At 63.0% G+C, this 57,671-nt stretch carries 50 protein-coding genes (2 of these 50 only partly in view); 30 read left to right on the top strand and 20 right to left on the bottom strand.

The features are described 5' to 3' along the window. Nucleotides 1-509: the end of a DNA polymerase III subunit alpha gene (dnaE, locus tag LB571_RS25380; protein WP_224598931.1), read on the top strand. 3,019 nt of this gene lie to the left of the window's left edge; the window shows 509 of its 3,528 coding nt (coding positions 3,020-3,528); its start codon lies beyond the left edge, outside the window; it ends in the stop codon at nucleotides 507-509. Nucleotides 510-564: 55 nt separating this feature from the next. After that, nucleotides 565-1,368, top strand: a complete 804-nt coding sequence (locus LB571_RS25385) for a potassium channel family protein (RefSeq protein WP_224598951.1) — start codon at nucleotides 565-567, stop codon at nucleotides 1,366-1,368. Nucleotides 1,369-1,377: 9 nt separating this feature from the next. Here the strand turns inward: LB571_RS25385 and LB571_RS25390 are convergent, their stop codons facing one another. Beyond that, nucleotides 1,378-2,259, bottom strand: coding sequence for a DMT family transporter (locus LB571_RS25390; protein ID WP_140661175.1), 882 nt, complete (start codon nucleotides 2,257-2,259; stop codon nucleotides 1,378-1,380). Between the two features lie 191 nt (nucleotides 2,260-2,450). Between LB571_RS25390 and LB571_RS25395 the strand changes: the two genes are divergently transcribed. Beyond that, nucleotides 2,451-2,957: a hypothetical protein gene (locus LB571_RS25395; RefSeq protein WP_015317615.1), complete on the top strand. Its 507-nt coding sequence runs from the start codon at nucleotides 2,451-2,453 to the stop codon at nucleotides 2,955-2,957. A gap of 6 nt (nucleotides 2,958-2,963) precedes the next feature. On the opposite strand, the gene LB571_RS25400 is transcribed toward LB571_RS25395, so the two are convergent. Further along, on the bottom strand, nucleotides 2,964-4,292 hold the full coding sequence (locus LB571_RS25400) for a DNA polymerase IV (protein ID WP_041163442.1): 1,329 nt from the start codon (nucleotides 4,290-4,292) through the stop codon (nucleotides 2,964-2,966). Nucleotides 4,293-4,357: 65 nt separating this feature from the next. Here LB571_RS25400 and LB571_RS25405 point away from each other — a divergent pair, with 65 nt between their 5' ends. Together LB571_RS25405 and LB571_RS25410 are read left to right on the top strand one after the other, a co-directional pair. Then, nucleotides 4,358-4,945, top strand: coding sequence for a GNAT family N-acetyltransferase (locus LB571_RS25405; RefSeq protein WP_015317617.1), 588 nt, complete (start codon nucleotides 4,358-4,360; stop codon nucleotides 4,943-4,945). A 93-nt stretch (nucleotides 4,946-5,038) separates the two neighbouring features. Next, a complete protein-coding gene (locus LB571_RS25410; RefSeq protein ID WP_140822380.1) occupies nucleotides 5,039-6,598 on the top strand; it encodes a hypothetical protein in 1,560 nt (519 codons plus the stop codon). Nucleotides 6,599-6,672: 74 nt separating this feature from the next. Here the strand turns inward: LB571_RS25410 and LB571_RS25415 are convergent, their stop codons facing one another. Continuing rightward, entirely contained in the window at nucleotides 6,673-7,326 is a 654-nt protein-coding gene (locus LB571_RS25415) for a DUF2608 domain-containing protein (RefSeq protein WP_224598954.1), read from the bottom strand. Then, nucleotides 7,323-7,622, bottom strand: a complete 300-nt coding sequence (locus LB571_RS25420) for a DUF3572 domain-containing protein (RefSeq protein WP_140793364.1) — start codon at nucleotides 7,620-7,622, stop codon at nucleotides 7,323-7,325. Before LB571_RS25420 ends, LB571_RS25415 begins: the two co-directional genes overlap by 4 nt. A 262-nt stretch (nucleotides 7,623-7,884) precedes the next feature. Here LB571_RS25420 and LB571_RS25425 point away from each other — a divergent pair, with 262 nt between their 5' ends. From LB571_RS25425 to LB571_RS25465, 9 genes are all read left to right on the top strand, one after another. After that, entirely contained in the window at nucleotides 7,885-8,241 is a 357-nt protein-coding gene (locus LB571_RS25425; RefSeq protein ID WP_280110242.1) for a response regulator, read from the top strand. A gap of 33 nt (nucleotides 8,242-8,274) precedes the next feature. Next, nucleotides 8,275-9,648, top strand: coding sequence for a PleD family two-component system response regulator (locus LB571_RS25430; protein ID WP_015317622.1), 1,374 nt, complete (start codon nucleotides 8,275-8,277; stop codon nucleotides 9,646-9,648). A gap of 551 nt (nucleotides 9,649-10,199) precedes the next feature. Next, the gene (locus LB571_RS25435; protein WP_224598957.1) at nucleotides 10,200-11,735 is read left to right on the top strand and encodes an FAD-dependent monooxygenase; all 1,536 of its coding nucleotides are present in this window, start codon (nucleotides 10,200-10,202) and stop codon (nucleotides 11,733-11,735) included. 85 nt (nucleotides 11,736-11,820) lie between these two features. Then, a complete protein-coding gene (locus LB571_RS25440) occupies nucleotides 11,821-12,555 on the top strand; it encodes a FadR/GntR family transcriptional regulator (protein WP_224598961.1) in 735 nt (244 codons plus the stop codon). Continuing rightward, complete coding sequence (locus tag LB571_RS25445) at nucleotides 12,552-13,739, top strand: PLP-dependent transferase (RefSeq protein ID WP_224598965.1); 1,188 nt, start codon at nucleotides 12,552-12,554, stop codon at nucleotides 13,737-13,739. The genes LB571_RS25440 and LB571_RS25445 overlap by 4 nt, the downstream gene beginning before the upstream one ends. A gap of 29 nt (nucleotides 13,740-13,768) precedes the next feature. Next, nucleotides 13,769-15,046 carry an ABC transporter substrate-binding protein gene (locus LB571_RS25450; RefSeq protein WP_224598969.1) on the top strand — a complete coding sequence of 426 codons (1,278 nt, stop codon included), beginning with the start codon at nucleotides 13,769-13,771 and terminating at the stop codon, nucleotides 15,044-15,046. 82 nt (nucleotides 15,047-15,128) lie between these two features. Beyond that, entirely contained in the window at nucleotides 15,129-16,052 is a 924-nt protein-coding gene (locus LB571_RS25455; protein WP_140873698.1) for a carbohydrate ABC transporter permease, read from the top strand. Next, entirely contained in the window at nucleotides 16,052-16,900 is an 849-nt protein-coding gene (locus tag LB571_RS25460) for a carbohydrate ABC transporter permease (RefSeq protein ID WP_015317628.1), read from the top strand. Before LB571_RS25455 ends, LB571_RS25460 begins: the two co-directional genes overlap by 1 nt. A 4-nt stretch (nucleotides 16,901-16,904) precedes the next feature. Beyond that, nucleotides 16,905-17,972 carry an ABC transporter ATP-binding protein gene (locus LB571_RS25465; protein ID WP_224598972.1) on the top strand — a complete coding sequence of 356 codons (1,068 nt, stop codon included), beginning with the start codon at nucleotides 16,905-16,907 and terminating at the stop codon, nucleotides 17,970-17,972. 207 nt (nucleotides 17,973-18,179) lie between these two features. Here the strand turns inward: LB571_RS25465 and rpmG are convergent, their stop codons facing one another. From rpmG to LB571_RS25505, 8 genes are all read right to left on the bottom strand, one after another. Continuing rightward, nucleotides 18,180-18,347 (bottom strand): 50S ribosomal protein L33, encoded by a 168-nt coding sequence (gene rpmG / locus LB571_RS25470; RefSeq protein ID WP_006201775.1) that lies wholly within the window; start codon nucleotides 18,345-18,347, stop codon nucleotides 18,180-18,182. A 154-nt stretch (nucleotides 18,348-18,501) separates the two neighbouring features. After that, nucleotides 18,502-18,960, bottom strand: a complete 459-nt coding sequence (locus LB571_RS25475; protein ID WP_224598975.1) for a hypothetical protein — start codon at nucleotides 18,958-18,960, stop codon at nucleotides 18,502-18,504. Between the two features lie 114 nt (nucleotides 18,961-19,074). Then, nucleotides 19,075-20,253 (bottom strand): MFS transporter, encoded by a 1,179-nt coding sequence (locus LB571_RS25480; RefSeq protein ID WP_140616205.1) that lies wholly within the window; start codon nucleotides 20,251-20,253, stop codon nucleotides 19,075-19,077. 77 nt (nucleotides 20,254-20,330) lie between these two features. After that, entirely contained in the window at nucleotides 20,331-21,071 is a 741-nt protein-coding gene (locus LB571_RS25485; protein WP_140616207.1) for an NUDIX hydrolase, read from the bottom strand. Between the two features lie 73 nt (nucleotides 21,072-21,144). Beyond that, entirely contained in the window at nucleotides 21,145-21,579 is a 435-nt protein-coding gene (locus LB571_RS25490) for a DUF983 domain-containing protein (protein ID WP_015317634.1), read from the bottom strand. Next, nucleotides 21,579-23,885 (bottom strand): ribonuclease R, encoded by a 2,307-nt coding sequence (rnr, locus tag LB571_RS25495; RefSeq protein WP_224598978.1) that lies wholly within the window; start codon nucleotides 23,883-23,885, stop codon nucleotides 21,579-21,581. Before rnr ends, LB571_RS25490 begins: the two co-directional genes overlap by 1 nt. Nucleotides 23,886-23,891: 6 nt before the next feature. After that, complete coding sequence (gene topA, locus LB571_RS25500; RefSeq protein WP_224527904.1) at nucleotides 23,892-26,513, bottom strand: type I DNA topoisomerase; 2,622 nt, start codon at nucleotides 26,511-26,513, stop codon at nucleotides 23,892-23,894. A gap of 344 nt (nucleotides 26,514-26,857) precedes the next feature. Further along, nucleotides 26,858-27,235, bottom strand: coding sequence for a hypothetical protein (locus LB571_RS25505; RefSeq protein WP_015317637.1), 378 nt, complete (start codon nucleotides 27,233-27,235; stop codon nucleotides 26,858-26,860). A gap of 169 nt (nucleotides 27,236-27,404) precedes the next feature. Here LB571_RS25505 and LB571_RS25510 point away from each other — a divergent pair, with 169 nt between their 5' ends. The 4 genes from LB571_RS25510 to LB571_RS25525 all read left to right on the top strand — a co-directional run bounded on the left by LB571_RS25510 (nucleotide 27,405) and on the right by LB571_RS25525 (nucleotide 32,556). Next, nucleotides 27,405-28,151, top strand: a complete 747-nt coding sequence (locus LB571_RS25510) for a cytochrome c biogenesis CcdA family protein (protein WP_015317638.1) — start codon at nucleotides 27,405-27,407, stop codon at nucleotides 28,149-28,151. A 158-nt stretch (nucleotides 28,152-28,309) separates the two neighbouring features. Next, the gene (gene glmU / locus LB571_RS25515) at nucleotides 28,310-29,686 is read left to right on the top strand and encodes a bifunctional UDP-N-acetylglucosamine diphosphorylase/glucosamine-1-phosphate N-acetyltransferase GlmU (protein ID WP_140873710.1); all 1,377 of its coding nucleotides are present in this window, start codon (nucleotides 28,310-28,312) and stop codon (nucleotides 29,684-29,686) included. A 201-nt stretch (nucleotides 29,687-29,887) separates the two neighbouring features. Next, nucleotides 29,888-31,711 carry a glutamine--fructose-6-phosphate transaminase (isomerizing) gene (glmS, locus tag LB571_RS25520; RefSeq protein ID WP_140616219.1) on the top strand — a complete coding sequence of 608 codons (1,824 nt, stop codon included), beginning with the start codon at nucleotides 29,888-29,890 and terminating at the stop codon, nucleotides 31,709-31,711. 92 nt (nucleotides 31,712-31,803) lie between these two features. After that, the gene (locus LB571_RS25525; RefSeq protein WP_031240956.1) at nucleotides 31,804-32,556 is read left to right on the top strand and encodes a DUF502 domain-containing protein; all 753 of its coding nucleotides are present in this window, start codon (nucleotides 31,804-31,806) and stop codon (nucleotides 32,554-32,556) included. Here LB571_RS25525 and recG read toward each other — a convergent pair. Beyond that, complete coding sequence (gene recG, locus LB571_RS25530) at nucleotides 32,508-34,616, bottom strand: ATP-dependent DNA helicase RecG (protein ID WP_224598981.1); 2,109 nt, start codon at nucleotides 34,614-34,616, stop codon at nucleotides 32,508-32,510. The two genes, LB571_RS25525 and recG, sit on opposite strands and share 49 nt — an antisense overlap. A gap of 92 nt (nucleotides 34,617-34,708) precedes the next feature. On the opposite strand from recG, the gene LB571_RS25535 reads away from it, so the two are divergent. From LB571_RS25535 to LB571_RS25545, 3 genes are all read left to right on the top strand, one after another. Next, a complete protein-coding gene (locus LB571_RS25535; protein ID WP_224527891.1) occupies nucleotides 34,709-34,996 on the top strand; it encodes a succinate dehydrogenase assembly factor 2 in 288 nt (95 codons plus the stop codon). A gap of 71 nt (nucleotides 34,997-35,067) precedes the next feature. After that, nucleotides 35,068-38,565, top strand: a complete 3,498-nt coding sequence (gene mfd, locus LB571_RS25540) for a transcription-repair coupling factor (protein ID WP_224598984.1) — start codon at nucleotides 35,068-35,070, stop codon at nucleotides 38,563-38,565. A gap of 158 nt (nucleotides 38,566-38,723) precedes the next feature. Continuing rightward, on the top strand, nucleotides 38,724-40,097 hold the full coding sequence (locus LB571_RS25545) for a class II 3-deoxy-7-phosphoheptulonate synthase (protein ID WP_140616228.1): 1,374 nt from the start codon (nucleotides 38,724-38,726) through the stop codon (nucleotides 40,095-40,097). A 114-nt stretch (nucleotides 40,098-40,211) separates the two neighbouring features. Here the strand turns inward: LB571_RS25545 and LB571_RS25550 are convergent, their stop codons facing one another. Then, a complete protein-coding gene (locus tag LB571_RS25550; RefSeq protein ID WP_224599001.1) occupies nucleotides 40,212-41,282 on the bottom strand; it encodes a GGDEF domain-containing protein in 1,071 nt (356 codons plus the stop codon). A gap of 397 nt (nucleotides 41,283-41,679) precedes the next feature. On the opposite strand from LB571_RS25550, the gene LB571_RS25555 reads away from it, so the two are divergent. The 3 genes from LB571_RS25555 to LB571_RS25565 all read left to right on the top strand — a co-directional run bounded on the left by LB571_RS25555 (nucleotide 41,680) and on the right by LB571_RS25565 (nucleotide 43,162). After that, on the top strand, nucleotides 41,680-42,096 hold the full coding sequence (locus LB571_RS25555; protein WP_140873718.1) for a GFA family protein: 417 nt from the start codon (nucleotides 41,680-41,682) through the stop codon (nucleotides 42,094-42,096). A 78-nt stretch (nucleotides 42,097-42,174) separates the two neighbouring features. Next, a complete protein-coding gene (locus LB571_RS25560) occupies nucleotides 42,175-42,534 on the top strand; it encodes a diacylglycerol kinase (RefSeq protein WP_015317648.1) in 360 nt (119 codons plus the stop codon). A gap of 40 nt (nucleotides 42,535-42,574) precedes the next feature. Beyond that, complete coding sequence (locus LB571_RS25565; RefSeq protein WP_224599004.1) at nucleotides 42,575-43,162, top strand: hemerythrin domain-containing protein; 588 nt, start codon at nucleotides 42,575-42,577, stop codon at nucleotides 43,160-43,162. Nucleotides 43,163-43,165: 3 nt separating this feature from the next. Here the strand turns inward: LB571_RS25565 and LB571_RS25570 are convergent, their stop codons facing one another. Together LB571_RS25570 and LB571_RS25575 are read right to left on the bottom strand one after the other, a co-directional pair. After that, nucleotides 43,166-43,753 carry a DedA family protein gene (locus tag LB571_RS25570; RefSeq protein ID WP_140793166.1) on the bottom strand — a complete coding sequence of 196 codons (588 nt, stop codon included), beginning with the start codon at nucleotides 43,751-43,753 and terminating at the stop codon, nucleotides 43,166-43,168. After that, nucleotides 43,750-44,310, bottom strand: a complete 561-nt coding sequence (locus LB571_RS25575) for a DUF1003 domain-containing protein (RefSeq protein WP_015317651.1) — start codon at nucleotides 44,308-44,310, stop codon at nucleotides 43,750-43,752. Before LB571_RS25575 ends, LB571_RS25570 begins: the two co-directional genes overlap by 4 nt. A gap of 191 nt (nucleotides 44,311-44,501) precedes the next feature. Between LB571_RS25575 and LB571_RS25580 the strand changes: the two genes are divergently transcribed. The 6 genes from LB571_RS25580 (at nucleotide 44,502) to LB571_RS25605 (ending at nucleotide 52,548) form a co-directional block, all read left to right on the top strand. Beyond that, on the top strand, nucleotides 44,502-45,218 hold the full coding sequence (locus tag LB571_RS25580) for a DNA-3-methyladenine glycosylase I (RefSeq protein WP_140873724.1): 717 nt from the start codon (nucleotides 44,502-44,504) through the stop codon (nucleotides 45,216-45,218). A 63-nt stretch (nucleotides 45,219-45,281) separates the two neighbouring features. Next, nucleotides 45,282-46,958, top strand: coding sequence for an NAD+ synthase (locus LB571_RS25585; protein ID WP_224599007.1), 1,677 nt, complete (start codon nucleotides 45,282-45,284; stop codon nucleotides 46,956-46,958). A 56-nt stretch (nucleotides 46,959-47,014) separates the two neighbouring features. Next, the gene (locus tag LB571_RS25590) at nucleotides 47,015-47,431 is read left to right on the top strand and encodes a GNAT family N-acetyltransferase (RefSeq protein ID WP_015317654.1); all 417 of its coding nucleotides are present in this window, start codon (nucleotides 47,015-47,017) and stop codon (nucleotides 47,429-47,431) included. A gap of 386 nt (nucleotides 47,432-47,817) precedes the next feature. Next, entirely contained in the window at nucleotides 47,818-49,623 is a 1,806-nt protein-coding gene (locus tag LB571_RS25595) for an ABC transporter ATP-binding protein (protein WP_224599010.1), read from the top strand. Nucleotides 49,624-49,629: 6 nt separating this feature from the next. Continuing rightward, the gene (locus LB571_RS25600; RefSeq protein WP_224599013.1) at nucleotides 49,630-50,997 is read left to right on the top strand and encodes a hypothetical protein; all 1,368 of its coding nucleotides are present in this window, start codon (nucleotides 49,630-49,632) and stop codon (nucleotides 50,995-50,997) included. Between the two features lie 177 nt (nucleotides 50,998-51,174). Beyond that, on the top strand, nucleotides 51,175-52,548 hold the full coding sequence (locus tag LB571_RS25605; RefSeq protein ID WP_224599015.1) for a glutamate--tRNA ligase: 1,374 nt from the start codon (nucleotides 51,175-51,177) through the stop codon (nucleotides 52,546-52,548). Here the strand turns inward: LB571_RS25605 and LB571_RS25610 are convergent. The 4 genes from LB571_RS25610 to LB571_RS25625 all read right to left on the bottom strand — a co-directional run. Then, entirely contained in the window at nucleotides 52,466-53,665 is a 1,200-nt protein-coding gene (locus LB571_RS25610; protein WP_224599017.1) for a DUF2865 domain-containing protein, read from the bottom strand. The genes LB571_RS25605 and LB571_RS25610 overlap by 83 nt on opposite strands. Nucleotides 53,666-53,806: 141 nt before the next feature. Further along, nucleotides 53,807-54,484 (bottom strand): outer membrane protein, encoded by a 678-nt coding sequence (locus LB571_RS25615; RefSeq protein WP_224599020.1) that lies wholly within the window; start codon nucleotides 54,482-54,484, stop codon nucleotides 53,807-53,809. A 192-nt stretch (nucleotides 54,485-54,676) separates the two neighbouring features. Continuing rightward, nucleotides 54,677-57,001 (bottom strand): NADP-dependent malic enzyme, encoded by a 2,325-nt coding sequence (locus LB571_RS25620; protein ID WP_015317660.1) that lies wholly within the window; start codon nucleotides 56,999-57,001, stop codon nucleotides 54,677-54,679. Nucleotides 57,002-57,176: 175 nt separating this feature from the next. Beyond that, a protein-coding gene (locus tag LB571_RS25625; protein WP_140664287.1) for an SDR family oxidoreductase crosses the window boundary here: on the bottom strand, nucleotides 57,177-57,671 show its 3' portion. 285 nt of this gene lie beyond the right edge of the window; the window shows 495 of its 780 coding nt (coding positions 286-780); its start codon lies off the right edge, out of view; it ends in the stop codon at nucleotides 57,177-57,179.

The raw sequence follows: 57,671 nt of genomic DNA on the forward strand, positions 1-57,671 counted from the left end.
AGTTCTCCGCCGCCGTCAAGCGCGGTGCTTCCGCCGGCCGGCTTGCCGGCACCGTTACCAGCAAGCAGGAGCGCAAGACGCGCACCGGCAACAAGATGGGCGTGGTGGCCTTTTCGGACACCTCCGGCCAATACGAGGCCGTATTGTTTTCAGAAGGTTTGGCCCAGTATCGCGACCTCCTCGAAGCCGGCCGCTCGGTTGTCATCACTGTCGCGGCGGAGGACAGGCCCGAGGGCGTCAACCTGCGCATCAACTCCGTGCAATCGCTGGAGGACGAGGCAAGCCGCATCCAGAAGGCGCTGCGCATTTTCGTCAGGAACGATGGACCTGCCTCGATGATCCAATCCCAACTCACGCAGCGGGGTGAAAGCCAGGTGAGCATTATCGTGATCAAGGAAGAGGCGCAGGGCGAGGTCGAGATCGCTCTGCAAGGCGGCTATCGCGTCTCGCCACAGATCGCCTCGGCAATGCGCGCCGTGCCGGGCGTGATTGAAGTGGAACTGGTGTGATCTGCGCGCTTACCAGGCGGCACTCCGCGGGCCGGCACCGGCTGCTCATGCCAGCATGAAGGCCAAGGAGAGGCGCCCATCGCAGAACCTTTCCGCGACGGCGCGATTACGCGACAGGCTGCGCAGGCTCTATCACGGACGCTCGCCGGCCGCGTTCCGGTTCCAACTGGTGGCTGTCATCATCGACCTCGCCATCATCGCTTTTTTCATCGCCACCCCGGTCATCCAGCAGTCGCCCTCGTTTCTGTGGCTAGACTATGCCGTGGCGGCTCTCGTCGCCGCCGATCTGATTGCCAGGCTGCTCGCCTCCAACGACATGCTGCGCCTGATGAAGCAGCCGACCTTTTGGGTGGATGCCTTCATCCTTCTGACGCTGCTGATGCCGACGGCTCTCGCGAGCCTCGGCTTTCTGCGCATCCTGCGGCTATGGTCGCTGTCGCGCAGCGGTTCGATCTGGCGGCATTTCGAGATGCGTGGCCTGCGGCCCTGGCGCGAGGCAAGCCACGCGGTGATCAACCTTTTGACCTTTCTCTTTGTCACCACGGGCTTCGTTTACACGTTCTTTTTTCGCAACGGAGCCGGACTGGAAAACTACATCGACGCGCTTTACTTCACCGTCGCGACCGTGACGACGACAGGCTTCGGAGACATCGTGCTGCCGGGCATCGCCGGCAAGCTGACGGCGATCGTAACCATGATCATCGGCATATCGCTGTTCGTCAGGCTGGCGCAGGCGATCTTTCGGCCGGCCAAGGTGTTCTTCCCCTGTCCGCAATGCGGGTTGCAGCGTCACGAGCCGGACGCCGTACACTGCAAGGCGTGCGGACACGTGCTCAACATTCCAGACGAAGGGAACTGACCGGCAACGCTATGACGCCGCGACTTCTGCTGGCTTGACTGCCTTGCGCTGCAAGTTGAGCAGATTGCCCATCAGGATCAGCAATGCACCGCCAGCGGTGAAGGCGTCGATCTGCTCGCTGTAAAGCAGCCAGCCGATGAGCGCCGACAACGGTACACGCAGGAAATCCATCGGCGAAATGACGGTGGCGTCGGCATAGCCAAGCGCACGGGCCATGCAAAAATGCGACGACATGCCGGTGAAGGCGATCAGCACGATCCATGGCCACAGTTCCAGCGGCGGGTTGCGCCACTCGTAAAGGGCTGGAACGAGGCCGACCACCGACTGGATGATCAGCATCCAGAAGATAATGCGCACGACGCTGTCCGTCCGCGTCAGCGACTTGACCAGGACCACCGAGATGCCGAAGCAAACCGCGGCGCCGAGCACGATGAGATGGCCCGGATCGACCGAGCCCACACCGGGGCGAACGATGATTACCACCCCGATCAGGCCCAGCACGATCGCGGCAAGCTTTGGCCGGGACAACCTTTCACCAAGAAAGGTCACCGCCAGGATAGCCGTCCAGATCGGTGTGGTGAATTCGATCGAAATCAGCACGGCCAACGGAATCAAGGTCAATGCGTAGAGCCATGCCGCCTGCCCGGTATAGTGGATGACGTTTCTGGCGATATGAGCGACGGGCCGCTGCGTGCGCATCGCCGCGAAGCCGCCGCTCATCATCACCAGCGGCAGCAGAATGAAGAACCCGATGACCGAGCGCAGTTCCAGCACCTGGAAGACGTTGAGCTCGGCGGTCGTGGCGCGGCCGGCGACCGACATCGCCAGGAACGAGGCGATCGACAGCGCCATCCAGAAAGCGGCCTTGGGGATCGAGGGGGTAGGTGCCATGTCAGCTATCTCGCAAGCCGGGGTTTTTGCCGCAACCACTAGCCGCCGCATTTGACTGGGCCAGAGATATTGGCGCGACGTTGCAAAACAGCCCTGTCGCGGGCGGAACCTGACATGGCAAGCCGCGTTGAGTCGCGATGTCCGCTTGAGCATCACCGATCGCCGTTCCACCCGTCACAAGGAGACCTTCGATGACATTACTCACGCGGTTTGTGCTTGCCGGGTGCCTGGCCGTCGCGGCCACAGCCGCGCATGCGGACGAGAGCAAATTTCTCCAATCCTTCAAGGGCAATTTCGCCGGCAAGGGAACCGTTCAGGTGACGACGCAGGCGCCAACGGTCAGCGTTTCCTGCACGTTCAAATCGAATGCGACATCGTCTTCGCTGTCCCTCGACGGCAACTGCCGCGGCCTGATCCTGGTGACACGCGCCATCAGTGCTCGCCTGAAGACCAGCGGCGCCAAATACAGCGGTGTCTATGTGGGATCGCGCACCGGACCGGCGCAGTTGAACGGAAGCCGTTCCGGCAATGCGATAAACCTCGCCATCCGCTGGGCCAAGGAGGTCAATGGCGACCGCGCCGCGCAGCTTACCGTGCAGAAAAACGGTGCGGACGGCATAGTCTTGACCGTGGTCGACCGCGATCCCAAGACCGGCAAGAGCGTGGTGACCAGCCGCATCGATCTTCGACGCAGCTGATCGGGTTCAATCTTCCAGCGGCTCCGGCGGATGGGCGTCGCGGCCCTTGCCGAAGGTGTAGCCGGTTTGCACCGCCTTGCGGCCGAACTTGTCGCGTAGTGCATCGATGGCGCCTTCGGCCATGGCGCGCTTGCGCGACTGCACATCGACCAAATCCGGCGGATCGGCCTTATCATCGTCGGAGAGGTCGCTGACGCCGATGCCGAGCAATCGGAATTTCGTTCCGTCGGTCTCCTTGCGAAGAAGTTCCACGCCGGTCGAAAAGATGCGGTCGGCGAGGCGGGTCGGGTCGCCGAGCTGACGGTTGCGCGTGCGCAGCCTGAAGTCCTGGGTCTTCAGCTTCAGCACCACGGTGCGCCCCGCAATGCCTGATTTCTTCAGCCTCGCCGAGACTTTTTCCGAAAGGCCCCTCAGCACCGAGACAAGCTCGTCCAGTGAGGCGATATCGGTGTCGAAAGTGGTTTCGGCCGATACGCTCTTGGCGTCCTGGTCTGGGTCGACGCGGCGGACATCCTCACCGCGCGAAAGCCGGTAGAGCCGTTCGCCCATCACCCCATAGCGGCGCATCAGGTCGCCACGCTCCATCTTCTGGAGCTGGCCGATCGTGCGGATGCCATCCTGTTCCAGCGTGGCGTTGAACGCCTTGCCGACGCCCCAGATCATGGTCACCGGCTGCGTGGCCAGAAAGCCGACCGCCTCCGCCTCGCCGATGACGGAAAAGCCGCGCGGTTTGCGGAAATCGGACGCTATCTTGGCGAGGAATTTGCAATAGGACAGGCCTGATGAAACGGTGATGCCGATCTCCTTCTCCACCGCCAGCGAAAAGCGCGCCAGCACCACGGCCGGTGGCAGTCCGTGCAGGCGCTCGGTGCCGGCGAGGTCGAGGAAGGCCTCATCGATCGACAACGGCTCGACCAGCGGTGTCAAAGCCTGCATCATGGCGCGCACCTCGCGGCCGACGGCCACGTACTTTTCCATGTTGGGCGCGATCACGACCGCCTCCGGGCAGGCCTCGAGCGCCTTGAACATCGGCATGGCGGAGCGCACGCCGCGGATGCGAGCGATGTAGCAGGCGGTGGAGACGACACCGCGCTTGCCGCCGCCGATGATCAGCGGCTTGTCCTTGAGCGCAGGGTTGTCGCGCTTCTCGATGGCCGCGTAGAAGGCGTCGCAATCGATATGGGCGAGGTGCAGCCGGTAAAGCTCGGGATGGCGGGCAAGGCGAGGGCTGCCGCAGCGTTCGCAACGGCGCGTTTCACTGCGCTGAAAGGTCAGGCAGTCACGACAAAAACCGTGGTCGGGATTGTTGACAGGGGTCGCCATCGCTGCGAACATAAAGAGAACAAAACCAATGGTACGACAGCGCAAGGCCAGCGACAAGCCTGGCCTGGGGAGAACGCATGAGCACGACCGTAGTGCCGCTGGCGCCAGAGCTCTGGCCTGAATTCGAGGACCTTTTCGGCAAGCAGGGCGCCTGCTACGGCTGCTGGTGTACCCATTTCCGGCTGGCGCCGGCGGCGCGGCGCGAGAGCAGTCGTGAACGCAACAAGGATCACATCAAGGCGCGCATCGAAGCCGGCCCGCCGCCCGGCCTGCTGGCTTTCGAGGACGGCAAGGCGGTCGGCTGGATGCAGATCGGGCCACGCGCCGACGTGCCCGAATGGAATAACAAGGGCAGGGGCTCGGCGCCGATCGATCCCGCCGACGCGTCCGATCCGGCCGTTTGGGCGATCTCATGCTTTTTCATCCGCGCCAAGGCGCGCGGCAGGGGCATCACCCACCGCCTCGTCGAAGGCGGCATCGAGTTCGCCCGCAGGAACGGGGCGCGGCTCGTTGAGGCCTGCCCGATCGACCTGTCGCGCGATTCGCGTTCGATCGGCCTGTTTGTCGGGTCATCGGGAGTGTTCGAGAAAGCCGGGTTCGAAAGGCTTGTGGAGCGCAAGGCCGGTCGACCGCTGATGCGGCTGGTGTTGAAGCCGATTGCCTGACTGTCATCGTCTTGCGGTCGCGATGGTATTTCCCTACCAGAGATACGAAACCATTTTTGCCTTTTCGACGAACGGAGAATTCCCGTGAACCGTATGCTGCCTATTGCCTTTACCGCGTTCCTGCTGAGCGCGCCTGCTTTCGGCCAGACCGTCGACAGTCAGGGCGCCAAGCAATTGTCCGATGATCTGTCGCGCTATGTCGGCAAACAGGCGCTCGACAAGGGCATCCTGAAGGTTTCGGCCGAAGGCGCCGCCTACAAGATCCTGGTTGATTTCAAGGCGCTGGCCAGCAGCTTTCCCGACCAGAAGCTGGTGAAATTCGACTTCGCGCCCTACGCCCTGCTGGTCAAGCCGCGCAGCGACGGGTCCTGGGATGTCTCGATGGATTTTTCGCAGAGCGCCTCCTTTGAATTCAACGGCCCTCAGGGAAAGCAGAGCACGCAGTTCTCGATCAAGGACGGCAAGGGCAACGGCGTCTACGATCCCAAGCTGGCGGCCTTCACCAGCGCCACGAGCTCGATGGCCGGAATGACGATGTCGTCGCAGGACGCCAAGCAAAAGATGGATGTGACCGCCGGTGCCGGCACCGTGACGCTTTCCGCGACCAAGGCGACCAATGGCGGCGTTGATTTCACGACGTCGCAAAAGATTTCGAACTTCGTCGAAGCGATAAAATTCAACGACGCCGAGAGCGGGCTGAATTTTCCCGTCACCGTGAAGTCGCCGGAATTTTCCGTGGAGGCCAGCGGCAAGGGCGTGCAGACCAAGCCTCTGCTCGATCTCCTGGCGTTTGCCGTGGCCAATGAGGACGAGAAGACGCTGAAGGCAAACCAGGCGCAGCTCAAGTCGCTTCTGCTTGCAGCGCTTCCGGTGTGGGAGCGTATCGACGGAACCTATGGCTTCAAGGACTTCGCGGTCGACAGCCCTATCGGCACGTTCGGAGCAACCCAGTTCGGCATAGCGTTCGGTTCCGATGGCGTCGCCCAGAACGGAAAGGTCAGCTATGGCATCAAGGCTTCGGGGCTGACCGTGCCGCAGCAGCTTTTGCCGAGCTGGAGCGTGGCGCTGCTGCCCACCGATATCGACCTGAATTTCGGCGGCGCCAACATCGATCTCGACAGCATGGCAAAGAAGGCCATCGAAGCCTTTGATCTCAACCAGGATCCGCCGCTGCCGGCCGAGTTCGGCGACCAGCTCAAAGCCGAATTCCTGGCCAAGACGCCGAAGGTCGTCATCGGCCACAGTACCGTGAAGAACAAGGACATGGAGATCGCACTGGAAGGCGAGATGACAAGCTTCGGCCAGAAACCCGACGCAAATCTCACTGTCGACGTCGCTGGCTTCGACAAGATCATGGAGCATCTGCAGGAAGCGGCGAAGGCGGAGCCGGAAGTCGGGCAGTACGTGCCTGTCGCTCTCATGGCGAAGGGTTTTGCCAAGACGCTGCCGGACGGCAAGCTGGAATGGGCTATCAACACCAAGGCCGACGGCTCGGTCACCGTCAACGGCGTCATGCTGAAGCCCGCCGACCCGGCGGTGGACGATAGCGTCGACGACGGTGACGGTTCGGACGATGAGAGCGGCGGCGATAATGGCGGTAGCGATAATGGCGGCGGCGCTAACGGCGGGGCAGGGGCGAAGCTCAATCCTTGAGTGTTCTGCCCTTGAGCAAATCCGGAACAGTGCGAACCGGTTTTTTCGTCCGGGATCGCACCAAAACGCCTGGATTAGAACCCCAGCGCGCCAGCGATCTTAGGCGCGGCTTCGTGCCAATCCTGGACGACGATGACATCGTCCGGGACCGATGGCAGGAACGTACGCAGCGAATTGTCGGCCATCAGATGGAATAGGTTTGCGTCGGCGACCGAGTCACGCACCGACGCCAGATTGGCTGGCTGATCGTCGACGAAGACCACCGGCCGCCCGCTCCTGCCGCGCAGTTTGGCTACCGCCGGCCCCTTGGCCATTTCGGTGGTCAGCAGCGGATAGGCCAGCCCCAGTGCATCGAGATGGGCGCGTCGCACGGCGCGATGCCGGTGCGGCATGGCTGTCAGCAATATGATTTCGGCACGGTCTCCAAGCCCGGTCAGGGCTTCCGCGGCGCCATCGGTGATGCTTTGCCAATCGGCTTGCGCGTCGAAGAAATCGCCCAGGAGTGCGGTGACTTCGGGTTGTTCGATCAGGCGGCCGCTGGCTGTCTCGGCAATGTTGCCGGTCAGCCGGAAGGACGCCAGCGTCAGGCCATAGCCGCGCGCCTTGAGGAAATGCGGGAAGGGCCGGATGAATTCGAGCACCACGTCGTCGACATCGAGCACCAGCAGCGGTCGGTCGTCAGCCGCCAGTTCCTCGATCTGGCGCGCGGTTTCGGGATCATCGCTCATGTGGAGTGCTCGTGATTGTCATCGCCGAGCGGCAAGGCGCGCAACGCCTTGCCGACAGCCGCTGGTGGCGTGCCGGTTTCCTCGGCGAAGCGCATCAAGGTCGGCTCGTGGGCAAGAATGAACTGCAGGACGCCGGCCAGGAAACCCGGCTCGCCGGCCGCCCGGCGGATCGAATGCGCCTCTATTCCCGTGATTGCCAGAAAGCGCGGTAAAAGCTCCGGATCGGTGGCAACGAAGCCCAGTGCCTTGACGGCAATGGTTTCCGCCTCTTCGCGCATTGACGCTGCGTTTGCCATCACTACCTTCGGTGCGTGGAATGAGTCTCTCCCGCAGTAATGGCAAGAATTGCTTGCGGCAAGCCATTAGCGCGTGGCGCGCCTTTTGGACGCGCAGGGAGGCGAGGCGGAATTCGTGCTGCTTTGCAGGCTTCGGGTTTCCGTTTCGTCAATCATATTGCCGTATAGTGAAGCAGGGTTTGGTGCGTTCAAGGAAAGAGCGCATGACGGTCACCTCCGGGTGGAGGACGGCCGGGACGGGATGCCGATGCCTAAGAAGGTCATGATCGTCGAGGACAATGAGCTCAATATGAAGCTCTTTCGGGACCTCATCGAAGCAAGCGGTTACGAGACGGTGCGCACCCGCAACGGTCTGGAGGCGCTCGACCTGGCGCGCCAGCACCGGCCGGACCTCATCCTGATGGACATCCAACTGCCCGAAGTGTCGGGACTGGAAGTGACCAAATGGCTGAAAGAGGACGACGATCTGCACGTCATCCCGGTGATTGCGGTGACTGCCTTTGCAATGAAAGGCGACGAGGAACGCATCCGCCAAGGCGGCTGCGAGGCGTATATTTCGAAGCCGATCTCGGTGCCGCGTTTCATCGAAACCATCAAATCTTATCTGGGCGATGCCTGATGTACCCTTCCAGCCGAGCCGGAGCGTTGTGAAATGACTGCGCGGATCCTCGTCGTCGACGACATCCCTGCCAATGTGAGGCTGCTGGAAGTCCGGCTGCTGGCCGAGTATTTCGAGGTTCTGACCGCCACCAATGGGGCCGATGCGATCGAGACCTGCGAGAACGGCAAGGTCGATGTCGTGCTGCTCGACGTAATGATGCCCGACATGGACGGGTTCGAGGTCTGCCGGCGATTGAAGAGCGATCCGGCGACGTCGCACATTCCGGTGGTGATGATCACCGCGCTCGATCAGGTCACCGACCGCGTGCGCGGGCTCGAGGCCGGCGCCGACGATTTCCTGACCAAGCCGGTCAACGACTTGCAGCTGATGACGCGCGTCAAGAGTCTGGTCCGCCTGAAGTCGTTGACCGACGAGCTTCGGCTGCGCGCCTCGACCACGCGCAACATCGGCATCGAAGAACTTTTGAGCCGCAATTTCGCGTCCGAGGACACGACGCCGAAGGTGCTTTTGATCGACGAGCGCAAATCGTCGGTCGAGCGCATCCAGAAGATGCTGCGCGATCGTGCCGACCTCGACGTCACGGGCGATCCGCATGCCGGGTTCTTCCAGGCCGCGGAGACGCCCTATGAATGCGTGATGATCTCGACGGCCTTCGCCGATTTCGATCCGCTCAGGCTCTGCTCGCAACTGCGCTCGCTCGACCGCACCCGTTTCGTGCCGATCATCCTGCTGGCGGAGGAGGGCGAGGAGGAGCGCATCATCCGAGGGCTCGAACTCGGCATCAACGACTATCTGATGCGGCCGATCGACCAGCAGGAACTGACGGCGCGGCTGCGTACCCAGGTGCGCCGCAAGCGCTACAATGACCAATTGCGCGCCAGTGTCACCCAGACCATCGAAATGGCTGTGACCGACGGCCTCACCGGGCTGCACAATCGCCGCTATCTAGACAGCCATCTGCAGACGCTGTTCGATCGCGCCGTGGCGCGGCGCCGGCCGCTGTCGGTGATGATCACCGATCTCGACCGCTTCAAGTCCATCAATGATGCGCATGGGCATGACGGCGGCGACGAGGTGCTGCGCGAATTCGCGCGGCGGCTGCGCAAGAACGTCCGGGGTATCGACCTTGCCTGCCGGTTCGGCGGCGAGGAGTTCGTGGTGGTAATGCCCGATACCGACGGCGCAGTGGCCGAGAAGGTGGCCGAGCGCATTCGTGCCGAAATCGCCCAGATGCCGTTCGCCATCGGCGCCGAGGGCAAGACGATCGAGGTCACCGTCAGTGTTGGCGTGTCATCGGTGCTGAAGGGCGTGGACACGGTGGCGGCATTGATGAAACGCGCCGATCTCGCGCTCTACGAAGCCAAGAGCGGCGGCCGCAACCGCGTCGTTGCCAAGGCAGCCTGACGCTCCGGGCCCGATTATCCGGTCAACCCCAACAGGGTTACCCATTTACCTTAATCCAAGCGATTCGCGAGACTTGGTTAAGAAACTGTTGATTTCCATAAGCTCTTGCGCAAATGTGAAGGCCAAGACGAAGCCGGCACGAGGTAGACAGCCGGCTCGATCCTCGAATACCCCATGATGCTCAGGTCCGCCGCATCTCCTGGGTCCGTGGGGTCGGCCGGCCGGCGCTGGCACATAGTGGCCTCCTCGTACCGCTGCCAAACGCCGACCGGCCCCCTTTGCCCGATATGACATCAGGAATCTGCGTCAAGCCCCGGAAGAACCGGGGCTTTTTTGCGGCAGGTCCCGCTTTTCTGGACTGTAACGGCTTCGGTTGCACCCTCGCGTGCTATTGCCTGGCAACGCCAAGACTTTTTCACCGCCATTGCATAAGGAGAAGGAGAGGAGCCAGCTCCTTCCATTTCATACATATGGCGCGCAAGGGGCTTGCGGCAAGACCCGGCTATTCCCGTAGAACCACGACCCAGGTTAACGGAAACGGGAGTGGCAAAATGCCGGAATTGTTGCCAGGTGGCCGAGTGCGTCGGGATCATGCGGTGGTGATCGCCGGAGGCGGTCCGACCGGGTTGATGCTGGCTGGCGAACTCGCATTGGCGGGCGTCGATGTGGCCGTTGTCGAGCGGCGGCCAAACCAGGAACTCGTCGGTTTGCGCGCGGGCGGCCTGCACGCGCGCACCATCGAGGTGCTCGACCAGCGCGGAATTGCCGACCGGTTCCTCTCGCAGGGACAGACATCGCCGTCGGTGGGCTTCCACATGATCCGATTGGACATCAGCGACTTTCCCACGCGGCACAACTATCTGCTGGCGTTGCGGCAAAACCACATCGAGCGGATATTGGCCGACTGGATCAGCGAGTTCGGCGTGCCGATCTATCGCGGGCAGGACGTCACGGGCTTCGCACAGGATAATGGTGGCGTCGACATCGATCTGTCTGGCGGCCAGCGGTTGCGGACGCAGTATCTCGTCGGCTGCGACGGAGGACGCAGCATGATCCGCAAGGCCGCGGGGATCGCGTTCGAAGGATGGGATCCGACGATGAGCTGGATAATCGCCGAGGTCGAGACGGCGGAGGAACCAGCATTGGGCTTTCGCAGTGACGCCCATGGTATCCATGCGATCGGCAAGATTGAGGAAGGCGGCCGGGTGGGTGTCGTGCTGACCGAGCGACAACTGACCATTGGTGGCGAACCGACACTGCGCGATCTCAGCGAGGCGCTTGTCGGTGTCTACGGCACCGATTACGGGGTCCACAGTCCGACCTGGATTTCCCGGTTCACCGACATGACGCGGCAGGCTGCCGCTTACCGCGACAGACGTGTTCTGCTGGCCGGTGACGCCGCGCATATCCATCCCCCAATGGGCGGACAGGGCCTCAATATCGGCGTGCAGGACGCGGTGAACCTGGGGTGGAAGCTGGCCCAGGTGGTCAAGCGGATGTCACCGGAAGGCCTGCTCGACAGCTACCATGCCGAACGCCATCCGGTCGCTGCCCGCGTGCTGCGCAACGCGATGGCGCAGGTCGCGCTTCGCCGGATGGATGCTCGCACCAAGGCCTTGAGCGACACATTCGCCGAACTGCTCGCCATGGATGGGCCACGCAAACGGATCGCCGCGGAGATGTCTGGCCTGGGTGTCCACTACGATCTCGGGGAGGGGCACGCGCTGCTTGGGCGACGAATACCCGACCTCGATCTCTCCACCGCTAATGGGCCGTTGCGACTGTTCACGTTGCTCCACGACGCGCGGCCGCTGCTCCTCAATTTCGGTGAGCCAGGCAGGCTGGACATTGCGCCTTGGGCCGACCGGATCCGGCAGATCGACGCATCGTATGCCGGTGCCTGGGAGCTTCCCGTACTCGGAACGGTCGCCGCACCCGACGCGGTCTTGATCCGGCCCGATGGATACGTGGCCTGGGTTGGCGTTGAGGATGGACAGGGATTGGCCGATGCGCTGACTAGATGGTTCGGACCGGATGCCGGAGCCGGGCGCCCCTCCGAACGCAGCGCGTCACCTTCCACAGGCTGATGGCCAGCTGTCTCCTGACAAGCAATTGACAGGAGGCTCCATCCGTGCAGAAATTGGTTGGACCATTGGACCACTTGGAGGAAATGTGGACCAGAACAGCCTGCCACCAATTCAGACGACGGCGCGTGACGACGCCGTGCTGAAGGCATTGGTGGGCTTCGTCGGCGCCGAGGCCTTGCGGCCTGGCGAGCGACTGCCGACCGAGCGCATTCTAGCCGAACGGCTCAAGGTCAGCCGCAACACGGTGCGCGAGGCGCTGACGCGGTGGGAAGGATTGGGCCTGGTCGAACGCCGGCAAGGCAGCGGCACGTTTCTCAAGGCGGCCGTCTCGCCCGACATGCTGCATTTGCCGCTGACGCTGGCGGGCGGCAATGACTTCACCAGCCTGATGCAGACGCTGGAAATACGCCGCGCGCTGGAGGCGGAGGCAGCGGCACTGTGCGCCGAGCGGGCCAGCCCGGCCGACATTGCCGAGATCGAGGGCAAGCTCGATATCATGGAGCAGGCGTTTCGCACCCTTGACGGCATGTCATCGGAAGAGGACTGGGAATTCCACCAGGCGATCTACCGGGTCTCCGGCAATCCACTGTTCGAACAGATCATTGCCGCCATGCACGAACTGTTCCACCGTTTCTGGGAGCATCCGCTCGGCGTGCGCGATTTCGGCCATGCCAGCTTTCCCTATCACCGCACCATCTACGAACGTATCGCCGCGCGTGATCCGCAGGGCGCCCGCGACGAGGCGCTCAAGCTCATCGCCACCGTCGAGGACGATCTGAAGCGCGGTGCGGCCAAACTCAAACTTTCGGACCTGAAATGAACGGGCATCCAGACGGTTTCGATCACGATTATCTCGCCGAGGCGGCGACGGTTTTGGCGCATGACGAACCGTTTCCCGGCGGCGCCGTCGTGCCGCCGATCTACCAGACCTCGTTGTTCACTTTCGCCAATTATGCGGAAATGGCCGATACCTTTGCCGGCAAACGAAAGCAGCCGATCTATTCCCGCGGCGACAATCCGACGGTCATGGAGTTCGAGGCTCGTGTCGCCGCGCTCGAGGGTGCAGAGGCCGCACGCGGCTTCTCCAGCGGCATGGCGGCGATCAGCGCCACCGTGCTTGCCTTCGTCGGGGCGGGCGAGCGCATTGTTGCTGTACGCAACTGCTATGGCGATGCCTACCGGCTGTTCGAGCGGCTCCTGCCGCGGCTCAACATCAAGGTCGACTATGTCGATGGCTCCGACCCGGATGCTGTTGTGGCGGCGCTTCCCGGCGCCAAGCTGCTCTATCTGGAAAGCCCGACCTCGATGGTGTTCGAGCTCCAGGACCTGCCGCATCTGACCCGGCTGGCCAAAGAGCAGGGTATCGTCACCACGATCGACAATTCCTGGGCGACGCCGGTGTTCCAGAAGCCGATCTCGCACGGCGTCGACCTCGTGCTGCACTCGGCCTCGAAATATCTCGGCGGCCACAGCGACACGGTCGCCGGCGTGGTGGCTGGCTCGGCAGCGCATATCAAGCAGATCAACGAGCAGACCTATTCCTATCTCGGCGGCAAGCTGTCGCCGTTCGAGGCCTGGCTTTTGCTGCGCGGCCTGCGCACGCTGCCGCTGCGCCTGCCGCACCATATGAAGAGCGGGCTTGCCATCGCCGAGCGGCTGAAGGCGCATGGCGATGTCGAGCGGGTGAACCATCCGGCTTATTCGAACCATCCGGGCAAGGCGACGCTTGCCGGCTATGGCGGGTTGTTCTCGTTCGAGGTTACCGAGGACATCGACATTCCCGTCTTCGTCGACGCGCTGAAATATTTCCGCATCGGCGTCAGCTGGGGTGGGCATGAGAGCCTTGTCGTACCGGCCAAGGCGTCGCTGGAGCAGACGCCAGGACTGAATTCGATGGCGCGCTTCGGCGTCAGCCCCCGAACCATCCGCTTCAATGTCGGATTGGAAAGTGTCGAGGATCTCTGGGCGGATGTCGCCCAGGCCCTCGAAAAAGCCAGAAAATAACAAGCGGGTTCAAAATGGGAGTCTTGAACATGAGAAAACTGACCGTCATGCTTGCCACCGTCGCGGGGCTGGCGATTTCCGCCGGTGGCGCGCTCGCCGATTCAACCCTGAAAATGGTCGAGGTGATCACCAGCCCGCCACGCACCGAATTCCTCAAGAAGCAGATCGCCGAGTTCGAGGCGGCCAATCCAGGCGTCAAGGTCGAACTGGTCTCGCTGCCCTGGGGCCAGGCTTTCGAGAAATTCCTGACCATGGTGCAGGCCGGTGACACGCCCGATGTGGTCGAGATGCCGGAACGCTGGATGGGGCTTTACGCCAACAATGCCCAGCTCGAGGATCTCGGCCCCTATATGGCCAAGTGGGACGACGCCAAGACGCTCGGCGACCGCGCCAAACAGTTCGGCTCGACGGTCAACAACACCCAGTTCATGATCCCCTATGGCTACTATGTGAACGCGCTGTTCTGGAACAAGAAGCTGTTCAAGGAGGCTGGTCTTGACGGCCCGCCAGCGACGCTCGACGAGTTTGTCGCCGATTCCAAGAAGATCTCGGCCATTCCCGGAAAATACGGCTACTGCCTGCGCGGCGGGCCGGGCGCCTTCAACGGCATGCACATGTTCATGAACATCGCTCAGGGCAAGGGCGGCTATTTCAACGAGGACGGCACCTCGACCATCAATGAAGAGGGCTCGGTCAAGGGCCTGCAGATGCTGGCCGACATGTACAAGAATGGTCTCGCGCCGAAGGATTCCGTAAGCTGGGGCTTCAACGAAACCGTCACCGGTTTCTACTCCGGCACTTGCGCCATGCTCAATCAGGATCCGGACGCGCTTCTCGGCATCGCCGACAAGATGAGCGCCGACGACTTCGCCGTGGCGCCGCTGCCGGTCGGACCAAGCGGAAAGTCCTATCCGACGCTCGGCTATGCCGGCTGGGCGATGTTCGCCAACTCGCAGCACAAGGATGATGCCTGGAAGCTGATGGCGACGCTTCTGTCGCCGAAGGACAATCTGGAATGGGCCAAGGAAGTCGGCGTCGTGCCGATCCACAACGGTGCCGACCAGGATCCCCATTTCAAGACCGAGCAGTTCAAGGGCTGGTTCACGGAACTCAGCGACAGCTCCAAATATGAAATGGTGACGCCGCCGACGCATCTGGAAAACCTCGGCAATTTCGTCGACCAGGTCGCGATCAAGAACTTCCAGGAAGTGCTGCTCGGCCAGAAGACGGCCAAGGAGGTCGCCGACCAGTGGGCTGCCTTCCTGACCAAGGAACAGCAGGACTGGCTGGCGAAGAACAAGAAGTAGCTTTTCTTCCCTTCTCCCCGTGAACGGGGAGAAGGACGCTCATTGTCCATCCCGCCGCTCCAGGGAGCCATTTCTCAGCCAAATGACCTATGCCGTATCCGAAATTCGGTCCGAAGCGGCGCCGCGAAAAAAGCGGCTCTCCTACGCGACGATCGAGCCTTGGCTCTACCTCAGCCCGGCGATCATCCTGCTGGTCGTGGTGCTGCTCGTGCCGCTGGTCATCGGCATCAGCTATTCCTTCCGCAAATTTTCGGCCTTCAAGTCCGAGTATGTCGGGCTCGGGCAGTATCAGGCGATGCTGTCGGACCAGGTGCTGGGCCAGGCGCTGATCAACACGTTGTGGTGGACGGTGGCCAGCCTGTTCTTCCAGTTCTTCCTCGGCCTTGGCCTGGCACTGCTGCTCGACAGGCCTTTCTCAGGCCGCAAGGCGGTGCAGGCGCTGGTCTTCCTGCCCTGGGCGGTGCCCTCCTTCCTGTCGGGCCTGACTTGGGCCTGGCTGTTCAATCCGATCGTCGGTCCGCTGCCGCACTGGCTGTTCGCCTTGGGGCTGAAAGCCGAACCGACCAACGTTCTGTCCGATCCCTCCACCGCCATGTGGGGGCCGATCATCGCCAATGTCTGGTTCGGCATTCCGTTCTTCGCCATAACGCTGCTGGCGGCGCTGAAGTCTATACCCTCGGAACTGCATGAAGCGGCGGCGATCGACGGCGCTTCGCCGTGGCAACGTTTCACCAAGGTGACGCTGCCTTTCCTGGCCCCGACCATCGCCATCACGGTGATGTTGCGCACGATCTGGATCGCCACCTTCGCCGACCTGATCTTCGTCATGACCGAGGGCGGGCCGGCCGGGTCGACCAACACGGTGCCGGTCTACATCTATGTCAGCGCCTTCAAGTCGCTGGACAAAGGCTATGCCTCGGCTGTGGCCGTGCTGCTGCTGGTGCTGCTCATCGCCTACGCGATCGTGCTCATCGCCATCCGCCGCTCGCTGGTGAGGCACGTCTGATGATTGCCGGACGCTCAGCTTCACAGCGCTTCTTCGGTGGCATCGGCCTTTACGCCGCGATCGCCGCCTACGTCGTCTTCGCTCTGTTCCCGATCTACTGGACGCTGAAGATCTCGGTCACGCCGGAGCGGCTGCTCTATTCCGAAGGCATCACCTTCTGGCCGTCGCACATGACATTGCAGAATTTCGTGACCGTGCTCGAAGCCACCGATTTTCCGCGCTATTTCCTCAACAGCGTCATCGTCTCGGTGTCCACTGCGGCACTGGTCACGGTTATCGCCACGCTTGCCGGTTACGCCATGTCGCGTTTCACCTTTCGCGGCAAGGCCGCACTGGCTCTCATGTTGCTGCTGACCCAGACCTTTCCGCTGGTGATGGTCATTCCGCCTATCTACCGCGTGATGGGGCAGATCGGCCTGATCAACAGCCTGACCGGGCTGATCATCATCTACACCGCCTTCAACACCGCCTTCGCCACCTTCCTGATGCAGTCCTTCTTCGACGGCATCCCCAAGGACCTGGAGGAGGCGGCGATGATCGACGGCTGCACGCGCGCGCAGGCGATGCGCAAGGTGATCGTGCCGCTGACGCTGCCCGGCATGGGCGCGACACTTGGCTTCGTCTTTACCGCCGCCTGGAGCGAGCTGCTGTTCGCGCTGATGCTGATTTCCAGCGACGACCAGAAAACCTTCGCCGTCGGCCTGCTCACCTTCATCGGCAAGTTCGCCGTTGACTGGGGACAGATGATGGCGGCGTCGATCCTGGCGCTGATCCCGGTCTGCATCTTCTTCGCTTTCCTGCAACGCTATCTCGTCACCGGCCTGACCGCCGGCGCCGTCAAAGGATAGACCGATGGCCTCTGTCGCGCTCGAAAAGGTCCGCAAGGATTATGGCGCCGTGCGCGTCCTGCACGCGGTCGATCTCGAAATCGCCGATGGCGAGTTCGTCGTGCTGGTCGGACCGTCCGGCTGCGGCAAGTCCACGCTGTTGCGCATGATCGCCGGGCTCGAGGAAGCCTCGGGCGGCGAGATCCGCATCGGCGAGCGGCTGGTCAATGACGTGGCGCCCAAGGACCGCGACATCGCCATGGTGTTCCAGTCCTATGCGCTCTATCCGCATATGGACGTCTCGAAGAACATGGGCTTCAGCCTGATGCTGCGAAAGGCCGAGAAGCCGGCGATCGATGCGCGCGTCGATGGTGCCGCCAAGCGGCTGGGGCTCGATACGTTCCTGCAACGCCTGCCCAGGCAATTGTCTGGTGGCCAGCGCCAGCGCGTCGCCATGGGCCGCGCCATCGTACGCGATCCCAAGGTTTTTCTCTTCGACGAGCCGCTGTCGAACCTCGATGCCAAGCTGCGCGTTCATATGCGCGCCGAGATCAAGGCGCTGCACCAGCAGTTGAAGACCACTTCGGTCTACGTCACCCACGACCAGATCGAGGCGATGACCATGGCCGACCGCATCGTCGTCATGCATGACGGGCTGATCCAGCAGGTGGGGGCGCCGCTCGATCTCTATGACCGGCCGGCCAATATGTTCGTCGCCGGCTTCATTGGCTCGCCTGGAATGAATTTCCTGCCGGCCACGGTGGAGAAGGGCGGCAAGGTGGACGCCGTGTTGTCCGATGGCCAGAAGCTTCGGCTGCCGGACGGCCTGCCGCTCAGGGACGGTGACGTCATCACCGTCGGCCTGCGGCCCGAGCATATCCGGCTGGCTGACGACGGCACGCTGCAAGGCGAAGTAGGAGTGGTGGAGCCGCTCGGCCTGTCGACGCAGTTCTACGTCAAGCTGGCCGGCCAGCAGCTTTGCGTCTTTGCGATGGGGCGCGCGGCCGTGAAGCCTGGCGACATGGTGCGCCTGTCGGCCGATCCGGCATCGCTGCATTTGTTCGACGGGAAGAGCGGCGACCGCATCGGCTAGAGCATGATGCCGAAAAGTGTGAAGCGGTTTTCGGACGACATCATGCTCTATCTCTTTGATTTAGAGACGGATTCAGATTTCAGGTCGACTCGACCTGAAATCATCCGGCTCTAAGGCGCTCAGCCGGGCTGACGGACTTCAGCCGCCCGGGCCGAACGAAAACGCCGCCCGATGGGCGGCGTTTGGCATTCCAGAGGAAAAACCAGATTACTTGATCTTGGTTTCCTTGAATTCGACGTGCTTCTTGGCGACCGGGTCGTACTTGCGGAACGACAGCTTGTCGGTCTTGGTACGGCTGTTCTTGCTGGTGACGTAGAAGAAACCGGTGTCGGCGGTCGACAGAAGCTTGATCTTGATGTTTGCGGCTTTGGCCATGATCTCAGTCCGTTATGTTCGTGGGGTTTTGGCCGCTGGAGCACGGGAAAACACCCGGACGCGGGAAACTTGGCGCGACACATAAAGAACGTGCCTGGAAAGTCAAGCCCGGCTGGCCTGATGTGGCCGGCCCAAGCTGCCCAGAACGCATAAATCAGGCGGTTTCCGCCTCGGATACCGCAACCTTCTTCCAGTCTACGGTCGTGTTCCACCAGCGATTCGGATTGGCACGGTCGTCCAGCCCCTTGGAGCGGCTGGCAAGGATCGGCTGGATGCGGATCACCGGTTCCTGATAGGAATGCGCCTGGAAGATCGCTTCGACGACGCGGGCCGCCAGCGTCTGGTCGTCGGGCAGTTCGAACGAAACCTCGACCGTGCCCGGGCGGCGGCGCAATTCGGTCTCGGCGCCGGCCGCGGCCCCTTCAAGCGGCCTGTAGCGCTCGATGCCGTGTGCCGACTGATACGCGTTGCGGTCATATTTGCCCATAGCGAGCGGTGCGATCGCGACAACCGCGTCCATGATGCGGTCAACATCGGCAGCTGGAGCCTGGAAGGTTACAAGCAGCAGAAGCGTCATTCGCAGTGATGTGGTCTCAAAGCCGCTGTCGATCATGGCAGTGTCCTCAACTTCGGGTATCAGGGGACACTCTTTTAACCGGACGCTCCTGACACGGTTCTGTCAGCATCCGCCGCGGCGCGGCGGATAAGGGCACTCGACGGCACAGCGTTACAGCAGGAGCTTGCGCACGAGCCTGAAGCAGACCAGGGCGATGTAGGCGCCGAAGAACAGGCCGAGTGACCAGCCGAATCCGGAAGGCCCGAAACTGTCCATTCCGATGCCGATCGCCTGCGGGCCAAGCACCATGCCGACGCCGTAGCACAGCACGAAAGCGGCGTTGGCGGAGGCCAGTTCGTGGCCGGAGAGCTGCGAGCCGAGATGGGCGAGGCCGATCGTGTACATGGCGGCGACGACACCGCCCCAGACGAAGAGTAGCGCGGCCATCAAATGCCAGTTCGCGGCAAAGAACGGCATGAATATCGTGCCGACGAGGCCGACCGTGGCGCAGGCGAGCAAGAGATAACGCCGGTCGGAGACGCGGTCGCTGATCATGCCGATCGGAATCTGCAGCAGCACATTGCCGAGGCCGATCATGGTCAGCAGCAGCGCCGCGTCGGCCTCGGAATAACCGATGCGGTTGCCGTAGACCGGGAACAGCGCGAAGCCGCCTGTCTCAACCGCGCCGAACACGAGCACGGCGAAAGTCGCGGTCGGCACCAGCCAGATATAACGCAGGAAGTGGCTGGTTTCGCTGTCGGCCACGATGGTCGGGCTTTCGTTGCGCGCGGCGAGCACCGGTATGGCAGCCAGCGTCACCAGGGCAATGATGACGCCGAACGGCCTGAAGCCGGAGCTGCCGAGATGGGCGAACAGCCACGGCCCGGCGGCAAAGCCGAGCGACAGGACGGTGGCGTAGATGCCAAGCACAAGGCCGCGCCGGTGTGGCGGCGCCGACGTGCTGATCCAGAATTCCGACAGGATGAACAGCACGGTCAGCGCGATGTGCAGAACGACGCGCAGCGGAAACCACATCCAGAAATCGGGCGCGAAATGGAAACCGACGAAGGCGAGCGCGCCGGTGGCAATCATGGCGATCATGGTCCAGGCGACGCCGAAGCGCATGGCGAGCGGCGTGGCCAGCGGCGCCCCGGCGATCGAGGCCAGGCCGGCGACAGCCGTGTTCAGGCCGATCATCGAGGCCGAATGACCGCGTGTTTCCAGGATGACGCTGAGCAAGGGCATGCCGAGGCCAATGGCGATGCCGACGACGCTGATCGACGAAATCGCCGCCACCATCGGCAGCCAGTGTACGCGTTCGTCGCCCTGTGGTTGGGTATCGACCGTCATGGGATGCTGAATACTCTGTCTTTTTGATCTTGCGCAATTCCCGTGGGAAAACCGCGGCACAGTGTTCCTGGAATTGCTTAGAGAAGTTCGCGGGTGAAGTGGTTGCGGACAAGCCGGTAGAAAGGGACAGGTCCGCCCGGACGCAGCAGCGGATCGTCGGCGAGCCGCTTTTCCAGCTCGTCCAGGATCATTCGAGTGATGTCGGGTATGTCGGCCTGCTTGGCCTTGGCGAGCGGCAGCCAGACCAGTTCCTCCAATTCATTGGTCGGGCCGCCATCGGGCAGTTCGACGGCGACATCGCCACGCCAGGCGCTGAAGAAGCGGGTATCGAAGCGGCGTACCCGGTTCGGCGGCGTGATGGCGCGCGCGACGAAGCGCAATGCTTCCAGCGACGGTGCCACGCCATGTTCGACGAAACCCTGCCAATCGCGCCTGGTCGTGGCAAAGGCGCCTTTGCGGCCGATCAGCAGGCCGGCTTCCTCGTAGGTCTCGCGGACCGCCGACAAGGCAATGGCGCGGGCGCGGGCGCGGCTGGTGCGGCCGGGGCCGGCCGTCAGCTTGGCTTCTTCGTGCTGGTCAAGTGCCGTCGCTGTCGGTATGCGGCTGTCGGCAGGGTCGGTTCGGCCGCCGGGGAACACGAACTTGCCTGGCATGAAAGCGTGTGCGGCGTGGCGGCGCCCCATCAACACCAGGACGTCGTCGCCCTTGCGGTCGAGCAGGATGAGCGTCGCGGCGTCACGCGGACGCAGGCGCCCGCCGCCATGCGTGGCAAGACCCTTGTCGAGCTTGTCGGCATCCGCCTTGGTCAATGCTTCCATGCGCAGGGACCTAGCGGAAACTTCTTGCATGCGAAAGTGGCCTTACCGATTGGCGTGTTGCGCCAGCGGCGCCTTAGGCGCCGTGGTGGGACTCCGTCCCATCCTTTTGGCCACCGAACCCGTGCATATAGAACGCCCATTGCAGTCCGATGACGGCACCCTTGACCGGTTGCAGCAGCGCGATGGAGAGCAGGATGGTCAAGGGCACCCATATTGCAATGTGCTGCCAGGTGGAGAGCGTCGAGGTCGCTTCCACGCCCATGAAGGCACCGAGAACGATATGGCCGACGATGACGATGACCAGGTAGGCCGGCAGATCGTCGGCGCGATGGTGATGGATCTCCTCGCCGCAGACGCTGCAGGTTTCGACAGTCTTGGTGAAGCCGCGGAACAGCTTGCCTTCGCCACAGTTCGGGCAGCGGCCCAAGAAGCCCCGCTTCATCGCCGTCCACAAGGGGCGGGCAACCCGGCCAGAGTGATGTTCGCCACCAAAAACCTGTTGTTCCATCATCGTCTCCTGCCGCGCGACCCCGGTCGCGATTGCGACGCACGGGCGCGGCCCTTAGCCTTGTGAAACGACCTGCTGGAGCCTGGCAGGGGCTTTGGGTCGGTCAACATCTCGAAGCGCATCGCGCCGGCCATTGGCGCCACCTCGACGAGCCGGACCTCGACGCGGTCCGCGAGCTGGTAGCCTTTGCCCGAGCGTTCTCCGAACAGGGAGCGGGCCGTTTCATCGTATATATAGTAATCGCCGCCCAAAGTTGACACCGGGATGAAACCATCGGCGCCATATTGCGGCAATTGGACAAAAAGTCCTGATTTGGTGACGCCGGAGATGCGGGCGTCGAAGCGGTCGTCGATCCGCTCGGCGAGGTAGGCCGAGATCAGCCGGTCGACCGTGTCGCGCTCGGCAGCCATCGCGCGCCGCTCGGTGCCGGAGATCAGCACCGCAACATCTTCGAGGCGGGCCTCCTCATCCTGCGTCAGCCCGCCGGGGCCGAGACCGAGCGCGGCAATAAGTCCGCGATGCACGATCAGGTCGGCGTAGCGGCGGATCGGCGAGGTGAAATGAGCGTAACGGCTGAGGTTGAGCCCGAAATGGCCGATGTTCTTGGGTGAATATTCGGCCTGGCTCTGCGAGCGCAGCACCACTTCGTTGACCAGCGCCTCATTGTCGGCGCCGCGCACACGCTCAAGAATGCCGTTGAACTGGCTGGGCCGCATCTGGGCGCCGCGCGCCAATGACAGGCTAAGCGTCTGCAGGAATTCGCGCAGCGATTCCTGCTTGGCCAGCGACGGCGCGTCATGGACACGATAGACCAGCGCCTGCTTCTTGCCTTCCAGCGTTTCGGCCGCGGCGACATTGGCCTGGATCATGAACTCTTCGATCAGCTTGTGGGCGTCGAGCCGCTCCGGCACGATGACGCGGTCGACCGTGCCATCCGGCTTGAGCAGGATCTTGCGCTCCGGCAGGTCGAGTTCCAGCGGCTGGCGGCCGTCGCGGCCGCGCTTGAGGATCGCATAGGCCTCCCACAGCGGCCTCAGCACAGTGTCGAGGATCGGGCCGGTCTTGTCGTCTGGTACACCGTCGATCGCGGCCTGGGCCTGGCTATAGGCCAGCTTGGCCGCCGACTTCATCATGACACGGTGGAAGGAGTGCCTGATCTTTCTGCCCTCGGCGGAGAAGGTCATGCGCACCGCGAGTGCCGGGCGATCCTGACCCTCGCGCAGCGAACAGAGATCGTTGGAGATGCGCTCGGGCAGCATCGGCACGACGCGATCTGGGAAATAAACCGAATTGCCGCGCTTCAGCGCTTCGCGGTCGAGCGCCGTGCCATGGCGGACATAGGCCGCGACATCCGCGATGGCGACCGTCGCGATGACGCCGCCGGGGTTCTTCTCGTCGAGATCAGGGGTGGCGAAGACCGCGTCGTCATGGTCCTTGGCGTCGGCCGGATCGATGGTAACCAGCGGCAGGTCGCGCCAGTCCTCGCGATGGTCAAGCGTCGCGGGCTTCACCGCCTCGGATTCGGCAATGACGTCGGCCGGGAAAATGTGGGGAATGTCGTGCGCGTGGATGGCGATCATCGAAACCGCCTTTTCGCTGGTCAGCGAACCCAGCACATTCAGCACCTTGGCGCGGGGCAACCCAAAGCGGGAGGCTCGCGCTGGCTCGACTTCGACAAGATCGCCGTTTTTGGCGCCGTTCTGGAATTCCTTGTCGACGATCAGCTCGGGCTGGCGCCGTTCCACCGGCTCGATGCGGAAGCTGCCGTCCTGAAGCACGCGAAAGACGCCGAGGACAGCGTCCGTGCGCTTCTCGAAGATCTTGATCACCCGGCCGGTATAGGCAGGCCCTGACGGATCGTCGGTCGGGAAGGTTTTGGCCAGCACGCGGTCGCCGATGCCTGGCGCGGGACCGTTGCCGCTGCGCGAAACGCGGATCGAGACCACGGGAGGCTCGCCCGGACCGACTGCCTCGGCCGGGTGCGCCAGCAAGATGCCATCGCCGTCGCGGCCAAAGATGTCAAGCACGGCGACATGGGGTAGGGCGCCGACCCGGGCCAACCGCTTGCGCTCCTTGGTCAGAACGCCTTCGTCCTGCAGGTCGCGCAGGAGATCCTTCAGCCAGATGCGGTCGTCGCCGCGCAGTGCGAACGCCTTGGCGATGTCGCGCTTTCCGGCGCGATCTGGGTTTTCGGCGATATAGCGCAGGATTTCGTCGCGCGAGGGCCGATAGTCGTCCTTGACCTTGGCCCGGGTGTCGGCGGTGCGGGGATCGCCGTGACTTCTTCCGGTGATCCTGCGCGCCACGCCGTTCTACCCTTTTTTCTTCGCGGCCGGCTTCTTGGCCGCTGTTTTCTTGGCGGCGGGGGCTTTGGTTGCCGCCGCCTTGCGGAACGGCTTCTTGCCACCGCCGCCCTTGGCTTCCTTTTCGGCGATCAGCGCCAGCGCATCCTCGATCGTCACCGATTGCGGATCCTTGCCCTTGGGCAGCGTGGCGTTGACCTTGCCGAAATTGACGTAGGGGCCGTATTTGCCATCGCGCACGACGATCTTGCCGCCGCCATCCGGATGGTCGCCAAGCTCCTTCAGAGCCGCAGGCGTGCCACCATTGCGGCCACCCTTGCCCTTGGACTGCTTCTCGGCAATCACCGTGACGGCACGGTTGAGGCCAATGGAAAACACATCCTCGATGCTGTCGAGATTGGCGTAGGTGCCATCGTGCAGCACGAACGGCCCGTAACGGCCGAGGCCGGCCGAGATCATCTTGCCGGATTCGGGATGTTTGCCCACGTCGCGCGGCAGCCCCAGCAAGGCCAGCGCCTTCTCATGGTCGATGGAATCAGGCGTCCAGCCCTTGGGCAGGCTCGAACGCTTTGCCTCCTTGCCGTCGCCGCGCTGGATGTAGGGGCCGAAGCGGCCGGAGCGCAGCGTGATTTCCTCGGCCGTATAAGGATCCTTGCCCAGCACCTTGGTACCGTCCTCGCCGCCGCCATTCTCGCCATTGGGATTGGCGGCGTCGCCGAGCTGGCGGGTGAAGGAGCATTCGGGATAATTCGAGCAGCCGACGAAAGCGCCGAACTTGCCGAGCTTCAGCGACAGATTACCGGTGCCGCATTTCGGGCAGATGCGCGGGTTGGAACCGTCCTCGCGGGCGGGAAAAACCAGCGGCGCCAGTTCCTCGTTCAGCGCATCGAGCACATCGGTGACGCGCAGCTCCTTGATGTCGGCGACGGCGCCCGAAAAATCCTTCCAGAAATCGCGCAGCACGTCCTTCCAGGCGAGCTTGCCGTCGGAGATCTCGTCGAGCTTTTCTTCCAGCGATGCGGTGAAGTCATACTCTACATAGCGCTCGAAGAAGCTTTCCAGGAAGGCCGACAGCAGGCGGCCCTTGGCCTGCGGCACCAGCCGGCGCTTGTCGATGGTGACGTAGTCTCGGTCCTCGAGCGTCTTCAGGATCGCGGTGTAGGTCGAGGGGCGGCCGATGCCGAGTTCTTCCAGCTTCTTGATCAGCGACGCCTCGGAATAGCGCGGCGGCGGCTCGGTCGTGTGCTGGGTGGCATTGATCGCGCGGCGGGCAAGCTGCTCGCCGGAGCGGATCTCCGGCAGACGGCGGTTTTCCTCGTCTTCGGCGTCGTCCTCCTTCTGATCGGTGTAGGCGGCGATGAAGCCGTCGAAGCGAACGACCGAGCCGACAGCGCGAAGTTCAGCGGTGCGGGCGCCATTCAGCGCCTCGATCTCGACAGTGGTGCGTTCGATCTCGGCCGACTGCATCTGGCTTGCGATGGCGCGCTTCCAGATCAGTTCATAAAGCCGCATCTGGTCGGAATCGAGATATTGCCTGACCGACGCCGGGGTGCGCATGAAATCCGTCGGCCGGATGGCCTCGTGCGCTTCCTGCGCGTTCTTGGCCTTGGCGGTGTATTGGCGCGGCTTCTCCGGCAGGTATTTCGGGCCGAATTCCTTGGCGATGGCATCGCGCGCGGCGTCGATCGCCTCGGGGGCCATCTGCACGCCGTCGGTTCGCATATAGGTGATCAGGCCAGTGGTTTCGCCGCCGATCTCCATGCCCTCATAGAGCCGCTGGGCCACCTGCATGGTGCGCGTGGCCGAGAAGCCGAGGCCCGATGAAGCGGCCTGCTGCAATGTCGAGGTGGTGAAGGGCGGACCGGGGTTGCGCTTGGTTGGCTTGGCTTCGACGGACAGCGCCTTGAAGGTGGCGCCTTCGAGCATCGCCTTGATGTCGTCGGCCTGTGCCTTGTTGGCAATGTCGAGCTTTTGCAGCTTCTTGCGCTCGAAGGCGGTGAGGCGGGCTTCGAAGGTCTCGTTGCGCGGTGTGCCGAGGAGAGCTGATATCTGCCAATATTCCTCGCGGATGAAGCGCTCGATCTCGGATTCGCGGTCGCAGACCAGGCGCAGCGCCACCGACTGGACGCGGCCGGCGGAGCGGGCGCCCGGCAATTTGCGCCACAGGACAGGCGACAGGGTGAAGCCGACGAGATAGTCGAGCGCGCGGCGGGCCAGATAAGCGTCGACCAGCGGCGCATCGATCTGGCGCGGATTGGCCATCGCCTCCAGCACCGACGATTTGGTGATGGCGTTGAAGACGACGCGGCTGACCGGCTTGTCCTTCAGCGCGCGCTTCTGCTTGAGCACTTCCAGAACGTGCCAGGAGATGGCTTCACCTTCGCGATCCGGGTCGGTGGCGAGGATCAGGCCGTCGGCGTCCTTGACTGCCTTGGCGATGTCGGCGAGCCGCTTGCCGGAGGCGGTGTCGACCGCCCAGGACATGGCAAAATCTTCATCCGGGCGCACCGAGCCATCCTTGGCCGGCAAATCGCGGACATGGCCGAACGAGGCCAGAACCTTGTAGTTCCTGCCCAGATATTTGTTGATTGTTTTTGCCTTGGCCGGCGATTCGACGACGACGACGTCCATGAGGTCTCATATCAGCTGTGATGCGGCAGAAGAATTCCGCTGCGCGCGACGAAATCTCGGTTCTGTTCGTCGCTCACATGGCCGCGCTTTTGCATCCGGTCAAGGGCAAGCGCCCAAATTGCGGGGCCGCTGACAGCAATACACTCTTAGAGTGTATGGAGAACATCACATATTTTAGAATGAGTGGGCGCAAGCCTCGGAAGATTGGGAGAGGTTCAATTTGTTGCTGGTCCAATCGGCCTGGAATGGGTCAAGTCGAGTCCGTGACGGCCCGGTCGCCGGACTTGGAGGGATGCCCGGCGGCCGGTGAGAAGTCCCGTTTGGCGGAACTCCCGATGGGGAAATCAGTCCGCCTTGACAACGTGCCAGACGCCGGCGACGCCATCACCGGTCACGTCGCCGGCCTTCTTGTCCTTGATGAAGGTGTAAACCGGCTTGCCGTCATAGGCCCACATCTTGGTGCCGTCGGTACGGTCGACGACGCTCCATTCATCGTCCGCCTTGGCGCCGGCCTTGGCCTTCAGCGGCGGCCAGTTGGTGGCGCACTTGTCGTAGCAGTTGGTCTTGCCCTTCTCGTCCTTGTCATAGGTGTAGAGCGTCATGCCATTGGCGTCGGTGTAGATCTTGGTGCCATTGACCTCGGCTTCCTTCCACGCTTCGGCGGCAAAGGATGCGGCGGTGCTGAGCAGGAGCGCGGCCAGCGCCGCAGTTATCGTTTTCATGGAAATCTCCGTGGCTGATATTCGAAGGCGCGCGGGAAATCGCGGCCTCGTCGTGTCAACGCCCTGCGCGGATGCTTTCTTCCCCGCCCGCGATGACTTGCCACACGATGGTGATTGGCGGACGAACCGGCGTGCCGCTATATCGGACGCCAAAGGTTGGAGTTTTGGAATGGCATTGGATATCGGCTATGTCAGCGCGGTCGGGGCGGGGGCCATCTCGTTCCTTTCGCCATGCGTGCTGCCGCTAGTGCCGCCTTATCTCTGCTACATGGCCGGCGTCTCCGTCGACGATTTCCGCGGCAATGCAGGTGCGACGGCACGCGAGGGCGCACGCGGCGCGCTGCTCTATTCCTCGATCGCCTTCGTGCTCGGTTTTTCCACCGTGTTCGTCGCGCTAGGCGCCGGCGCGTCGACCATCGGCCGGCTGCTGCGCGTCTGGCAGGAGCCGCTGGCGATGGGCGCCGGCGTGCTGATCATCCTGATGGGCCTGAACTTTTTGGGCATCCTGCGCATCCCGCTCCTGTCACGCGAGGCGCGCTTCCAGTCGCAGGGCAAGCCAGCCAGTGCCGTCGCCGCCTATGTCATGGGCCTTGCCTTCGCCTTCGGCTGGACGCCCTGCATCGGCCCGGTGCTGGGGCCGATCCTGACGCTGGCCGGTGGCCGCGAGACGGTCGGCGAGGGGGCCCTTCTGCTCGCCGCCTATTCGCTCGGCCTCGGTATCCCGTTCCTGATCGCGGCGCTGTTCTCCGGCGCTTTCATGCGCTTCCTCGGCAAATTCCGCGTCCATCTCGGCCGCGTCGAAAAGGCGATCGGCGCGCTGCTGGTGGTCGCCGGCGTGTTTTTCCTCACCGGTGGCGTGCAGACGGTGTCCTACTGGCTGCTGGAGAATTTTCCGGTGCTGGGGCGGCTGGGCTGACGCTTGTCAACTTGGGGTGAGGCAAGGGATTGAACTGTGGACCCGCTGATTAAGAGTCAGCTGCTCTGCCATCTCACCGGAATTTAACCGCATTGGTGCAGCATGGCGCCACTGCTATCCTGTATCGATTCCCAACCCTTTCATACGGTTGCCCGTCCATGAGCCAGAGATCCTGCCTGTCCGTCATCCTCGCAGCCGGCGAAGGCACGCGCATGAAGAGCGCGCAGCCGAAGGTGCTGCATCAGATCGCCGGGTTGCCGATGGTGGCCCATGTGGTCAAGGCGGCCGAAGCCGCGGGTGCGAGCGGGCTGGCGCTGGTGATTGGCCATGGCGCCGACGAGATGCGCAAGGCGGCGGCGAAGTTTGCACCGAAGGCGGAAACCTTCGAGCAGGAAAAGCGCTTGGGTACGGCGCATGCCGTTATCGCTGCCCGCGCAGCAATATCAAAGGGTTATGACGACGTCCTTGTGATGTTTGGCGACACGCCACTGATCGATGCGGATGCGCTCACGCTGGCGCGGCGGAGATTGGCGGAAGGTGCTGCCGTCGTGGTGATCGGATTCCGCCCACCCAATCCGACCGGCTATGGCCGGTTGATCGAAAAGGATGGCAAGCTCACAGCTATCCGCGAGGAAAAAGACTGCTCCGAAGAGGAGAAGAAAATCGGCTTCTGCAATGCCGGCATGATGGCGGTGGCCGGCGCGCACGCGATGAAACTGCTCGACGCGGTCGGCAACGAGAATGCCAAGGGCGAGTATTATCTGACCGATATCGTCGAGATCGCCAGTGCACAAAATCTCGATGTCGTTGCCACCGAAGCCAGCTTCGAAAGCGCGCTCGGCATCAACAATCGCGCCGAATTGGCGCAAGCCGAAGCCATCTGGCAACAGCGCCGGCGCCATGACGCGATGCTGTCGGGCGTGACTCTGATCGCCCCGGAAACCGTGTTTTTCTCGCACGACACCGAAATTGGCGCCGACACCATCGTCGAACCCAACGTCTGGTTTGGTCCGGGCGTGAGGATCGCCAGCGGCGCCAAAATCCACGCCTTCAGCCACGTCGAGGGCGCCACCATCGCTTCCAATTGCGATGTCGGGCCGTTCGCCCGGCTCCGGCCAGGCGCCGATCTCAGGAACAAGGCCAAGGTCGGCAATTTCTGCGAGGTCAAGCAAGCCGTTATCGAGGACGGCGCCAAGGTCAACCATTTGACCTATATTGGCGACGCGCGTGTCGGCGCGGGCGCCAATATCGGGGCGGGCACCATCACCTGCAACTACGACGGCTACTCAAAGTTCTTCACGGACATCGGCGAGGGTGCCTTCATCGGCTCCAATTCCTCGCTCGTGGCGCCGGTCACCATCGGCAATGGCGGCTATATCGCCTCGGGCAGTGTCATCACCGAAAGCGTGCCCGACGATGCGCTGGCCTTCGGCCGGGCTCGCCAGAAGACGATCCCCGGCAAGGGCAAGGAATTGCGCGAACGCTTTGCTTCCGCGGCGGCCGCGAAGAAGAAAGCGGCTGGCGCCGACCACTAGCGATTGGTCGACGGTCTGCTTTCTCGCCGAAGCAATCGAAAAAGCCGAACGATTGCCGTAACCGGATTGCAAGAGCGGGCTGTCATGGTGCATGCCTGCTGAAGCGTCCGTTACAGCGGACGAAATGCAATGTGACTTTCGCGGCAGGCCGGCCACGCCTAAATATCGCTGGTTTTCCGTGGGCAATCGGGGACTGTCTGCATGTGCGGTATCGTTGGAATCGTCGGCCACTCGCAGGTTGCGCCGCTCATCGTCGACGCACTGAAGCGGCTCGAATATCGCGGCTATGATTCCGCCGGCGTCGCCACCATTGAGAAGGGCGAGCTGGGCCGCCGCCGTGCCGAGGGCAAGCTGGTCAACCTCGAACGCCGGCTCAAGGATGAGCCGCTCGACGGCAGGATCGGTATCGGCCATACGCGCTGGGCAACCCACGGCGTGCCCAACGAGACCAATGCGCACCCGCATTTTTCGGACGGCGTCGCCATCGTCCACAACGGCATCATCGAGAATTTCGCCGAACTGCGCGAGGAGCTGATCCGCGACGGCTATTCCTTCTCGTCGCAGACCGACACCGAGGTCGTGGCGCATCTGGTGGCGCGCGAACTCGCCAGGGGGCTAAAGCCGGTCGAAGCCGCGCATAAGGCGCTGAAGCGGCTGGAAGGCGCCTTTGCGCTAGCCATCATGTTCAAGGGTGACGAGGACCTGATCGTCGGCGCGCGCAATGGCCCGCCTTTGGCCGTTGGCCATGGCGACGGCGAGATGTTTTTGGGGTCCGACGCCATCGCGCTCGCTCCGTTCACCAATTCGATCACCTATCTCGAGGACGGCGACTGGGCGGTGGTGCGTCGCGACGGCGTCGCCATCTTCGACATCGACGGCAAAAAAGTCGACCGCAAGCGCCAGCAGTCGCTCTCGACCAGCTTCATGGTCGACAAAGGCAACCGCCGCCATTTCATGGAGAAGGAGATCCATGAGCAGCCCGAGGTGATCTCGCACACGCTGGCTCATTATGTGGATTTCGTCTCCGGCGTTTCCAAGCCGCTCGATCTGCCATTCGACTTCGCCAAGATCGGCCGGCTGGCGATCTCCGCCTGTGGCACCGCCTATCTCGCCGGCCTGATCGGCAAATACTGGTTCGAGCGCTATGCGCGGCTCCCGGTCGATATCGATGTCGCGTCGGAATTCCGTTACCGCGAGATGCCGTTGTCGGCCAACGACGCCGCCTTCTTCATCTCGCAATCGGGCGAGACCGCCGATACTCTGGCCTCGTTGCGCTATTGCCGCAAGGCCGGGATGAAGATCGGCGCCGTCGTCAACGTGCGGGAATCGACCATGGCGCGCGAATCCGACGTCGTGCTGCCGACGCTGGCCGGGCCAGAGATTGGCGTCGCTTCGACCAAGGCTTTCACCTGCCAGCTGTCCGTGCTCGCGTCGCTTGCCGTGCGCGCCGGCGTGGCGCGCGGAGCGATCTCGAAGGAGCAAGAGAAAACGCTGGTGCGAGCGCTTTCGGAAGCGCCGCGCTATGCCAACCAGGTGCTGAAGCTCGAAGAGCAGATTGAACGGATCGCGCGGGAACTGTCGCGTTACAAGGACGTGCTCTATCTCGGACGGGACACCAATTTCCCGCTCGCCATGGAAGGCGCGCTGAAGCTGAAGGAGATTTCCTACATCCACGCCGAAGGCTATGCCGCCGGAGAGCTGAAGCATGGGCCGATCGCGCTGATCGACGAGAACATGCCGGTGATCGTGATCGCGCCGCACGACCGCATCTTCGAAAAGACCGTGTCCAACATGCAGGAAGTGGCGGCGCGTGGCGGCAAGATCATCCTGATCACCGACGCCAAGGGCGCGGCACAGGTGAGCCTGAAGACGATGGAGACGATCGTGCTGCCGGATGTGCCGGAAATCATCTCGCCGATCATCTATGCGCTGCCGATCCAGATGCTCGCCTATTTCGCCGCCGTGTTCATGGGCACCGACGTCGACCAGCCGCGCAATCTGGCGAAGTCGGTGACGGTGGAATAGGCTCTTGTAAACAGGCGCCTTTAAAAACTTCGCAGTTCCAAAGCGTCTTCCGGTTCACTAATGTCGCGTCGCAATAGCGCCTCCGGTGAACCATGTCAGACGCTCCCAAGACTTCCGGCATGACACGGCTGAGGAACTATTTCCTCACGGGCTTCATCGTCTGCGCGCCGCTGGCGATCACCGCCTATATCGCCTGGTCGTTCATCGGCTGGGTCGATTCCTGGGTGAAACCGTATATTCCGGCGCGCTACAGCCCCGACACCTATCTGCCGTTTCCGGTTCCAGGGTTCGGGCTCATCGTTGCGCTCATCCTGATCACGCTGATCGGTTTTCTGACCGCCAACATTGTCGGCCGCGCCATAGTCGGCTTTGGCGAGCGCTTGCTTGGCCGCATGCCGCTGGTGCGCGGCATATACGGCTCGCTGAAGCAGATTTTCGAGACCGTGCTGTCGAACAAGGGCGACATGTTCCGCCAGGTTGGGCTGGTCGAATATCCACGCAAGGGCGTGTGGTCGCTGGTGTTCGTCGCCAGCGAAAAGGAAACCGAGATCAACCAGAAGCTCGACCAGGAAGGTGATCCGCTGATTGCCGTGTTCATGCCGTGCACGCCGAACCCGACGACCGGTTTCCTGATGTATGTGCTGAAGTCGGACATCGTGCCGCTCGACATGACGATCGAGGACGGCGCCAAGCTGATCGTATCAGCCGGGCTGGTGGCTCCCGAGGTGAAGACGAAACTGGTGACGCTGAACGGCGAGCCGATCAACGGAACCCTGGCCAATCCGCCGCTAGGGCCTCACCCGGCGCGCAGGAGCCGCACGGCCTCGTCGCGGCCGAACAAGTAGAGCAGGAGCCGCAGCGCCTCGCCGCGGTCCGATTGCAGTTCTGGGTCGCGCGACAGGATCAGCCTGGCGTCGTCACGGGCGGCCTCCAGTAGGTCGGCATGCACCTCGATGCGCGCCACCTGGAAACCCGGCGTGCCGGACTGGCGGGTGCCCAGCAGTTCGCCTTCGCCGCGCAATTTCAGGTCCTCCTCGGCGATCAGGAAACCGTCCTCGGTCTCGCGCATCACCGACAGCCGGCGTTTTGCGGTCTCGCCAAGCGGATCCTTGTACAGCAGCACGCAGGACGAGGGCTTGTCGCCGCGTCCGACCCGGCCGCGCAGCTGGTGCAACTGAGCGAGGCCGAAGCGTTCGGCATGCTCGATGACCATGATCGTGGCGTCAGGAACGTCGACGCCGACCTCGATCACCGTGGTGGCGATCAGGATGCGCGTCTCGCCTTGCTTGAAGGCGCGCATCGCCTCGTCCTTCTCGACACCCTTCATGCGGCCGTGGACAAGGCCGATGCGATCGCCGAACAGCGGCTTCAGCGAGGCAAAGCGATCCTCGGCCGACATCAGTTTTATTTCTTCGGATTCCTCGACCAGCGGGCAAATCCAGTAGATCTTCTGGCCATCCGCGACGGCATCGAGCATGCGGCCGACCAGCTCGTCGAGCCGCTCCAGCGGCAGCGTGACGGTGCGGATCGGCTGGCGGCCGGCGGGTTTTTCCGTCAGCTTCGACACGTCCATGTCGCCGAAGGCGGTCAGTACCAGCGTGCGCGGGATGGGGGTCGCGGTCATGACCAGCATGTCGGGCGCGTCGCCCTTGGCGGTGATGGCAAGCCGCTGGTGGACGCCGAAGCGATGCTGCTCATCGATGACGGCCAGGACCAGGTCGTGGAAGCTGACCGTTTCCTGAAACAGCGCATGGGTGCCGACGACGATGTCGATCTCGCCGCTGGCAAGACCCGCCAGCGTTTCGGCTCGCTCGCGACCCTTTTCACGGCCGGTCAGGATGGCGATGCGCAAGCCGACCTTGGCGGCAAGCGGGGTGATCGTCGCCAGATGCTGGCGCGCGAGGATTTCGGTCGGCGCCATCAGCGCCGCCTGGCCGCCGGCCTCGACAGCGCGTGCCATGGCAAGCAGCGCCACCACCGTCTTGCCCGAGCCGACATCACCTTGCAGCAGCCGCAGCATGCGCTCCGGATCGGCGAGATCAGCGTTGATTTCGGCGAGCGCGAATTCCTGCGAGGGCGTCAGCGAATAGGGAAGGGCTGTACGCAGGCTCTCGGCGATGCGCCCATCGCCGACGAGAGGGCGGCCTGACAGGCGCCGCACCTTTGCCCGCACCAGGGCCAGCGAGACCTGGCCGGCGAGCAATTCATCATAGGCGAGCCGGCGCCATGCAGCCCCTTCGACCGCGACATCGATCGGATCAGCGGGATAATGGACGCGCGTCAGCGCGTCGCCGAAGGACGCAAAGCTCTGGCGGCGCATGAAGGCATCATCCTGCCATTCCGGCAGCTCCGGCAGGCGGCCGAGCGCCTGGCCGATCGCCCGGCGCAGCACCTTGCCCGAGAGGCCGGCGGTCAGCGGATAGACCGGTTCGACCAGCGGCAGGTTTTCCGCTTCGCTGGCGAGCGCGATATGGTCGGGGTGGATCATGGTCGGGCGGCCGTTGAACCATTCCATCCGGCCTGACACCACGACATGCTCGCCCACAGGCATTGCCTTTTCGAGATAGGCGGCATGGGCATGGAAGAAGGTCAGGCCGATTTCGCCCGTGTCGTCATGGGCGTAGACCCGGTAGGGCACCGACCTGTTGCCGCGCGGTGGCGGCTGGTGACGGTCTATGCGCAGCTCAAGCGTGACGATGGCGCCTTCGGCCGCGAGTGCGATGCCCGGCCGGTTTCGGCGGTCGATGACGGTGTGCGGCAGCACGAACAGGAGGTCGCCGGCGCGTGCGGCGCGGTCGCCGAGATCGGCGGCAACGACCTTCTCGATCAGCGCGCCAGCCTTCGGCCCGACGCCGGCAAGCGAGGTGATCGGGACAAACAGGGGATCGAGGATGGAAGGACGCATGATGTCAGCTTATGTCGCGACGGCCGCAGCGCAAGGCTGACAGCGCCCACTATCCACGCTATATGCGCCGCTTGAAGTGAGGATGCGGCACAATGACCGGAACGAAACGATCAAGCGAGGGGCTGGACGCCCATCGCCGCAAGCTGTTGTTCCGTTCCTGGCATCGCGGCATGCGCGAGATGGATCTCATCCTCGGCACCTTCGCCGATGCCGAGATCGGCACCTTGACCGCCGAGGAAATCGACCAATATGAGAGGCTCCTCGATATTGCCGACACGGAATTCCTGCCGCTGGTTACGGGCGAACGCCCGGTGCCGGCGGAGATCGACTGTGCCGTCCTGCAAAAAATCCTGGCGTCCCGCCGGACCATGACTTTCTGAACACACGCAATTCCAGGAAAAGTGCGCAGCGGTTTTCCCATGGGAATTGCGACAAACAAGACCGTAATTTGATGGCTCTCATTCCCACCATTGGCTTGCCGAAGGGCCGCGCCGGCCAGTTCATCGTCGACGGTGTCGCCGACGGCTACGAGGCTTTCGCACTGGTGCAGACGGCGCTCGAGATCGCGCCCGACAAGCCGGTGCTGTTCGTGGCCCGCGACGGCCAGCGCCTGCCTTCGATCATCGAGGCGCTGTCCTTCGTCGCGCCGGGCCTGCCTGTGCTGGAACTGCCTGCCTGGGACTGCCTGCCATACGACCGTGTCTCGCCCGGTTCGGATGCCGCCGCCAAGCGCCTCGATGCGCTGACCGCCATGATCGCACTGGCGAAGAAGCCGCACCGTGCCGTCATTCTCACCACCGCAAATGCGCTGCTGCAGCGCATTCCGCCCGCGGAGCTTATCGAAGCCCAAACCTTCCACGCCAGGCCCGGCAACCAGATCGACATGAATGCGCTGATCGCCCGGCTGGAGACGTCGGGATTCGAGCGGGTGCCGACCGTGCGCGGCATCGGTGAATTCGCGGTGCGCGGCGGCATTCTCGACCTCTTTGCGCCCGGCTGGAGCGAGGCGCTGAGGCTTGATTTCTTCGGCGACACGCTGGAATCGATCCGCGTCTTCGATGCCGCCACGCAGCGCACCACCGGCCAGCGCAAGTCGATGGCGCTTCAGGCGATGAGCGAGGTGGCGCTGACGCCCGAAACCATCAGCCGCTTCCGCCGCTCCTATATCGAGGCTTTCGGCGCACCCCAGCGTGACGACGGACTCTATGCGGCGGTCAGCGAAGGCCGGCGCTTCGCGGGCATGGAGCATTGGCTGCCGTTCTTCTACGAGCGGCTGGAGACGGTGTTCGACTACCTGCCCGACGCACCCGTGGTTTTCGACCATCTGGCACATGAGGCGCTGGCCGAGCGCCATACGCTGATCCTCGATCACTACGAGGCGCGCAAAAAGCAGGCTGACGCGGCGCTCAAGGATGCGGTCCCCTACAAGCCGGTGGCGCCGGATCTGCTCTATCTCTCGCCGGAGAATCTGAAGGCTTCGCTTGGCGAGCGCGAAGACATCGACTTTACCGTGTTCGACGCGCCGGACCTGGGGAGCAAGAAAGTCTTCCACGCCGGCTCGCGCCATGGCCGCAGCTTCGTCGAGGAGCGAGCCGATCCGAACGTCAATGTCTTCGATGTGGTCGTCCGGCACATAGCCGACGAGCGCGCGGCGCGCCGCCGGGTCGTTATCGCCGGCTGGACCGAGGGCTCGCTCGACCGCCTTGGCCAGATCCTGGCCGAGCACCATCTCGGCAATCTCAAGCAGGTCGAGACGCTGGCGGAGGCCGAACAGCTCGAGCCGGGACAGGCCGCATTGGCGGTTTTGCCGCTGGAATCCGGTTTTGAGACCGAAAAGCTGGTCGTCGTCGCGGAACAGGACATTTTGGGCGACCGGCTGATCCGCCGCTCGAAGCGCAAGAAGCGCGCGTCCGACTTCATTGCCGAAGCCTCGGCCTTGTCGGCCGGCGATATTGTCGTCCATGCCGACCATGGAATTGGCCGTTTCATCGGCCTGCGCACCATTGAGGCGGTTGGCGCGCCGCATGACTGCCTGGAAATCCACTATGCCGGCGACGACCGGCTGTTCCTGCCGGTGGAAAACATCGAGCTGCTGTCGCGCTATGGCTCCGACACGGCCGAAGCGACGCTGGACAAGCTGGGCGGCGGCGCCTGGCAGTCGCGCAAGGCGAAGCTGAAGCGGCGCCTGCTTGACATGGCCGGACAACTGATCCGCATCGCCGCCGAGCGGCAGATGCGGGCCGCACCGGCCCTGGTGCCGGCCGAAGGCCTCTATGACGAGTTCGCCGCCCGGTTCCCTTACGAGGAAACCGACGACCAGCAGACGGCCATCGACTCGGTACGTGACGATCTCGGCGCGGGCAGGCCGATGGACCGGCTGATCTGCGGCGATGTCGGCTTCGGCAAGACCGAAGTGGCGCTGCGCGCCGCCTTTATCGCGGCGATGGAAGGGTTTCAGGTCGCGGTGGTGGTGCCGACGACACTGTTGTCGCGCCAGCATTTCAAGACATTCTCGCAGCGCTTTTCCGGACTGCCGATCCGTGTCGCACAGGCGTCGCGGCTGGTGGGCTCAAAGGAATTAGCCGAGACCAAGAAGGGCATTGCCGAAGGGCAGGTCGATATCGTTATCGGCACCCATGCGCTGCTGGGCTCCGCGATTTCGTTCAAGAATCTCGGCCTGCTGATCATCGACGAGGAGCAGCATTTTGGCGTCAAGCATAAGGAACGGCTGAAGGACCTGAAGACCGATGTCCATGTTCTGACCCTGTCGGCGACGCCGATCCCGCGCACGCTGCAACTGGCGCTGACGGGCGTGCGCGAACTGTCGCTGATCGCCACGCCACCGGTCGACCGCATGGCGGTGCGCACCTTCATCTCGCCCTTCGACCCGCTGGTCATTCGCGAGACGTTGTTGCGCGAGCGCTACCGAGGCGGCCATTCCTTCTATGTCGTTCCGCGTATCAGCGATCTGGCGGAAATCCATGATTTCCTGAAGGAATCAGTTCCTGAGCTGAAGGTAGCGGTGGCGCATGGCCAGATGCCACCGGGCGAACTCGACGACATCATGAACGCGTTCTACGACGGCCAGTACGATGTGCTTTTGTCGACGACCATCGTCGAATCCGGGCTCGACATCCCGACTGCAAACACGCTGATCATCCACCGCGCCGACATGTTCGGCCTGTCGCAGCTCTACCAGTTGCGCGGCCGCGTCGGACGCTCGAAGGTGCGCGCCTATGCGCTGTTCACACTGCCGGCCAACCGCAAGCTCACCGACACCGCCGAGCGCCGTCTGAAGGTACTGCAGTCGCTCGACACGCTCGGCGCCGGCTTCCAGCTCGCCAGCCATGACCTGGATATCAGGGGCGCCGGCAACCTGCTGGGGGAGGAGCAGTCCGGGCACATCAAGGAGGTCGGTTTCGAGCTCTACCAGCAGATGCTGGAGGAAGCGGTCGCCGAGGTGAAGGATTCCGGCGAGGTGCAGGATGGCGGCTGGTCGCCGCAGATCGCCGTCGGCACGGCGGTGATGATCCCGGAAGGCTACGTGCCGGACCTGCAGCTCAGGCTGGCGCTGTACCGCCGTCTCGGCGATCTCGAAAACACCGAGGAGATCGACGCCTTCGGCGCCGAACTGATCGACCGTTTCGGCCCGTTGCCGGAGGAAGTGAAACATCTCCTCAAGATCGTCTTCATCAAGGCGCTGTGCCGCAAGGCCAATGTCGAGAAGCTCGATGCCGGGCCGAAGGGTATCGTCATCCATTTCCGCAAGCGCGAGTTCTCGAACCCGGTCGGGCTGGTCAAGTATATTGGCGAGCAGGGTTCGCTGGCCAAGATCAGGGCCGACCATAGCGTGGTCTTCATCCGCGACTGGCCGACGGCGGAGAAGCGTCTGGCGGGCTCGGCTGTGGTTATGACGCAGCTGGCGCGACTGGTGGAGAAGGCAGCCTGATCTCGCCTTTCGGGCCGTCCTGGGCGCGTCAGCCATTCGCCAGCACCGAAATTCCGGTCTAGAATAGGAAATCGGCTTCGTGTATGGAGCCGCCACCCCAGTTTGGGGCGGGAAATGGCGGGCGAGGGTGTCCGCCGGAAAGAGTGTTGGGTGCAGCGATGACGAAATGGTCGCCGAATTCGTGGAGAGCAAAGCCGATCAAGCAAGTTCCCGCCTATCCGGACCTTGCCGCGCTGAAGAACACGGAAGCCCAACTCGCCACCTTCCCGCCGCTGGTCTTTGCCGGCGAAGCGCGCAAGCTGAAGAAGCAGTTGGCAGCGGTTGCCGCCGGCGAAGCCTTCCTGCTCCAGGGTGGTGATTGCGCGGAGAGTTTTGCCGAGCATGGCGCCGACAACATACGCGACTTCTTCCGCGTCTTCCTGCAGATGTCCGTGGTGCTGACCTTCGCCGGTGCGCAGCCCGTGGTGAAGGTTGGCCGTGTCGCCGGCCAGTTCGCCAAGCCGCGCTCGTCCGACAACGAGACCAAGGGCGAGGTGACGCTGCCGAGCTATCGCGGCGACATCATCAACGGCATCGAGTTCGACCAGAAGTCGCGCATTCCCGATCCCGCCCGCCAGGAAATGGCCTACCGCCAGTCGGCGGCCACGCTCAACCTCCTGCGTGCCTTCGCGCAGGGCGGTTATGCCAGCCTGGAGAATGTGCATCGCTGGATGCTCGGCTTCGTCTCCGACAGCCCGCAGGGCGAGAAATACGAGTCGCTTGCCAACCGCATCACCGAGACGATGGATTTCATGCGCGCGGTCGGCATTACGTCCGAAACCAATTTCGCGCTGCGCGAAACCGACTTCTACACCAGCCACGAGGCCCTGCTGCTCGGCTACGAGGAGGCGCTGACCCGTGTCGATTCGACCTCGGGCGACTGGTACGCCACGTCGGGTCACATGATCTGGATCGGCGACCGCACGCGTCAACCCGACCACGCCCATGTCGAATATTGCCGCGGCATCAAGAACCCGCTCGGCCTGAAATGCGGTCCGTCGCTGACGCCGGACGGCCTCCTGGAACTGATCGACCTGCTGAACCCCGAGAACGAGCCGGGGCGGCTGACGCTGATCGCCCGCTTCGGTTCGGACAAGGTTGCCGACCATTTGCCGAAGCTGGTGCGCGCTGTGCAGAAGGAGGGCCGCAGCGTGGTCTGGTCGTCGGATCCGATGCATGGCAACACGATCGAGGCGGCCGGCTACAAGACACGGCCCTTCGACCGCATCCTGAAGGAGGTGCAGACCTTCTTCGAGGTGCACCGCGCCGAAGGCACGCATCCGGGCGGCATCCATGTCGAGATGACCGGCAAGAACGTCACCGAATGCACCGGTGGCGCCCGTGCCATCACCGCCGAGGAGTTGCAGGACCGCTATCACACCCATTGCGATCCGCGTCTCAACGCCGACCAGGCGATCGAACTGGCCTTCCTGGTCTCGGACCTCTTGAAGAAGAGCCATCCGGTGCAGCACAAGCAAGCGGTCAACGGCTGATCTCGGCCAATTGGAACCGATAAAGGAAAGGCGCCTGGGAAACCGGCGCCTTTTTTATTGCAACTTCGGTTTGTGCTTCCGACCGTGTCGGCGCAACCGGCAAAAGCGAAAGCCTCAGTCTTTCTTGTAAAGCAGCCAGCTTTTGCTGGCGCGCCCTGCCATGGCTGAATGCCTGGTGACGCGGTTGCGCCCGCTGACCTTGGAGCGGTAGAGCGCCCGATCCGCCTTGGTGTAGAGGTCTTCGGGGCCTTCGGCCTCTGATGCCATGCAGATGCCCATCGATACCGTCACGGTGCCGTAATTCATGCCGGTCTGGCTGCTGGTGAACGGCGTCTGCTCGATCAGGGCGCGAATGCGTTCCGCGATCTCGTAGGTTGCGTCCTCGCTGGCGCCCTCGATGATCAGCGCGAACTCCTCGCCGCCGGTTCGGGCGACGAACATGTCGCCGCGGATGCTGGTCTGGAAAATCTCGGCGATGATCTGGATGATCTTGTCGCCGACAGGATGGCCATAGCGGTCATTAATGTCCTTGAACCGGTCGATGTCGACAAGGACAAGGGCATTGAACAGAATACCCTTGTTGCTGTTGTAGATCCTGGTGATTTCCTTGTCGAAAGCGCGACGATTCCAGATCTGGGTCAACGGATCCGTATCGGCCAGCCGCTTGTATTCCTCGAGCTTCGACTTGACGCTCTCAAGCTCCGCCGTCTTGTCGCTGAGCGTCGAGGCGATCTGCCGGCCGTGGTCGATCGTCGAATTGGTTGCGATCGTCATTGCGTTGGCGATCTTTTGCAGAAGATCCTGGGAGAGAAGGCTGCGGTTGCTCAGGCCACTGGATGTCTCGTCGAGGACCCTGCCGTATTTTTCGATATGGCTGCGCTCGCTGCGCAGGAGCGACGCGACCTCCTCAAGCTCCTTGGCGATGACGTCCCGGGCATGCTCGATGATGCCGGGGCCATGATTATGGGCAAAGAAAGCGCGCCCGATCTGATCCAGCTCATCCTGCGTCGGCCGGCTGCTCAGCGACAGGACGGCAAGACCGAGCTCGCGGTTGGTGCCGCTCAGGGCCTCATAGAAGATCTCGTAGTTGCGCGGCAGGCCGAGCACGCCAAGCTGGCGCATGGTGGCCACGACGGTGCTTGCGATCTCAGTGTTTCGTTCGGTCAGGGTGGCCGCCGGCTGCATGGTTGTTCGCTCTTCCCTTGGGAACGCGCCTGAACTTGGCGCATATCCATCATCGCTGACGCGGGGACGCCACCCATTCGAAGCCGACACACGAAAAGGCGCGTCCCCACACGCGACCTTCGATGGAGATCACCATAGATGCAGTAGCGCTAAAGTTTCCTTAATCGGCAGAACTCACGCCTTTTCGCTACATCAGGCTGCATGCGTCCAACCAGACTATCAACCTCCAGGCAGCGCTGATTGGCGGCGTTGCATGCAAATTCGCGTACCGATCTGGCTGAGCGAAACTGAACTTCGGATTTTCCACAACAACAGATGTCGCAATTGCTTACGCATGACGGCCGCAAAGCTGGAATGCTGGTGCCTTCGTCAGACTACAGTTTAGGGGAGAAACCCAGTGCGGGAGAGTCACCAGGGATCATGCCTGTGCGGAGCGGTCCGCTTCCGGACAAGTGGGGCACTGCGTGGCGTCGTCTACTGCCATTGTTCGCAATGCCGCAAACAAAGCGGGCATTTCTATGCCGCGACCAATGTTGCCGATACCGACATCGTGATCGAAGGCGCCGAAAGCATCACCTGGTATGAAGCGTCCGGCTTCGCCAGGCGCGGCTTTTGCAAGACATGCGGGTCGCTGCTGTTCTGGAAGGCAATGGACCAAGACCATATCTCGGTCATGGCGGGATCGTTCGACAAGCCGACTGCGCTCGAGGGCGAATGTCATATCTTCGTCGGCGACAAGGGCGACTATTATTCGATCGACGATGGGCTGCCGCAGTTTGAAAAGTCGACACCGGCTATACCGGTGGCCGAATGAAATTTGGACGATCCGCCTTATTCCATTGATCGGGGCATTGCTTTATCCCGGGCCGGTGATTCCGAGAGGGGCCTTGGCATGCAGCGGCTGATCGATGCTTTTATCAATTCGGTGCGGGCATTTCGCAAGCTTGCGGTTAGCGAGAAGGCTTTCCAGCAGGAACTGATGCTGCTGGTGCTGGCCTTGCCCGCTGGCTGGTTCGTATCGGTGTCTTGGCGCGGTTACGCGCTGCTGATCGGCGCGGTGCTCCTCTTGATCATGGTCGAAGTGCTGAACACCGGCATCGAGGCGGCGTGCGACGCAATTTCTCGTGAATTCCATATCGATATCCAGCTCGCCAAGGATTGCGGCTCGCTGGCGGTGCTGATTTCTGTGGTGATTGCCGGCGGCGTCTGGGGCATCGCTCTCATCGAGCGCATAACGGGGGTGCCGATCTGAAGCTTTGATGCCTATATGACGGTCACCAAAGGAGACCGTCATGGCAGAGGTCACGAATTCATCGCTTCTCGAACGCCTGGGCCTGCCGGACGACCTGCGCTGGCTGGCCGACAAATATCCCCGCGAAAACTGGCAGGCTCACGCCAACATTCACGGCATGGCCAATATGTGGCTGCAGCGGCACGACATGTTCCGCGAACTCGGCGGCATGCTCACCGGCGGCATTGGCAACTATCGCGAAGGCAGACTGACGGCCCCCGATTTCGCGCGCTGGTTCGCGCCGCGCCTCAACCATTTTCTCGGGCATCTCGACGGCCACCACAATGTCGAGGGTTACCAGTATTTCCCGGCCTCCACCAAGGCGGAGCCCCGTCTGAAGCGCGGTTTCGAGATTCTCGATGCCGACCACCACACCATCCATGTAGGATTGGAGCGCAACGCCGAGGCGGCGAACGCGTTCATCCGTACACTTCAGGAGAGTGAGGACAAGCAGCGCTTCGCCGCCGATGCCTATGCCGACGAAAACAACCGTCTGATCGCGATGCTGACCCGGCATCTGGCCGATGAGGAGGACCTGATCATCCCGCTCATCCTCGATCGGGGGGACCAGGCGCTCGGCATCGACTGACGGTCAAAACTCCTTGTCGCGCTCCCGCTTGGCGACATGGCGGGCGACAAACCAGGCAAGCACGGCCACGGCAAGGCCGATGCCGAGCCCGACGAACAGCCGCTCGTGCTGGATCACCGCCTGGCCAATCAACTGCTCGGCTCCCAATCCGAAGACATAGCCGATCGTGCTGAACAGGACCGCCCAGATGACCGAGGAAATGGCGTTGAGGATGACGAAGCGCGGTGCCGCTATGGTCGAAAGGCCGGCCGCGATGCCGCCGACCAGGCGCATGCCGTAGACATAGCGGTTCGACAGCACGAAGATGTTGGGATGAGTGTTGAGCAGACGGTAGGCGCGGCGAAAGCCGGACCGCCGGCGCAGCCTGACGACATGGCGATTATCGGCGAAACTCCTGCCGAGGATGAAGAAAAAGGTGTCGCCAGCGAAGGCACCCAGCGCTGCCGCGACAAAGGCATGCCACAGCACGAAAACATGCTGGTGGGCGAAGAAGCCTCCCAGGATCGCGGCACTTTCGCCTTCGGCCACGCAGCCGAGAAAAACCGCCAGCAACCCGTATTGCTCGATGAAATGGTGGATCGCTTCGGTCATGAGGCCGACTGCTGTGACAGTCTTTCGTCGATCCGCTTGACCAGTTCGGCCAGCCGCACGATTTCGTCGCGCATGCCGATGATCTGGCTGTGGCGCAGTTCGTCCAGCTTCTCATGCAGCGCCATGATCTCGATCTCGGCCTTCAGATTGACCTCGTAATCATGGGCGGCATCGATGCGGTCGCGTTCGGTCTGGCGGTTCTGCGCCATCATGATCACCGGCGCCTGCAATGCGGCGACCATCGACAGGACGAGGTTGAGGAAGATGAAGGGGTAGGGGTCGAATGCATCGCGCGACAACAGCCAGACATTGGCTGATGTCCACACGATCAGGAAGGCGATGAAGGTCAGGATGAACGACCAGGAGCCGCCGATGCGGGCGATCGTATCGGCAAGGCGGTCGCCAAAAGTCTGGTGGAAAGCGACGGCCTTGTTGGTGTCCCTGGTGATGGTGGTACGCTCGATGGTGCTTTGCAGCACCCGGTTTTCCAACTGGCTCAGCCCATCCGGCTTCCGCTTCAGCCAACGGTTCGCCAGGTCGTCGATGGTCTTGTTCATGGCCGTCTCCAAGCGCTTTGCTGCGCTAAAGCGCGTCGCGTCGAAGCGGATTGAGGCGACGCGCTTTAGGTTTTTGCTTTTATGCATGTCGTCTTCCCAAAACCGAGGTCACTTTTGGGCGACATGCATTAGAGGTAGAGGCTGCCGGCCCGGGCGGGAAGTGCTAGATTGAGGCGAACCGAGGGGGACCGATGGCCGACTTCAAGAAAATTCGCGTTCGCGCGGCAAATCGCAAGGGCGGCGAGGCGGAACTGACCTCGCTGTTGGGTCCGATACCCGACAATGCGGCGGTGGCCGACATTGCCGACGCCCGCATCCTTTCGACCATGGCCGAGCGCGTCTTCGCCGCCGGTTTCGTCTGGCGCGTCATCGAGCAGAAATGGCCCGGTTTCGAGGAAGCGTTCCTGCGCTTCGAGCCGAAGCGGCTTTTGTTCCAGCCCGACGATTTCTGGCACGATCTGGCCTCGGACCAGCGCATCGTGCGCAATCCGCAGAAGATCAGGTCCGTTCGCGACAACGCCGCCTTCGTCGAGCGCGTGTCCCGGGAACATGGCGGCTTCGGCAATTTTCTCGCCGAATGGCCCGCCGATGACCAGGTCGGGCTGATGGCCTATCTCGGCAAGCATGGCAGCCGGCTCGGCGGCAACACCGGCCAGTATTTCTTGCGCTGGCTGGGCTGGGATGCTTTCGTCATTTCGGCCGACATGGCGGCAGCCCTTCGCGACGCGGGCCTCGACATCGCGGACAACCCGACATCGAAGAAGGACCTCGACAAGATCCAGGTCCAGATCAACCGATGGGCCGACGAGACAGGGCTGCCGCGCCGGCATCTCTCGCGCATCCTGGCCATGTCGATCGGCGAAAACCACTCTCCGCAATCGCTGCGCGCGTCTATGGGCGACGATTGACGGGCTGAATTGGTCCAAACGAACGCCATTGCGAGGTGAATTCCGCCGCGCTAAGTCAGCAGCATGACCAAGAAGCTCGACATACTGCGTATCGCCATCGCCCAGCTCAACCCGACCGTCGGCGACGTCGCCGGCAACCTCGCCAAGGCGCGCGAGGCGAGGGCGGATGCCGCCCGCCAGGGCGCCGATCTCGTGCTCTATACCGAGCTTTTCCTCGCCGGCTATCCGCCGGAGGATCTGGTGCTCAAGCCGGCCTTCCTCAAGGCATGCGAGCGGGCAGCACAGGATTTTGCCGCGGACACCGCCGATGGCGGTCCCGGCGTCATCATCGGCACGCCGCTGAAGCGCAAGAGCGGCACGCATAATTCCATCGTCTTCGCCGATGGCGGCAAGATCATCGCCGAACGCTACAAGCTCGACCTGCCCAATTACGGCGAATTCGACGAGAAGCGCGTCTTCCAGGCCGGGCCCGAGATCCAGGGACCGGTCAACTTCCGCGGCGTGCGCATCGGCATACCGATCTGCGAGGACATCTGGGGCGACGTCGCGGTCTGCGAGACGCTGGCCGAAAGCGGCGCGGAAATCCTGCTGGTGCCGAACGGGTCGCCCTATTATCGCGCCAAGATCGACGTTCGCCACCAGGTCGTGATCAAGCAAGTCATCGAATGCGGCCTGCCGATGATCTATGCCAACCAGCTCGGCGGCCAGGACGAGCTGATCTTCGACGGCGCCTCGTTCGCTATCGGGGCGGACAAGACGCTCGCCTTCCAGATGAGTCAGTTCGAGGATGCGGTGGACGTCACCACCTGGAAACGTACCGATGATGGCTGGGTCTGTTCGGAAGGACCGATGTCGAAAATCCCGGACAAGGAGGAGGCCGACTACCTCGCCTGCATGCTCGGCCTGCGCGATTACGTCAACAAGAACGGCTTCAAGAATGTGGTGCTTGGCCTTTCCGGCGGCATCGACTCCGCGATCTGTGCCGCATTGGCCGTCGATGCGCTGGGCGAGGAACGGCTGCGTGCCGTCATGATGCCTTATCGCTACACTTCGAAGGATTCCCTCAAGGACGCCGAGGACTGCGCCCGCGCCCTCGGCTGCCGCTATGACATCGTCCCGATCTTCGAGCCCGTCGAAGGCTTTTTGCATGCGCTGACGCAATTGTTCGAAGGCACCAAGGAAGGCATCACCGAGGAGAATTTGCAGAGCCGCGCGCGCGGCACCATCTTGATGGCAATCTCCAACAAATTCGGCTCGATGGTCGTCACTACGGGCAACAAGAGCGAGATGTCGGTCGGTTACGCCACCCTCTACGGCGACATGAATGGCGGCTTCAATCCGATCAAGGACCTTTACAAGATGCAGGTCTACGCGCTCTCGCGCTGGCGCAACAGCCATGTGCCGCCGGGTGCGCTCGGGCCTTCGGGCGAGGTGATCCCGAAGAACATCATCGACAAGGCGCCATCGGCCGAATTGCGCGAGAACCAGACCGACCAGGATTCGCTGCCGCCCTATCCGGTGCTGGACGACATCCTCGAATGCCTGGTCGAGAACGAGATGGGCGTCGACGACATCGTCTCGCGCGGCCATGACCGGGCGACGGTGGCGCGCATCGAACACCTGCTCTACATCGCCGAGTACAAGCGCAGGCAGGCGGCACCGGGTGTGAAGATCACCAGGAAGAATTTTGGCCGCGACCGCCGCTATCCCATCACCAATCGTTTCAGGGATCGTGGCTGAAGCGCAGTTCGTCTGCTGGGCGAAAATACGCGGCATGGCGGGATAGGGATACCAGCATGCCTGACTGTGAAATCAGCTTCGACCTCTCACGGATCGACTTTCGTGCGACCTCCGACCTGTTGATGGAAAGCTACTGGGGAGCTGGACGCAGCGACGAGTTCCATCGCCGGGCCTTTGCCAACTCGTTCTGCGCCGCCGCCTACATCGCTGGCAAACAGGTCGGTTTCGGCAGGGCGATCACCGACCGCACGGTATTCGCCTATCTCGCGGATATCATCGTCTGGCCCGTGCATCGCGGGCAGGGCGTCGGCTTGCGGCTGGTGCGGGCACTCATCGACCATCCTGAACTCAGCACCGTCTCGCATTGGAGCCTGTCGACCAGCGACGCGCATGGGGTCTATGAAAAGCTGGGTTTCAAGGCATCGATGGATGGGCGATACATGCGCCTCGATCGTGCGCCGCATGCCGGGTGAACGACGTGCGACGGCGATAGGCGGGGATAGCGACTGTTGCAAAATCGCCTCATCGGCTGGGCCAGAGATGCTTTTGGCCATGGCTTGCCTTGGCGCGCAATCGAAGCACCCCTATAAGAGCCTTTCCGCGATTCCCTTCAGGGAGGACCGAATGCCAGGATTTGACATCGTTATGCGAGGCCGCGAGGCCTAGGTCTGCGCCGGTGTTCCGAAGTATCGGAACCATACCGGGCGTAGAAAAGGCATTTGCCGCTGCCGGTCGCCGCCCATGGGCAGGCGACCAACCATAGCCGAACCTCCGCATTCATGGGCAATTCGCCCCGGCGCGGTTTTTCAACCTTCGACCTTTATTTGGGATCGGGCTCGTTTTGCGCCCGAATGACATCATGGCTCGTTTCAAGATCGATTTGCGCGCGAGCGCCTTTCGCAGCGTTCTTGGCTTCACACTTACCCATTGGCGGCGTCAGCCTTGGCGGCTCTCGCTCATCATGGGCGGTTTCCTGCTGTCGACGCTGGCCGACGTGCTGACGCCGCTCTACTCCGGTCGGCTGGTCGATGCTGTCGCCAGCAGCGCCGGAGCGGATGCCATTGCCTGGAACGCCGCGATGACGGCATTTTTCTTCTTGATGGCGCTGGCGCTGACTGGCGTCGTGTTGCGCAATCTTGCCTTCATGGGCATCGTGGAGCTGACACTCAAGATGATGGCCGACATCGCGGCCGACGCCTTCCATCGCGTTCAGCGCTTTTCGACCGACTGGCATGCCAACTCGTTTGCCGGCTCGACGGTGCGCAAGGTGACGCGCGGCATGTGGGCGCTCGACCTGCTCAACGACACGATCCTGATCGCGCTGCTGCCGTCGGTGGTCATGCTCGCCGGCTCGACGCTGCTGCTCGGCTGGTTCTGGCCGCTGATGGGCGTGGTCGTCGCGGCCGGCTCCCTGCTGTTCATCACGGTGACGGCCATGTTGTCGCTTGGCTATGTCGCGCCCGCGGCAAGGCTTGCAAACACCTGGGACACGCGCCTCGGCGGCTCGCTGGCCGACGCGGTCAGCTGCAATGCCGTGGTCAAGGGCTTTGGCGCCGAGGCGCGCGAAGAGCGCCGTCTCGCCAGGGTGGTCGCCAAATGGCGCGACCGCACGCGGCGCACCTGGGTGCGCGGCACCATCAACGGCACCACGCAAGGGGCGCTGCTGCTGGTCATGCGGGCCGCCGTGATCGGCCTGGCGCTGATGCTGTGGTCGTGGGGGCAGGCGAGCGCCGGCGATGTCGCTTTCGTGCTGACCTCATTCTTCGTGCTGCAAGGCTATTTGCGCGATATCGGCACGCATATCCGCAATTTGCAGCGTTCGATCAACGACATGGAGGAACTGGTCGATTTCCAATCCGAACCGCTCGGCATCGAAGACAGGCCCGGCGCCGAACCGATTGCCATTACGCAGGGCCAAATCGCCTTCGACAACGTCACCTTTCACTATGGCAATCACCGGTCGCCGCTCTACCGTGACTTTTCGGTGGATATCGCTCCGGGCGAACGTGTCGGGCTCGTCGGTCACTCGGGTTCGGGCAAGACCACATTCGTCAAGCTCATCCAGCGGCTCTATGACGTGAATGCGGGAAAGATCGTGATCGATGGCCAGGATATCTCGCAGGTCGCCCAGGCGTCGCTGCGCGGCCAGATCGCCATCGTTCAGCAGGAACCGATCCTGTTCCATCGGTCGCTGGCCGAAAACATCGCCTATGCCAGGCCAAGCGCGACGCAGGGGGAGATCGAGCATGCCGCCAGGCTGGCGAGCGCGCACGACTTCATCACCAGCCTGCCGAAGGGCTATGGCACGCTGGTCGGCGAACGTGGCGTGAAACTGTCGGGCGGCGAGCGCCAGCGCGTGGCGATCGCCCGCGCTTTCCTGGCCGACGCGCGGATCCTGATCCTGGACGAGGCGACGTCGAGCCTCGATTCGGAATCGGAGGTGCTCATCCAGCAGGCGATGGAACGGCTGATGGTCGGCCGCACGACACTGGTCATCGCGCATCGGCTTTCGACGGTGCGGGCGCTCGACAGGCTGCTGGTCTTCGATCGCGGCAAGATCGTCGAGGAAGGCTCGCATGACGAGTTGATCCGGCTGAAGGGCGGCATCTACCGCCGCCTGTTCGAGCGCCAGGCGCTGGAACTTACCAAGGGCCTCGTGATGTGATCCGAGGTGGCCTCCGGCTCCTGCCGGGGGCCACCTCTATCGGTTGCCATAAGCCGGCGAGCCATATGGCGCTCGCAATCGCAGCGCGAAGCCAAAGTCCCGAGTGCGGGACGTCTGTTTACGTTACCGGCCGAGATTCGTTGTTTCCACTTTTGGTTGCTGTACTCTGTAAAAGCAACCTACTCGGTGTTTACGATGCATCTCGTTTCCGCAAATGCCGGCGCGCAAAAGGTGACGGCCCCGTCGGTGCTGGACTCCCAGCACGGCTCGGTTCGGCCACTCGCCGCCGAAGATCTCGAGCGCGTCGCGGCACTCTTCCTGACGAAGTTTCGCCGCCGCCGGCGTCACCTCCTCGATCGCGCTATCGAGGAGACGGCCGAATACATGAGAAAGATCTATCTTGACCCCGCCGGCCAGCCCGGTGCGAGCGCTCTTGTCCAGATCAACCGGCAGGGGGATCTGGGCGGGTTCCTCGGCGTCCTGAAAGCCCGTTACGAGTTCAACGGCGCTGGATTGAATGCGGCGATCATCGGTCCGTTCATGGCCGACACTGGCGCCGACGATGGCTCGGCAGGACCGCAATTGCTGCGCGCCTTGCACCAAGGCGAATTCGATCTGCAACTGACGGATTCGGCCAACCGGGTCTCCCTGGCCTTCGCGCGACCGATGAAATACCAGCTCCTGCCGGTCCATTGCCTGGGATGGACCTGCATCTTCCGGCCAGCCGCGATGGCCGCCGCCGCGCTGCACCGTAAATGGCCCGGCCTGCCTCGCTTGGCACTCGATCCCTGTGCGAGAGCATTCGACGCTGTCGCGAAGCGAAGGTTCGGATCGCCTTTCCAGGCTTCATCGTCGCTCCGGGTCCATGCCGAGCCGATCAATGCCGCGCAGTTTGCCGAGCGGTTGCCGACCCTTCTCTCCGATTACGCTCTTCGGCCGAGTTGGAAGGACGGCGAACTGCCGCGGCTGCTCGCGCTGGCGGCCGAGAAGCGGGCCGACGGACCACTTCATTTCGGCGGGACTTACGATGAGACAGGCAAAATGCTCGGTTGCTATGCCTTTTACGGCCGGGTCGGAGACATGGCGGTCCTGCTGCAAATCCAGGCTTCCGGACACCACTGGGGCGCGACGCTGGACGGCCTCGTCGCGGCAGCGCGGGATATGGGCTGCGCAGGCATCACCGGGCAGACCCAGGACAAGTTCATGCCTCACCTCTTCGGCTACAGGAATGTCTTCTTCCGCTATGCCGGCGGAACGATGGTCCGCTCGCGAATCGCCGAGGTCACGCAAGCGGTCCGCTCCGGCGACATCGCTATCGGCGGCTTGATGGGCGACCGCTGGACCCGCCTGAGTTCAGACGACTTCGGCCGCTGATCGTCGTCAACCACCTGTTCGTCGGCTCCGCTGGCCGCTTGCCCTCTCACGGCGGGGTCTTGCGCCAGCTGAGGCGTGCCGGCCCGGTCTTTTCATTCCAGCCGCCATGTTCTATGTCTGCGGCACGGCGCGGGGGCGCATCTTGTCAATCATAAAGGCATCCGGTACGCCCCGCTCATGACAGTTACCGTTCGTTTCGCCCCGTCACCGACCGGCCGCATCCATATCGGCAATGCGCGCACCGCTCTGTTCAACTGGCTGTTTGCCCTCAACAACAAGGGCCGCTTCATCCAGCGCTTCGACGACACCGACATCGCCCGCTCGAAGCAGGAATTCGCCGACGCCATCCTTTACGACCTGCACTGGCTGGGCATTTTCCCGGATGCCACCGAGTATCAGTCGCGGCGCTTCGAAATCTATGACGCGGCGGTGGAGCGGCTGAAGGCGGCGGGCGTTCTTTACGCCTGCTACGAAACGCCGGAAGAACTCGATCTCAGGCGCAAGGTGCGCCGCACGCGGGGCCTGCCGCCGGTCTATGGCCGCGAGGCATTGGCGCTGACGACAGAGCAGGTGGCCGAATATCAGGCCGATGGACGCCGGCCCCACTGGCGTTTCCTGCTGCCCAATTTCTCCGGCGATCCGCTGCAGCCGGAGCGCACCGAGATCCGCTGGGACGATTTGGTGCGTGGCGAGGAGATGGTGGATCTGGCCTCGCTGTCCGATCCGGTGCTGGTGCGTGAGGACGGCACCTATCTCTACACGCTGCCCTCCGTCGTCGACGACATGGAGATGGGTGTCAGCCATGTCATCCGCGGCGACGATCATGTCACGAACACCGGCGTGCAAATCGCCCTGTTCAAGGCGCTGGGTGCCGAGCCGCCCGTCTTCGGCCACCACAATCTCCTGACCACCGTCTCGGGCGAGGGGCTGTCGAAGCGCACCGGCGCACTTTCCATCGAGAGCCTGCGCGAAGACGGCATCGAGCCGATGGCCGTCGCTTCGCTGGCCGTACTGGTCGGCACGTCGGAAAATGTCGCGGCCGCGCATGACCTGACCGAACTCGCCGGCCATTTCGACCCGGCCGCGACCTCGAAATCGTCGTCCAAGTTCGATCCGGCCGAACTGTTCGTGCTCAACCGGGTGCTGCTGCATCACATGCCGTTCGACGAGGCGCGGGACCGGCTGATGGTGCTGGGTATTTCCGGCGAACACGCCGAACCATTCTGGCTGGCGGTGCGCGGCAATCTCGACCGACTAGCCGATGCGGTTGCCTGGTGGCGCGTCCTGCGCGAAGGGCCGCGGGAGAAGCCCGACTTTTCCGACGACGACCGCGATTTTCTGCACCAGGCGCTCGATCTCCTGCCTGAGGAGCCGTGGAACGGGACGGTCTGGAAGGATTGGACCGGCAAGATCAGGGAAGCGACCGGCCGCAAGGGCAAGGCGCTGTTCATGCCGCTCAGGCTTGCCCTTACTGGACTGCCTTCGGGGCCGGAGCTTGCAGATCTATTGCCCCTGATGGGTCGGGAAGGAACGTTGGCCCGACGACCCTGACCTTGCGCTGGTCCGGAGGCACGGCAGAAACCGGCGATGTCACAGGCTTGGCCGAGAGGCGCTTGATGGCCTCACGGTCGAGCCCGCCGTCCCTGTTGGCCAGGGTCTCCGGGTCGGCACCCGGATCGGGCTTTAAGGCCGGCACCGGAACGAGCGGTGCCGCTTCCGGTTCGGGCTGTGACTGTTGGGGGCTTGGCGAGTTGCCGCCAATGATCTGGAAATTCTGCGCGGCGTTGCAGCCGCACGCGGGCGGCCGCGACATGTCGGGCTGCTTGTAGAGATAGGCGGTCGGCAATTCGCCGTAGGGCCTGCCGGTGACCGATGACATCATCGATGCCGAATCATCGTCCATGCCGCGCGAATAGAAGACCTGCATCTCGGTGCCGGGGCAGGCTGATTCGCAATTCTTCTGGTCGCGCTCGAAATCGCCGGCCGAGGCGGCATTCGACATGGGGAAGAAATAGCCGTCGCAAGTGCGCACGCAACTGGTGTGGAATTCGCCGCCGCTGCTCGTAACGTCCGGACTGCCGGGCTGGTTCAGAACGCGGCCGACATCGCGTTCCTCGCCGGAATTGTCAGGCTGGTCCAATGTATCGATCTGGCGGTCGTCGCCGCCGAAAAGCTGGTCGAAGAGATTGGCATTGCCTCCATCTTCACGATTCGCTTCCTGCGGAGGCGCGCGGCGGGGGGACACCGCATCGTCACGACAGTCATTGGCATCGAGCGCCGCCAGGATATGGCCCCGGTCGCGGCGTGAACGGCCGCCGGCGAGTTGGGCGCGCTTGGCCTGCAGACTGTCGAGATTGGCGCTCATGCGCTCGATGGTGGCGTTGAGCCCAGCGCATCGATTGATGTTGCGGGAAAACAGTGAAAACCCGCAACCGGCATTGTCCGCCTGGCTGCGGGCCTTGGAGATCTGTTCGCGCTGCCGGTCGATGGCCGCATCGTATTTGCGGATCATTGCCGGACCGCCGCCGCCACGCGAAGCCGCGGCGAGCTCGGCCTCCAGTTGACGGCAGACCCGCGAAGCGGCCTGCGGCTCGCTGACCACCGTGCCGGACAGCAGAAGGCCAAGCAGCACGGCAGCATGCGCCTGCTTCAAACCTCCGCTCGCCATCCGCCTCGATCCCGCTTGCCTGTGGTCGCCAAGGCTACCCCGTTCGCGGTTAATCGTCCATTTCGGAAGTTGCTTATTTGCCGGCTGAAAAGCCGCGCGCATTCTATGTGCCAATCAGTCCGGCAATGGCAGGGTGGGCCGTCAGAACTTGTAGTTCATCCCGATCCTGACCGTACTGAACGTGTTGTCGAAAGTCGTATTGGAGTTGGGCGCGTAATTGATCGTCTGATCCCGCAGGTCGACATATCGGTATTCGGCATTTGCCGACCAATGATCGGTGATTGCCTGCTCCAGCCCTGCGCCAATCGTCCAGCCAATTTTGGTGTTCTTTTCGGAATAGCTGTCGGCGGGGCCATCGAGATACCGGTTCTCGACACCTCCGATAGCGAGGCCGCCGGTCCCGTAGACAAGGGTGCTGCCGAACGCATAGCCTGCCCTGGCGCTGATCGATCCGAACCAATCCACCTTGGTGTCGTAGACATCGCCTCCGCCGACATTGACCTCGTCGGAATGCCCCTTGATGTCTGCGCCCGAAATATCGGCCTCGATCCCCAGAACCGCGGAATTGACCTGGTAATCGTAGCCGATCTGGACACCGCCCAGAAAGCCGTCGATGTCGTAGTCCTGCGTGCCCCGGATCGCTGGCGTGTTTGGCACGTTGTAAGTCGCGTCGGTGCTGCCAAAACCATAGCCAAGATGCCCGCCGACATACACGCCGGACCAGTCATGCGCGGCCGACTCCAGCCCGACGGCGTCGGCGGCGAACGCCTGTCCGCCAATCACAGTCAGCATTGCCGAAGCGAGCAACAGGGCTCTCATGACATTTTCACCGCCCGATCAGACGGTGTGACCATATCAAATTGACCCGGTCCGAGAAATCCGCATTCGTCCGATGCCGGATTACTCGGTTAAGAGTTGTCGGTTCGCAACACTCGATCCCGCCAATGCGGTCCGTGGCGCGTCGCCACCACACCTCAATCGGGGCCGGATCAATCCGATCGCGACGCCGGTTCAGTCCAGATTGGCGATCGCCTGGGCCTTATGCGCGGCTTCGACCACCGCCAGCGCCGTCATGTTGACCACACCGCGCGAGGTCACCGAGGGAGTCAATATGTGCGCCGGCTTGTCGGTGCCGAGCAGGATGGGGCCGACATGCAAGGCATCCATCATGGCCCGCAGCGCCGTCAGCGTGATGTTGGCCGAATCGAGGTTCGGGAACACCAGGAGATTGGCTTCGCCCTTCAGGCGCGAATGCGGATAGACGCGCTGGCGCAGATGCTCCGACAAAGCGGAATCGGCGTGCATTTCGCCGTCGCATTGCAGCTCCGGCGCGATGCGCGCCAGGATCGCCGCGGCCTGACGCATCTTCAGGGCGCTCGGCGAATCGCGCGAGCCGAAATCCGAATGCGACAAGAGCGCCGCCTTCGGCTCGATGCCGAAACGCTGGATTTCTTCCGCCGCCAGCACGGTCATCTCGGCGATCTCGTCGGCCGTCGGGTCGACGGAGACGTGGGTGTCGGTGAGGAAGATGATGCCGCGTTGCGAGATCAGCATGGATAGCGTCGACAGGTCTCGGTCCTTGATGCCGGTGCGCGGCCCAATGATCAGCGTCACATTGCGCAGATGCCGCTCGAAACGGCCTTCGAGGCCGCAGACCATGGCGTCGGCATCGCCGCGCTTCAGCGCAAGTGCGGCGATCACCGTGTTGTCGGTGCGCACCATGGTGCGTGCGGCCTCCGTCGTCACGCCGCGGCGGCCGGCGAGTTCGATCAGGAGGTCGACATAGTGGCGGTAGCGCGGATCGTCCTCCGGGTTGATCAGGCCGAAATCGACCCCGGGCTTGATACGCAGGCCATAGCGCTTCAGCCTGACCTCGATGACGTGCGGCCGGCCGATCAGGATCGGCTCGGCGATGCCTTCCTCAAGCACAACCTGGGCGGCACGTAGTACGCGCTCGTCCTCGCCGTCGGCGTAGATGACGCGCTTGGCGCTGGAGGCCTTGGCGGAGGAGAATACCGGCTTCATCACCAGGCCGGAGCGGAAGACGAAGCGGTTAAGCTTGTCGATATAGGCGGCGAAGTCAGTGATCGGCCGTGTCGCCACACCGGTGTCGCAGGCTGCCTTGGCCACCGCCGGCGCAATACGCAGGATGAGGCGCGGATCGAAGGGCGAGGGGATCAGGAATTCGGGGCCAAAGACCGGCGTCTCGCTGGAATAGGCACGTGCGGCGACATCGGAAGGCTCTTCGCGGGCAAGGGCGGCGATGGCCCGCACCGCCGCCATCTTCATCTCCTCGTTGATGGCGCTGGCGCCGCAGTCGAGCGCACCCCTGAAGATGTAGGGGAAGCAAAGCACGTTGTTGACCTGATTGGGAAAATCGGACCGTCCGGTGCAGATCATGGCGTCTGGACGGGCCGCGCGCGCCACTTCCGGCATGATCTCCGGATTGGGATTGGCCAGCGCCAGGATCAGCGGCTTCGGTGCCATGTGTTGCAGCAGTTCCGGCTTCAGCACGCCGGCGGCGGAGAGACCGAGGAAAACATCGGCGCCCGTTATGACGTCGGCCAGGGTGCGCGCGTCGGTGTCCTTCACATAAGGGTCTTTCCAACGGTCCATCTCGTCGACACGGCCCTTGTAAGCGACGCCGAACCGGTCGGTGACCCAGATGTTTTCGACGCGCACGCCGAGGGAAACGAGAAGATTGAGACAGGCTAGTGCGGCAGCACCCGCGCCGGAGGTGACGACCTTGATGTCCGAAATGGTCTTGCCGGCGAATTCCAGCCCGTTGAGCACGGCAGCGGCAACGATGATGGCGGTCCCGTGCTGATCGTCATGGAACACCGGTATGCTCATGCGAGCCTTCAGGCGTTCCTCGACCTCGAAACACTCCGGCGCCTTGATGTCCTCGAGGTTGATGCCGCCGAAGGTCGGCTCCAGAGCGGCGACGGTTTCGACCATGCGCTCGATTTCCGGCGCGTCGATCTCGATGTCGAAGACGTCGATGCCGGCGAACTTCTTGAACAGGACCGCCTTGCCCTCCATCACCGGCTTGGAGGCGAGCGGGCCGATATTGCCGAGGCCGAGCACGGCCGAGCCGTTCGATACGACACCGACGAGGTTGGCGCGCGCCGTGTAGTCGGCGGCGGTTGCCGGATTGTCGCGGATCTCAAGACAAGGCGCCGCCACGCCGGGCGAATAAGCGAGCGCCAGGTCGCGCTGGTTGCCGAGCGGCTTGGTCGCCTGGATCTCGAGCTTTCCCGGCGTCGGGTGCTTGTGGAAATAGAGCGCGGCTTCGTCGAGGTCCGAACGTGCCGTTTTCTTGTTCTCGCCTTCCATGCGGCCGCTCCTCGAAACCTGCTTCGGGAGTCCTTTTAGCATGAGGCCAAGGTTTTTCGCGACGCTAATTGACGCGCCGGCATCTTTAAACGCCAGCGCATCGAAAATCTCTAGATGTCAGACACTTACGGCTGTTACATGCCGGATGTTTCGCGCCGCTTTGCCGACATTTCGGTCAGAAAGCGCTGACGTAGAGACCGCCATCGACGGGTATATTCTGCCCGGTCAGATAGCCGGCATGGACCGAGCAGAGGAAGGCGCAGATCTGGCCGAATTCCTCCGGCGTGCCGAGCCGTTTGGCCGGCACGTCGGCACTGATGCGGGTCTTGCGCGCCGCGGCCGCCTTGGGATCCTCTGGCGTGCCAGCCTCATGCGGGCCGCGCAGTCGGTCAGTGTCGAGCTTGCCGGGCAAGAGACTGTTGATGGTCACGTTGCGCTCGATCACCGTGCGCGCCACGCCGGCGAGAAACGAGGTCAGGCCGGCGCGCGCGCCCGATGACAGGTCGAGGCCGGGTATGGGGACGTAGACCGATAGCGAGGTGATGTTGACGATGCGCCCGAAGCCGCGCGCAGCCATGCCGTCAATGACCGCCTGCACCAGTTCGATCGGCGTCACCATGTTCTGGGTCACGCCTTCGAGGATTTTTCCGCGATCGAGTTCGCGGAAATC

This window comes from Mesorhizobium sp. BR1-1-4, assembly GCF_020165375.1.
GTDB lineage: Bacteria > Pseudomonadota > Alphaproteobacteria > Rhizobiales > Rhizobiaceae > Mesorhizobium > Mesorhizobium australicum.

Bases quoted from the DNA above. Each gene is read 5' to 3' on its own strand.
- LB571_RS25385 (WP_224598951.1), top strand. From the start codon at position 565: ATGAAGGCCAAGGAGAGGCGCCCATCGCAGAACCTTTCCGCGACGGCG.
- LB571_RS25390 (WP_140661175.1), bottom strand. From the start codon at position 2,259: ATGGCACCTACCCCCTCGATCCCCAAGGCCGCTTTCTGGATGGCGCTG.
- LB571_RS25395 (WP_015317615.1), top strand. From the start codon at position 2,451: ATGACATTACTCACGCGGTTTGTGCTTGCCGGGTGCCTGGCCGTCGCG.
- LB571_RS25400 (WP_041163442.1), bottom strand. From the start codon at position 4,292: ATGTTCGCAGCGATGGCGACCCCTGTCAACAATCCCGACCACGGTTTT.
- LB571_RS25405 (WP_015317617.1), top strand. From the start codon at position 4,358: ATGAGCACGACCGTAGTGCCGCTGGCGCCAGAGCTCTGGCCTGAATTC.
- LB571_RS25410 (WP_140822380.1), top strand. From the start codon at position 5,039: ATGCTGCCTATTGCCTTTACCGCGTTCCTGCTGAGCGCGCCTGCTTTC.
- LB571_RS25415 (WP_224598954.1), bottom strand. From the start codon at position 7,326: ATGAGCGATGATCCCGAAACCGCGCGCCAGATCGAGGAACTGGCGGCT.
- LB571_RS25420 (WP_140793364.1), bottom strand. From the start codon at position 7,622: ATGGCAAACGCAGCGTCAATGCGCGAAGAGGCGGAAACCATTGCCGTC.
- LB571_RS25425 (WP_280110242.1), top strand. From the start codon at position 7,885: ATGATCGTCGAGGACAATGAGCTCAATATGAAGCTCTTTCGGGACCTC.
- LB571_RS25430 (WP_015317622.1), top strand. From the start codon at position 8,275: ATGACTGCGCGGATCCTCGTCGTCGACGACATCCCTGCCAATGTGAGG.
- LB571_RS25435 (WP_224598957.1), top strand. From the start codon at position 10,200: ATGCCGGAATTGTTGCCAGGTGGCCGAGTGCGTCGGGATCATGCGGTG.
- LB571_RS25445 (WP_224598965.1), top strand. From the start codon at position 12,552: ATGAACGGGCATCCAGACGGTTTCGATCACGATTATCTCGCCGAGGCG.
- LB571_RS25450 (WP_224598969.1), top strand. From the start codon at position 13,769: ATGAGAAAACTGACCGTCATGCTTGCCACCGTCGCGGGGCTGGCGATT.
- LB571_RS25455 (WP_140873698.1), top strand. From the start codon at position 15,129: ATGACCTATGCCGTATCCGAAATTCGGTCCGAAGCGGCGCCGCGAAAA.
- LB571_RS25460 (WP_015317628.1), top strand. From the start codon at position 16,052: ATGATTGCCGGACGCTCAGCTTCACAGCGCTTCTTCGGTGGCATCGGC.
- LB571_RS25465 (WP_224598972.1), top strand. From the start codon at position 16,905: ATGGCCTCTGTCGCGCTCGAAAAGGTCCGCAAGGATTATGGCGCCGTG.
- rpmG (WP_006201775.1), bottom strand. From the start codon at position 18,347: ATGGCCAAAGCCGCAAACATCAAGATCAAGCTTCTGTCGACCGCCGAC.
- LB571_RS25475 (WP_224598975.1), bottom strand. From the start codon at position 18,960: ATGATCGACAGCGGCTTTGAGACCACATCACTGCGAATGACGCTTCTG.
- LB571_RS25480 (WP_140616205.1), bottom strand. From the start codon at position 20,253: ATGACGGTCGATACCCAACCACAGGGCGACGAACGCGTACACTGGCTG.
- LB571_RS25485 (WP_140616207.1), bottom strand. From the start codon at position 21,071: ATGGAAGCATTGACCAAGGCGGATGCCGACAAGCTCGACAAGGGTCTT.
- LB571_RS25490 (WP_015317634.1), bottom strand. From the start codon at position 21,579: ATGGAACAACAGGTTTTTGGTGGCGAACATCACTCTGGCCGGGTTGCC.
- topA (WP_224527904.1), bottom strand. From the start codon at position 26,513: ATGGACGTCGTCGTCGTCGAATCGCCGGCCAAGGCAAAAACAATCAAC.
- LB571_RS25505 (WP_015317637.1), bottom strand. From the start codon at position 27,235: ATGAAAACGATAACTGCGGCGCTGGCCGCGCTCCTGCTCAGCACCGCC.
- LB571_RS25510 (WP_015317638.1), top strand. From the start codon at position 27,405: ATGGCATTGGATATCGGCTATGTCAGCGCGGTCGGGGCGGGGGCCATC.
- glmU (WP_140873710.1), top strand. From the start codon at position 28,310: ATGAGCCAGAGATCCTGCCTGTCCGTCATCCTCGCAGCCGGCGAAGGC.
- glmS (WP_140616219.1), top strand. From the start codon at position 29,888: ATGTGCGGTATCGTTGGAATCGTCGGCCACTCGCAGGTTGCGCCGCTC.
- LB571_RS25525 (WP_031240956.1), top strand. From the start codon at position 31,804: ATGTCAGACGCTCCCAAGACTTCCGGCATGACACGGCTGAGGAACTAT.
- recG (WP_224598981.1), bottom strand. From the start codon at position 34,616: ATGCGTCCTTCCATCCTCGATCCCCTGTTTGTCCCGATCACCTCGCTT.
- LB571_RS25535 (WP_224527891.1), top strand. From the start codon at position 34,709: ATGACCGGAACGAAACGATCAAGCGAGGGGCTGGACGCCCATCGCCGC.
- mfd (WP_224598984.1), top strand. From the start codon at position 35,068: ATGGCTCTCATTCCCACCATTGGCTTGCCGAAGGGCCGCGCCGGCCAG.
- LB571_RS25545 (WP_140616228.1), top strand. From the start codon at position 38,724: ATGACGAAATGGTCGCCGAATTCGTGGAGAGCAAAGCCGATCAAGCAA.
- LB571_RS25550 (WP_224599001.1), bottom strand. From the start codon at position 41,282: ATGCAGCCGGCGGCCACCCTGACCGAACGAAACACTGAGATCGCAAGC.
- LB571_RS25560 (WP_015317648.1), top strand. From the start codon at position 42,175: ATGCAGCGGCTGATCGATGCTTTTATCAATTCGGTGCGGGCATTTCGC.
- LB571_RS25565 (WP_224599004.1), top strand. From the start codon at position 42,575: ATGGCAGAGGTCACGAATTCATCGCTTCTCGAACGCCTGGGCCTGCCG.
- LB571_RS25570 (WP_140793166.1), bottom strand. From the start codon at position 43,753: ATGACCGAAGCGATCCACCATTTCATCGAGCAATACGGGTTGCTGGCG.
- LB571_RS25575 (WP_015317651.1), bottom strand. From the start codon at position 44,310: ATGAACAAGACCATCGACGACCTGGCGAACCGTTGGCTGAAGCGGAAG.
- LB571_RS25580 (WP_140873724.1), top strand. From the start codon at position 44,502: ATGGCCGACTTCAAGAAAATTCGCGTTCGCGCGGCAAATCGCAAGGGC.
- LB571_RS25585 (WP_224599007.1), top strand. From the start codon at position 45,282: ATGACCAAGAAGCTCGACATACTGCGTATCGCCATCGCCCAGCTCAAC.
- LB571_RS25590 (WP_015317654.1), top strand. From the start codon at position 47,015: ATGCCTGACTGTGAAATCAGCTTCGACCTCTCACGGATCGACTTTCGT.
- LB571_RS25595 (WP_224599010.1), top strand. From the start codon at position 47,818: ATGGCTCGTTTCAAGATCGATTTGCGCGCGAGCGCCTTTCGCAGCGTT.
- LB571_RS25605 (WP_224599015.1), top strand. From the start codon at position 51,175: ATGACAGTTACCGTTCGTTTCGCCCCGTCACCGACCGGCCGCATCCAT.
- LB571_RS25610 (WP_224599017.1), bottom strand. From the start codon at position 53,665: ATGGCGAGCGGAGGTTTGAAGCAGGCGCATGCTGCCGTGCTGCTTGGC.
- LB571_RS25615 (WP_224599020.1), bottom strand. From the start codon at position 54,484: ATGAGAGCCCTGTTGCTCGCTTCGGCAATGCTGACTGTGATTGGCGGA.
- LB571_RS25620 (WP_015317660.1), bottom strand. From the start codon at position 57,001: ATGGAAGGCGAGAACAAGAAAACGGCACGTTCGGACCTCGACGAAGCC.